Source organism: Draconibacterium orientale (assembly GCF_900111425.1).
Classification (GTDB): domain Bacteria; phylum Bacteroidota; class Bacteroidia; order Bacteroidales; family Prolixibacteraceae; genus Draconibacterium; species Draconibacterium orientale.
This window is the reverse complement of the sequence record NZ_FOHT01000006.1, coordinates 57,672-115,342: the sequence shown is the minus strand read 5'-3', so window position 1 is coordinate 115,342 and position 57,671 is coordinate 57,672. Positions and strand designations below refer to the sequence as shown.

The window sequence follows — 57,671 nt, the reverse complement described above, 5'->3', positions numbered from 1 at the left end:
GTATGTTAAGATACATTTTGAATATTCATCCTTTACAAGAACTTCCTTTTTAAAATCATTAAGTTTATAAATAAATGTTTGAATACAGTTTAATTGCCTATCTGAAAACATATCCATCCACCTTTTGTAACCCCAAAGAGGTATTTTTATATTTTGAGAATCCCCTTGTGGCATAAGTTCATCTGACCTTTCCACATTAACCTCTCTTTCTATAATTTTAGATTCATTAGGTGTTGGTTTTCTATACTCTTTCCCGTCTCTACCATCATAAATTACAGCAAGTAATTTTTGTTTAGGTAACTCTTTCTTAAATTGATTCTTTAATAACTTAGCTTCAGTGATATTTCCACAGCATGGACATTTAAGATTTGCTCTTTCCATCCAACCTGGTTCATTGGTACTTCCCGATTCTATTTCAAACTCAATTTTAGTTCCATTAATAATTGGTTTCAGAAATATTTTTTTGTTGGATTTATTACATAAATAAAATCCCCTTAACATGGGTACTTCTGCTTTACAACTTGGATTTGAGCAAACACCAATTTTACTCCAGTAATATGCTATAGGCTTGTTGCCCTTTGAATCCACAGGATATAAATTCCCAATTTCTTTTTCCGTTTCTTTCAATAATTTTTTAGCATAAAACTCCACATCAAATGCAAGTCTGTTTGGAACATTTACAGATGTCCATTGTGAATTTCCAGTAAATACTTTCCAGTCAACTGGCACCTTATTTAATTCTTCTTCACCATATTGTTTTGCAAATTCTTTTATACTGTATGTAATGGGTTTACCATATTTCTGAGGAAATTCAAGGCTCCCTTTTTGTATAATATGGGCTACCGGATTTATATCGTTCCCGTAGCTCCGGCATCCCAAACGTGCTGCTTCTAATGGAATTGCACCACCACCGGCAAAAGGGTCAAATACCTTTGGCATTTTATTTAAAAATGCTTCAATAGCTTCATTTAGTTTATTTTCTTTTGCAATTATAGCATCAGAAGAAATATGTCTATCGGGTGTACTATACAAATCCTGTTCTGCATCTTTTATTGCTTCATAATGACTGTCGAAATCAGCAATCATTCCTTTTGCCGATTTCCCGGATGCGGAGTTATGAGCCACCCAAATCAATTTTCGGGCAATGCCAATAATTCTTTCATCGTTTTTATTATCCCACTTTATGAGACTGGCAAATGATAAGTTTTCTTTTGCACTTGTTTTTTTACCAAGGTGCTCATTTTTTATAAAAGTGTCTGAAAACTTGCCAATATACATCATCAACCTGTTTCTGCCATTATCTTCCATGGGGTCAATTACAGCAGTATAGGGTATATCATCATATGGTTTGTAAGGGTCTCCAGGATTATTCGCTCTACCCAACAATAATTGAACAGCCTCTTTAAATGCCGTTGGACAATTTGGGTCCAATGGGTCCGGAACCAGGCTGGCAAAAACTACCGCACGGCAAACTGGCAAAGGTCTTCTGGCCCACCATAAATGTAAGGTGGAAATATGTCCATGTCTTATTGATTTGTCTCTAACACTTTCTGCCGATATTTCTTTTATCGGCATCGCAACTTCAATTAATTTTTTTGCTTGAGTCATTTTATTGTTGGCTGATTTGTTCAAGTTTATTTAAAAATCTTCTTGCACTTGGGGCGTTTTCGGCTGCACGAGCCAAAGAAAATTTGTCTTTTAATTTATGTGCTATCCTTCCATGTGATGATGTTCCTAATTGTTTACCAACCAAGTCAGAAGGATTTAATATTTCTTCAGGTCGTTGACCGCCACAATCAAAATTCAGTTTTTCATCAGCTAAAAACCATGCTTCCATTTCTTTTGTCATTATAATGAAAATCTGGTTATCTTTTAAATAGTGACCATTATCCCTATAGCCTGTTATTTCATTGACCACAATCATTGGACAGTCAACAGGCTTATATTTTCTGTTTCTTCTTTGCGCTTCCTTATCATCCTGGTCAACCATAATGAAAATGTATTCAACACCTTTTTTGTATAAATTTTGAATAAGAGATTTGAAATCTGTTTTTATTCTCGATTTACCACCACCATATAGTATTTCTTCTTCAGAGTATGTTATTCCGAATTGGTGTTCCAAATATTTCTTGAATCTTTCCGAATTAAGGATTGTCCTATCGGATTTACCTTCAGATATAAATCCAATTTTTACCATGGCAATCCACCACCTTTCAGCATTTTATTCATCCAGGCCTCATCTCCTCTCAATTCTTCGAAATCACCTTCCTGACATGGATACAAATTTGTTTTTCCATCTTTTTTATTTACAATAACCAATTCTTCTTCATTCAATTGAGCTACCAGCGAAACTGAATGTGTTGTTACCCAGATATGGTGCCCATATTTATTTACCATCTCTCTGAAAAACGGAACCAGCTCCTGCAAGATAGCAGGATTTAATCCGGTTTCAGGTTCCTCAATACAAATAAACTGTTGTTTATCTGCCTGGTAAAATACCGCAAGCAGCGCAATGATATTAAATGTTCCCTCAGAAATTAATCCACCTGTTATTGGCTTATCTGGAAATGCTTTTTCGAATACCTGAAGTTCTTCTTTCCCTGATAAATCTTCAGCAATTTTAATACTTTCAATCCCAGGGATTAAAACTTGCATCCATTCAATAATTTCGTCCTTCTTAGTTGTATCACCAAGGATTGTTTTAAGAATTTTATTCAGGTTTGATGCATCGAGCCAAAGTTTATTGTAAAGTTTTAATTTGTTTTCTGCCCGTTTAAAATTATCGATATAGATTCGTGAAAATGATTCCATAATCCTGGTATCCAATGTAGTAATGTCGGTAAATTCTTTTTGAATTTTCTCTGTCCCCAATTCATAATTCAAACCAAAATCGATGATTTCCTTATTTTCATTGCTTTCAAATTCAAGACCTAATTTAATTGTTAAGGTTGCTTTCTCATTTTTGAGTTTTTGTGCATTAAAGTTTACAATCTTTTCAGGCCCACCGAAAATATCAAGTGCTATTTTACCAGTAGTCATAGATGAATGCATCAGAAATTCAATTGCTTCAAAAACACTTGACTTCCCTGAAGCATTTGCCCCTGCAAAAACAAGAAGTGAGGAAGGATTCGGAAGTTCAATATCAACAAGGGATTTGTAATTATTAATTTCAAGTCGGTTAATTTTAAATCTGTAATTTGATTCTTCCAAAACACGTAGAAAGTCATCGTAACTTTCTTCATTTATTTGTCGTTGCAACTCTTTTACAGACCATTTTTTATCGACAGCATTTTTTAAGTAATACTTACGTTCATCTTCATTTAGCTTGTCTTTAATTAACTCGACATTATGACTCCAGTCCAGTTGAAAAGCTAATTCAAGACTATCTGGTGTATTTCTGTATTTGCGGTAAAATTGCTGCATTAGTCCCAGATTCGTAGTACTGAATCCTACTCCCATTGAATCTGTTTTTAATACATCAGATAAAGCAGTTTTTAATTTATCCCATGGAGCTGATTTTTTGTATTTATCAGTTTTGAGTTGGTCCTCTTTAAGTTGATATTTTCTATAAAATTCAGAAATCTCCTTTTCAATTATTTCTGACTTTTCCTTAAAAACTCCCTTGCTTTCAGCATAAAAGTTGGAAATTGTTTCACCTATTTTAAATCGAAGTTCATTGATATTCTTACGATTCCACTTTTGGGTTACATCAATGATATCTTCATATAACTTGTTAATTAATCTTTCCATTAGGAACAGTTTAAATTATATCAACATGTCTGGTATCTCCAGACGAAACAGCATTAAAAAGAGCAGTTTTCCCTGCTTTTGGAGATTAAACTGTAAATATATTAAAATCTTGTCTGGAATCTCCAGACGAAAGAACATTTGCAAAAGCAAAACAAGAATTAAAAACAATATTAGAATGCAACACATAATTACACTTATAAACTTCATGTCTGGAATCTCCAGACAAAACAGCATTAAAAGGGGCAGTTTTACCACCTTTAGCATGTTTATTTAGGGAAATACTTAAATCTTGTCTGGAATCTCCAGATAAAGAAGCAGTGCAAGCATTCAGAGGAATCATTGTTACTCTATTATTTTTGACTTCCATTCTTCCATCCGAAGGAAGTATTGAACTCCTTTCGATTTCAATTCAAACCTTAATGTTTTCGCAGGATTTTGAATACGATGTAGCACTGGTGCATGTTTGCAACTCACAACGATATACAACCAGGCAGTATCACCCAACTGGCCCAAACGATTCATTTCATTTTCACTCAGCATAACACTTCCATCGGCACCACTACGACCCTTAACTTCAATATATCGTTTTAAATCATCGGGACTAATACTTCTAATATCATATCCTTCATTATTGGCACTAACATCAGTAGGTTGCCATCCAGCTTCTGTTTCAAAATCCATGGCTGTTTTCATCGCAATAGCCTCAGCTTCATCATCCCGACTCATACCATAATGCCCCTGATATTCAACCTGAGTTAAAGGAACAACATATGCACAACCTAATACTTCAGGAGCCTTTGGACTAAGTTGTGCCATTAACTCCAGATTCTCCAAACGAAAATGCTTCTTATCTATTAGTTCGGTAATTCGTTTTTGTTTGTGCAATATTTTTTCCTGTACCCGAGCGTCACCTAACAAAACTTTGCCCTGGAGTTCCTGTATTTGTGTTTGCAAATCCATTATTACCTGCGTGAATGCTGATTCGAGATAATACTTTCTATCTGAAGAATCTTTTTGCACATGTACCTTCGTATCTTCGAATTGCTGTTGAGTAATGTTTATAAAACTCCACTGCACCACATCATCATTACTCAATACCGGTGGTGGTTCGATGGGTTTAACAAATGCTGTTGGTGGATGTAAATCGATAAATTTTGCAGGTGAAGTAAGTTGAAAGTCTTCATCCTGTTTTTTATAAACCATTACTAACCTTTCGTCAGCAACACTATCATCTTTCTTGCTTTCCCTGTTATCCACAATCTGGGACTTTACAAAAAATGCAAAATAATCCTCTTTGTCATCAGGAGAGATAAGTATCGTACCTTTGAGCATATCTTCCCTGAATTTGTTTCGAACAACTTTTACCAGACTATCGAATAAAGGATTCCCTGGATTGATATAATGTACTCTACCTAAATCACAAATATTCTGATAATCCAGAAATATATCTTTATCGAAACAAAACTGAATCTGGCGGATGGTATCAGCATAGATATTGTAATCATTTTTAAGCGTTTGAATAACTTCGTCTGGTAGCTTATCAATACGATATATTGACTTACGTAATTCGGTAAATTCACCACCCAGGTATTTGAATGCTTTCTCGAAAAACAAACGAATATAAATAGGTTGTAGCCTTTTTTCGTCTGAATTTTCTTTTAGAACTCTGGCATCTTTAAAATCAACTGTACTGTGGGCCAGTTTTTTCTTTTGTTCCTGAATTTTCTGCTTAAATTTTACTTTTAACTGTTCATCATCCTGCGCAAGAAAATCATTCAAAGCAGTTTCCTGACCGTTGAATATCGAGTTAATAATTGATTCTAAATTGACATTCTCCAGCACATCCTGAATCACATCATATACACGGTCATCACCAATTCCTTCTCGGATAATATCTAATTTAGTGAGCAATCTTTCAAGAACCTTTCCTTCTTTGGTATTATTAGCTACCATATTGAAAACCAACACATCCTGTTTTTGACCATACCTGTGGATTCGCCCCATTCGTTGTTCTAAACGGTTGGGATTCCAGGGAATATCCCAATTTATCAGCAAACGACAGAACTGTAAGTTGATTCCTTCACCGGCTGCATCTGTTCCAATCAATATTTGAGTATCAGGTTTAGCAAAATCCCATTGTGCCTGTCTGCGTTCATCAACCGTTTTCCCACCATGGATAGTTGCTACTTTATAACCACCAGATTTGGTCAATCTTTCTTCGAGGTATAATAGTGTATCTTTGTGTTCAGTAAAAATTACCAGTTTTTCACCATTATCCAGCACTCCCTCTGATTTGAGTAATGCCTGTAACTCCTGGAACTTCTTTTCTTCCTGCTGGCGATTATAAAGTGTTTGTGCCAGTTCATACAACTTCTTTACTTCGTTGGTTTCCTGTTGGATTTCCTGTAAACTCTTAGCCGTGGTGAACAAACGGAATTTACGAGGGTCGGATAGAATATTTTCCAATGCGTCTCTTTCGTCATCTTCAAGTTCTTCAAAATCTTCGATGTTTTCCACATTGAAACCATCCAGTTTATGCCTTTGGTTCCACAAATTGGGATTTTTGTTGACTTCATCGATAATGCCTTGTAGTGCTTTCCATCTTCTTTCCAACGTATTTTTAATAGCAAAAATGGAACTTACAAGCCTTCTCTGCATTACGGTTAAAGCCAGGGAAACATGAATATTCTTTGTTTCAGATGCTTCTTCTTTCTTCTTACTCAAATACCTTGTTACATCATCATATAATTCTTTTTCTTCAGGTGTAAGCTGATATGCAACAGTCCTGGTGTATCGATTTTTAAACAACGGTTGACCTTGCCAATCCGTCATGTCTTCCTTCAGCCTACGAATAAAAAATTTATTTATTCCGTTATGTTCTAACTCCTTTACTCGGGTCGATGCAATTTCATCGGTGGCAAAAATATCTTCGTCTAAAAGCTGTAATAATTTTTTAAACGTATCTATTCTTCCCCTGTGAGGCGTTGCTGTTAACAGAAGTATGTGTTCGCATTGTTGCGATAATACCTGACCAGCTTTGTAACGTTGAGACAGGTATTGTTTTTGGCCGTAGTCATATGCTGATAACTTATGGCTTTCATCAAATACAATTAAATCCCAGTGAGAATTACTTGCGACATTTAGCACATCTTCACGAGAGATAAAATCAATAGATGTCACAATTCGTTGAGCAGTATGAAAAATGTTAGGGTCTGATGAAAACAGGCTTCTGTTGACAAGAGTAAACGGGATATTAAACTTAACCCCCATTTCATCTTCCTGCCATTGCTTAGTTAATCCACCAGGTGTGACAATCAAAATCCGTTCGACCAGGCTGCGCATCAACATTTCCTTAATGAGCAAACCTGTCATAATAGTTTTACCTGCACCTGTATCATCAGCAAGCAGGAATCTGATTTTAGGTAGCGGTAGTAAAAATTTATATACTGCTTCTACTTGGTGTGGCAAGGGGTCAATAATACTACAATTTACCGCAAACAGTGGGTCGAATTGATAAGCTGAATTGATACGTTCTGCTTCAGCAAATAGTGCAAATCGTGTTGGGTCGCCTTTAAAATTGAAAGAACCTTCTTCGGTAAGAACAACTAATTGCTCAAATTCAGTAGCTGAAATTACTTTTGAATTTGATTTGTTTGTATTGACACCAGTATATTTAAGTGACACCATATTCCCCAGAAGCTGCACCTGGTTTATTGTAACAGGCTCGTTAGGAATAAGATTTTTGACTATTTGACCTGGTTCTATTGACATGAAAATCTGTTTAAAAATGTTGATTTGGGTACTCGTTTTTAATGACCTAAATCTAATAAAAAAGAATTTGACTTTAGTTGATTAAAAGATAACCTGGTGGATTTTTAGTGTGTTGGCGACATAAACAAATTGAAGTAGTTTTTATTCTGTGCTTACGGGAAGTACATAATATTTGTTCTTTTCTCCTCTTCTTGGATTATTAAAGAACACATCTCTGTGACCATTAATTTCGTGAATATTTATATCCACAGTATTATCAACATCAACACTACCACTCACATAAGCATCAACAGAATTGATAACTCTGACATTTTGATTAGTTGGGATTATACCTGCATTTTGGAATATTATCACCCAAATACCAATAGCTATAATTATAAGTATAGCTTTTAATGAAATGTTCTTTGATTTAGTTTCCATCAATATCATTTATTAAGAATTAAAATTCGAATCGGTTTGGGAATAGTGTTTTAAGTCGTTTCTCGATTTCAACAGTTAAGTCCTTATATCCTTGCTCGTTTGGGTAATACAATAATGCCCGATGATGACCTAAATCAGTTGGGACATCATCAATTGATTGAGTAATCGGAACAACTGTTTTTCCTAATGTATGTGCAATACCAACTTCATAAAAAACATTCGGGTTTTTACCTGTAAAATCAGCAACAACAACTCTTGATGTGAAAATTAATTCAAAAATATCCTGAATAAATGTTGAATTCTCCCATATATCATCTGCTTTCATACAATCTAAATTCAATTTATCACAAGCATTTTTTACTGCATCAAATGATTTTTGTTGCTTAAAAGGAAGCATCATTGTTACTAGATTGTCATTTTGCGATTTTAAAGGAACTTGAAAAACTTGTGGCGAAAAGGTTATTATTTTTTTTGGTGTGTCAGTATGAGCCGTGGAAATAAAATCAGAAACTAATGGTGTAGCAAACTTGTTTTCTATGTATGATTTTATTTCATTAAAATTTTTTTGGTCTCGTTTTAATATTTCAGTCAGAACTTCCAATATATTTCCTTCATAATCTTCGTCACCAAAACTAAGGCTTTTTAATAGTCGTGAATGTCCCTCAATAACATCATAACATCCTAAAGAATATCCCAAATCCAACCAATCTGATTTTGTGAAATGTTTTGCAATCTGATTCTTAATATCAATTAATTCTTTTTGTTGTTCTTTTTTAATCATGGTTTAAGTTTTACAGTTGCACGGGTTTAGTATTCATTATTCGTAATTATCTGTATTTGAAATATTTATTTCTATCCTTTTTAGGACATTTAAATTTTCTTCTAATGTCTGAAAGCTAATTTCACTAAATAAGGTTTCATTATCTCTCAACTCTGTTGTTGCTCTTTCAATGGTTTTTACAAACTCTGAGTGAAGAAAATTATATTCATTAATTATGTCTTCGTTTCTGAATTCTCTGTTTTCAGTTGTCTCGTTATAAATGTTTGAATAAGCAAAATCACATAGGTCATTGTATTTCTTTAATATGTTGGCATTATATTCATAAACTTGTTTGAATAATTTTATATCGTATAATTGAAACCATTCTTCAATATTTTCATTTAATAATGTCTCCACTTCACCATAATTTCTTAAAGTATAGATTACTTTTTCAATTGAAGGATTTAGTCTTAATACTAATGGAAGGATTCTATTCCATACAGCAATTGTATTCGCAATTAAACCAGGAATAGCATTCATTGTCGGGCGTCTGTTAATTTTACTAATTTCACGTTGAATAAAAAGTCGAAAATCTAATAATGTTCGTCTTTTCCAACTTCCATAAAGGTTATTATGCCTGTGAATCGTTACAACTTCGATTCTTTGCCGCCAACTTGTCTCGGTAAAATTGCTTGAACCATAATAAAGGTCATTTTCTGTCATCAACCATTTTGAGTGATTATTCCCATTCAATATTAATCCGATTCCATTTGTGATGCAAAAATTGATTATTGCTGGTTGGCTATTATTATAACCGGTCAGATTCGAAGGAATTATCATTAAAACGGGAATACCTTGTCTTACCTTGTTTTGAAGAATTCTAAAGAAGGAATAGCCAGCAGTTTTGAATGTAAAATTATACCCCCCAACAATAATGAAAGAATTTGCATTATTTAAAATGCTCAGAATTTCATTAGTAATGTCTTCACCACTATCTTTTATTCCCCATATCGAATAGCGATTATTTCCAATCATTTGTGTTTTATTCTATTTGTAGTTTTTTGAAAAATATCTTATTTCGTAATGTTGCATCGCTTAATAACTTCTTGAAACTAATTATCTCGACATACATTTTGTATCCGTTATGAAATCCGAAATATCCTTCTTGGTCAGGACTTAGAGTTAATTGATGTTTCTTAGCAAAACCGTGAATTTTGGAAGTTAGGTCACAAATTACGTATGCATAGACTGGAGTGTTGTCATTTGCTTTTATTTGTTCTAATCCTTCAGGCATTTCATATTTTCCGTCTCTTATTTTATCTAAATAGTTTCCTATTTGTAAAATAGGGTCATCTTCTTCTTTATAATTTTCTCTTTTGGGTCTTTTGAATTCAAAGATTGTTATTGGATTACTAAAATTATTATCTCCGTTTCTAAACGATTGCTTTTTGTCAAAAACGACCAAATCAGGTTCACCTAACGCATCTTTTTTTGTAGATATCTTTTTATCAGAGGCAACGTATTCTGAAAAAACCAATCTTTCATCAATTAACCATAAGTTATGCTCATGATATTCTGTGTTTTCAGAATCTCTACCCATTGGAAAAATTAAATTATGAACATCTTTCTCTAGTTCTCCTTTCCCATCATCCCTGCGTTTTAATAATTTCACAAACGCTTCTAAAACATTCTTCCGATTAAAAACATAATGGGCCAAATCACTTTTCCCAATCTCAGAAATTTTGGATATGGCTTTTGCCATATTCCCATCAATATCTTCATTGTCATCACTGAGCAATTCTTTAATCTCAGCTCTTGTTTGTAATTCCTTATTAAATTTTACTTTCTGTAATTCTACCTCAATATCCTCATCTTTTAGGTTGTACGCAATACGTGAAATTTCAAGGTCCGGTAAATAAACTTTGTGCCAAGGAGCAGAATTATTAACGTAGTTTCTGATTCTCTGGCTTTTCTTTTCTGTACGTATTTGTACATCAGTCCCAAATACTTCTTTTGTAATTAGTGCTGCATTTGTTTCAATTTCAATTTGTGAATACGGGAAGTAAATGCTACTTCCATCACGATGAAAATCAAAAGTTTCTCTTTCTGTAGATACATTTGAGTCAAGATAATCCCCTAAAACATAAGTCTTGATTATATAATTTTTTTTGCTACCATTGGATTCGTCATAAAAATCATCTTCAAATTCAGGTACATATTTATGCAAAGGTGATTCAGTTACTTCTCTATTGTGACCGGTAAGACTAATTTTACTTTTTTGACTTCCAGGAAAAAATATCTTAAATATTTTTGCAGTAAAAAGTGCTGAATGTCCATTGTTTTTTATTTCAAAGTCTTTACTGCTAAATAATTGAATCTCATTTTTCCCAGTTAAATAGTCATTCAGAATAATGTTTTGTGATGAATCTGCTTCTTTTACAATAATAGTAGGGCATTTGAAAGAATCATTTATAAAGAAAATAAGTATTCGTTCGAGGATTCTTTTTGAAATTGTTTCTATTTGTTTCTCAAATGAATGCTCTTCTTTAAGGTTTTCTAAAAATAAGCTGGAATAAGAGTCTACTGCCTTAGTATCATCAATTGTTTCATCCACAATTATTTCATACTGTTTCCCAAATCTAAATTTTCGTAATTTAAAGTTTTCATTACCATCCTTAAAGACACTTTCAACTCTTACATTGTTAAAGTATTTGACAAACATGAATCTGCCAAAACCTTTACCTCCAATGTTTTTTCTTAGCTCACTATAAAAAGTATCGAATGAGTCACGGTTTTGTTGTGTGAAGCCTAATCCGTTATCTCTAATTTCAATTGATTTTATTTCAGGAGTTGAATTATCAAATTCAAGAATCTTATCTCTTTGCAGAATAATTTCAATTTTACCGTTGTCATTTCCTTTTTCAATAATCGATTGAATCGAATTGACAATAGCTTCAATTATTGGAGTATAAACATTTGATTTACTCCTTATATTTTCAATAGTTCCTTGTATGTTAATTCTACTCATGCTTATACTTTTAAATTGTGTTTCTATTTTTCTCTGTTAGCAATGGCCGTAACTGTAAATCCATTTTTGTATTTATCATTATACATCATTGCTGAAGGTTGAAATTAAGCCTTACGCATTTGAATTTACTATAATTGGCACCCTTTTGTTGTAATAATGGTTTGTTCCAAACAATCTCTGGGATATGCAGATTCTTGCTAAGGCAATAACCCGATGGATATATTTGCCCTTAAAAACTATTATCCTGAATTTAAAAAGTTGTGTATTTAGAGATTGGTTTTTCATGTCAGGTTAATTTGGGTTGTAATTTACAAAATATTTGAACATAATATTCTCATTAAATCCAAAGTTATTACCTGATATCTACTTTCATCTTGTAACTGTTGATGTTGAATGATTAATTTTTATATTCCCTAAGCCTTCTTCTTTTCAGAAATGAAAGATAACAAGTCATTCATTTGCACCCGTTTCTGCCCCATTATCTCTACTTGCGGAATATCACCATCTTTTAACAGTTTGTATACGGACGGTCGAGATAATTGAAGAAAATCACAAGTTTGATTGACTGTAAGTAACTTGAATCTTAGGATGTCGTTATTTAGGTTTTCATCACCAGCTAATAATTTAACCAGTTGGCTGTGCAACAATACATAACCTGCAAAATCGAAAGAGTATTCTGCTTCTTCCGACATTTGTTGAATTTCAAACAATAAATTATTTTGCTTTAGTTCATCTATCATTTCATCAATCGAACTATATTTTTTATTCGAATTTCTAAATTGATAATTAAATTTTTCCCGAATACCTTTCCCTTTGAAATCATGGCGCAATAATTCCCGTAAAACAAACCGTATAAGTGAATGTTTCGATTTAAAATATCTCATTTGAATTTAAAATAATCTTCATATTTAATAAACGCATCTTGTGATATATCACCTGCAATTTTCATATAATAATGTAGCGTTTCAATTTTTCGATGCCCAGTGTACCCCATCACAATAAAAGGTGAAATCCCAGAAATTAAGCAGTTCGTAACAAAAGTAGTCCTACCAACATGACTGCTGACAAGTTTATAAAGCGGTGTTTCCACTGGAATTTTCTTGTTTAAGGTTATTCTTAAACTTGAAACTTCCTCTGTAAGTCCAGCATTTTTACACACATCCTTAATGAAGGTATTATATTGGTTCTCCCCTATCTCCTTACATTTTGCACCAATCTTGTAATCGTACTTCGTTAATATTTCTTTTGCCATTGGATGAAGCGGAATATTAACTGTTGTGGTTGTTTTAAACATCTGAAAGGAAAGCATTTGATTCTTCACAAAATACTTACTAATGCGTAAAAGGTCTGAAATCCTTACCCCTGTCATTATTTGGAAAAGAAACAAATCTTTTACTGTTTCCAAAGTTTTATCGTCAGTTGTCCAATCAATAATTTTTTGCACATGTTCTTTCAATAACACAACCTTAGATTCAGATTCTTTTTTTCGGGATATTTTTTGGTATTCCTTATATGCCAGATTCTTATTAACTTTCAATGTGTCGGTCAAATAGTCCATGAATGTATTGAGCACACTTTGATATTTTGCGATGGTGTTAATACTTAAATCCTTTTTATCGCTTAGGTATGTTGTTAACTCTTCCAAAAAATCTAATGTAATATCAGTCGTATATGTGTTTTTATGCTTTTTCTTTGGTATAAATTCCTCAAGAACAACTTTCAATGTGTTATACTTCTGAATTGTCCGAGACTCAACCTTTTTAGTCTTATACTCAATGAATTTATCAAACAATTCAAATATGTTCTTCTTCGCATCTTCGTTTATTCTTTGTGAAACGTCATAAATATCAGGTGTTATCTCACCATTATTTAATTCCAAATTTCGAAGTAACTCTTCAATTTCTAGTTTCCGTTTTTCTACGAGTAACTTTGCACTTTTTAATGAATGCCTGTGACTTTTTATGCCATTAGAATCAAAATTATTCTTATTAACATATTCGCCAGTATTGACGTACCTGCGGATTTTTTTCTTATTCTCTTTATGTATAAATACAATCTCAAGATTTACACAACCTACATCTTTTGAATTAATATTTTTCAGAACAAATCTGACGTTTGTATTATAACTCATATTTATACCAGTGTCTCATTCAGTGTCGTAATACATGTAAATGTATGTAAAGGTAAGAATTTTTAATTAAAAGAAGTCAGTGTTTACAGTATTTACAGAAGGTTCAGGAAATACCCAAACAGCCCGCCTCTCGCTACTGAAAAAAGGAGTCAGGTAATTACCCGGCTCCTTTTTCTTTTTTAATCCCAAGATTAAAATCAGGCCTGTTTTTGTAAAACAAAAGGCAAATAAATCCCGCCACTGTTTTTGCACTGTCACGTCTGTACGAAATAATTATCTTTGGGCAATTTTTGTACAGAATGATATCGATAGATAAAATAAATCTAAGTTTTGGCGGTTTCGAACTGTTTAAGGAAATCAGTTTTCTGGTTAACCCAAAAGACCGGATTGGACTAATTGGTAAAAACGGAGCCGGGAAAAGTACCCTGCTAAAAATTATTACAGGCACCGAATCACCAACGGCCGGTACAGTTGCCGTTCCGAAAGAAACAAGCGTTGGGTATTTACCTCAGCAAATGGTGGTTTCTGATACCCGCACACTTAAAAATGAAGTTACACAGGCTTTTGAGGAGCTTTTAGCTATTGAAAAGAAAATAGCAAACCTAAACCACGAAATTGCCGAAAGCGAAGATTATCATTCTGATGAGTATTTAAAGAAACTCGACCTGGTTACCGAATACAACGAGCGTTACCAACTTTTAGGCGGCGACAACTACGAAGCCGAGCTGGAACAAACGCTTTTGGGATTGGGGTTCGAAAGATCTGATTTCGACCGTATGACCTCCGAATTTAGCGGAGGCTGGCGTATGCGTGTTGAGCTGGCAAAATTGTTACTTAAAAAACCAGATGTTTTTTTACTGGATGAGCCAACTAACCACCTCGACATCGAATCGATACAGTGGTTGGAAGATTTTCTGAAAACATACAGTGGAGCTGTTATTTTGGTTTCGCACGATAAAGCCTTTCTTGATGCCGTTTGTAACCGCACAATAGAAATTTCGCTGGGAAAAATTACCGACCAAAAAATGAATTATTCCCGTTTCATGGACTGGAAAGCCGAACAACGCGAGATTAATTTGGCAGCTTATACGAACCAGCAAAAAATGATTGAAGACACCGAACGGTTTATCGAACGTTTCCGGTATAAATCATCAAAAGCCGTGCAGGTTCAATCGAGGGTAAAACAGCTTGAAAAGCTGGACCGCATTGAAATAGAAGAAGAAGACAACTCGGCATTAAAAATTAATTTTCCACCACCACCGCGCTCGGGGCGTATTGTGATTGAAGCCAAACACATTAGCAAATATTACGATTCGCTTCATGTGCTCGACGATATTGACCTTTCTATTGAGAATGGCGAAAAAATAGCGTTTGTTGGCCGTAACGGCGAAGGAAAAACTACCCTTGCCCGGATTATCATGAACGAGCTGGAACACGGTGGCACAATGAAGCTGGGCCACAATGTAAAAATTGGCTACTTTGCCCAAAATCAAGCGCAGCTGTTAAACGGAGAACTTACGGTTTTTGAAACCATTGATGAAATTGCTGTTGGCGATATCCGCACAAAAATCAGAGATATTCTTGCTGCGTTTTTATTTCGTGGCGAAGACATTGATAAAAAGGTAAAAGTATTAAGTGGTGGCGAAAAGTCGCGACTGGCAATGATTCGCCTGATGCTTGAACCGGTAAACTTTCTTATTCTGGATGAGCCAACCAACCACCTCGACATGCGTTCGAAAGAGATTTTAAAAAACGCACTGGCCAATTTCTCGGGAACCGTACTGGTGGTTTCGCACGACCGTGATTTCCTGGATGGTTTGGTGAATTGCATTTACGAATTCAGAAATAAAAAGGCCAAACAACACCTGGGCGGCATTTTCGATTTTCTGTACCGAAAGAAAATGGAATCGTTGAAAGAACTGGAAAGTAAGAAAAAGAATACAAAAGCCGCAAAAGTTGTAACTTCGGAAAAAGAAAAGGATGAGCTTTCGTTTGATGAAAAGAAAGAAATAAACCGCACCATTTCGCGAATGGAGAAAAGTGTAGCTCAAACCGAAGAGAGAATTGCGGAACTGGAGGCCAAAATCGAAGACATGGACAAACTGCTTGCTAAACCCGAGAATATTGACGACCATTCGGTTTTTGAGCAGTACGAACAATTAAAAACAGACCTGGAACAGAGTATGCTCGATTGGGAGAATGCCCACGAAGAACTTGAAAACTGGAAGGCTAAAAAAACCTGGTAATAAAAGAAAAGATGAGACAAAAAGCAATAGATAAAGAAGATTTTCTGTTTGGAACAAGAGCCATAATAGAAGCCATAAAAAAAGGTAAAACAATCGACAAAGTACTGATAAAAAAGGGCTTGCGAAATGAGCTGATTACCGAACTGCAGGAACTGATAAAAGAAAACGAAATTGGCGTTCAGTACGTTCCCATTGAAAAAATAAACCGTATTACACGAAAAAATCACCAGGGAGTACTGGCCTTTGTCTCACCCATTGAGTTTGACAATATCGAGACCGTAATTCCTGGAATTTACGAACAAGGCAAAACTCCCCTCCTGCTTGTTTTAGACCAGATAACCGACGTGCGCAACTTCGGGGCCATTGCCCGATCGGCCGAATGTGCCGGCGTACAGGCTATTATTATCCCCGAAAAAGGCATGGCACGTATTGGTGCCGATGCTGTAAAAACATCGGCAGGTGCTATTCATAACATTCCAATTTGCAAAACCAGCAACCTGTACCATACCGTCCGCTTTCTGAAAGATTCGGGTATTAAAATAATTGCTGCCACCGAAAAAGGCGACAAACTTTACTCGGATGCCGATATGAAATCGCCACTGGCCATTGTTATGGGCTCAGAAGACACGGGTGTTTCTGCTCAAATTCTGAAACTTGCCGATGAACAATTAAAAATCCCGATCTTAGGTCAGATCGAATCATTAAATGTTTCGGTATCTGCCGCTTTAATGATTTACGAGGCAGTCAGACAACGGAATTAGACATTAACAGGAATAGTACGTTTAAACGACTCTTCAAGAGAAATAAAAGTTTCGGTACTGGCAACACCACTAATTTTTTGAATTTTTCCGCTTAAGATATTTTTTAAGTGCTCGTTATCTTTTGCATAAACTTTAATAAAGATCGCGTAAGCTCCGGTGGTGTAATGACACTCAACAATCTCAGGAATTTCCTCCAAACCTTTTACCACTTCGCTGAACAAACCACCTTTTTCGAGGTAAATACCAATGTAGGTGCAGGTTTTAAAATCAACCTTTTTAGGATTGATATGATAGCCCGATCCAACAATCACTTCCAAATCAACCATTCGGTTAACTCGTTGATGCACAGCCGCACGGGAAATACCCACTTCTTTTGCTACATCTTTAAAAGGTATTCTTGCGTTTTTGGTAATTATATCCAGAATTTTCAAATCCCAGTCGTCTAAATTATTCCTCAAAGTCATCTTTAACAATTTTCTACAAAAGTATCAAAAAACTAACATTCTTTCAAAGTAAAGTGCAACTAATCACAATATAGTAACAAAATAACAACAACGAAGCACAGACTCACAAAAAACACAAAAACATTACCTCTTTGTTAATTAATTATGCTTTTCGCTTTCATTATTCTATTTTTTGCGCCTTTTTTAATTCCCTTTAATACATTTACGATAATTTTTTATCAAAACAGACAGCGGTTAAAATCTAAAACAGGTATCGACAGCTTATTTTTCAGCAATAAAAAACAACTCAACTATAACTTACAGTTATGAGCTGCATGGTGCTGTACAGACTTAAAATTAGTAACCTAAAAATTATAGACATGAGAAATTCAACAAGTTGGTGGTTTATTCTGGCCCTATTAATAATTGTTGCCGCTCTCGGTGTAATTATACCTGGCGGGGTTGCAGAAATCGACACTTCGAACCTCGACGCCGGAGATACGGCCTGGATGTTAACAGCAACAGGTTTAGTATTGTTGATGACTCCGGGCCTCGCATTCTTTTACGGAGGAATGATTCAGTCGAGAAATATTATTTCTACCATGCTGCAAAGCTACATTGCCATGGGAATTGTGAGTGTGTTGTGGGTGGTAGTTGGTTTTAGTATTGCCTTTGGCGACAGTATCGGTGGCGAAGGATACGGATTGTTTGGGAACCCATTAACATTCTTTATGTTTAAAGGAGTTAATGGAGGAACACATCCCGATTTTGCACCAACATTTCCGTTTGCTGTATTTGCCATGTTTCAACTAAAATTTGCCATAATTACGCCGGCTCTTATTACCGGATCGTTTGCCGGAAGGGTACGTTTCAGAGCCTACATGTTGTTTATGGTACTGTTTATATTATTTATTTATGCACCGCTGGCGCACTGGACCTGGCATCCGAATGGATTCCTGCGTAACTGGGGAGTACTTGACTTTGCCGGCGGAACAGTAGTACACATGTCGGCAGGTTTTGCGGCTTTGGCCGGAGCCATATTCCTCGGACGAAGGAAAGATGCAAACAAAGAAATTAAACCGGCAAACATCCCTTACATTTTACTAGGAGCCGGCATGCTTTGGTTCGGGTGGTTTGGTTTTAATGCAGGTTCTGCATTGGCAGCCGATTCTGTTGCTGCATCGGCGCTGGTAAATACCAATACAGCATCGGCAGCGGCCATGTTAACCTGGATATTTTTTGATGCCGCACAAGGTAAAAAACCGTCTGCAGTTGGCGCTGCTATCGGACTGGTTGTTGGCCTGGTTGCCATTACACCGGCCGCCGGATTTGTAAATGTTGGATCGAGTATATTTATTGGTGTAATTGCCGCTATTATTAGTAACTACGCCATTACACTCCGAACAAAATCGAAACTGGATGATACACTGGATGTATTCCCTGCTCACGGTATGGGAGGTATTACCGGAATGTTGTTCACCGCTGTTTTTGCCAACGAAGTGGGATTAATTCATGGGGAAATTACCACTTTCCTTTATCATTTACTGGCCTTGGTAATTGTTGGAATTTTTACTTTCGGCGGTTCGATGTTAATGTACAAGATTACCGATATGATTGTTCCGATACGAATTTCTCCTCATGGTGAGAAAGTTGGCCTGGACATTAGTCAACACGACGAATCGTACAATTTTGTTTACTCAGAAGATTAAGACACAATACGTTGATGCATAAAAAAGGCCGGTTAATACCAGCCTTTTTTTTATTTTATCGGAACTTGTCGTTTAAAATCCATTTCCAATGACATGAATGTTTCTGTTCGGGCAATTCCTTCAATGTCCTGTAATTGCTCATCGATCAGACGCTTTAAATGTTTGTTGGTTTTTGTTTGAATTTTTACAAAAATTGCATACGGCCCTGTGGTATAATGGCACTCAACCACTTCCGGAATATTCCGCAATGCCTCGGCAACCTGTGTGTGGTACTTTGCTTTATCAAGATAAATCCCCATATATGCACAAGTGTTGTACCCCAGTTTTTGCGGACTTACAACAAATTCGCTTCCATGTACAACGCCTATATTCAACAGGCGCTGAACACGCTGATGAATAGCGGCACCTGAAACGCCACATTCACGGGCAACTTCTAAGAAAGGAATTCGGGCATTTTTTGTAATTAGCTTTAATATCTTTTCATCCAGCTCATCAATATCAGCCGGTTTTTCTTCTAAATAATCATTCGACTTCATGTTTCAAATCTTCTGAGTTAGTTTCAAATTATAGCACAAATGTAGGCAAAATTTACAATCACTAATCTCAGATGCTTTAAAACATATTATTGCTTACAAACTGTAAGAAATTTATTTTTTTAAAGAAGTTAAAACCAGTGCATTTAACACCTGAATTACCGAAGTGCAATCTTTTCAATATCAGCACCTGAAGGCTCTTGAAACACCCTCAGCTCGAACTCGGGAATAACCGCAAAAATATGATCGAAAATATCGGCCTGAATACTTTCATATTTTGCCCATTCCTGATCGGCGCTAAACACATAAATTTCGATGGGCAAACCTTTTCCCATCGGTTGCAACTGGCGCACTAAAAATGTAAGATCCTGGTTAATTTTTGGATGCTGACGAAGATATACCTCCAGGTACTTCCTAAAAATACCAACATTGGTCTGATGCCGGCCACTTATATAATCCTCCTCGGCCAGGTTCTTCCCTTTGTTATATTCTCTTAATTCTCTTTCTTTTTCCTGAACATACCCTCGTATAAGATCGAACTTTTCGAAACGCTCCAACATGGCCGTATCGCAAAATTTAATGGTATTGGTATCGATGGCAACCGATCGTTTTATACGGCGCCCCCCCGACTCTTCCATCCCTTTCCAGTTAAAAAACGATTCGGAAACCAGCGCGTAAGTGGGAATAGTGGTTATGGTTTTATCCCAGTTCTGAACTTTTACCGTATTTAAACTGATATCGATAACCGTTCCGTCGGCATTGTGCCCTTCCATCTGAATCCAGTCGCCAATTTTAACCATATCGTTTGCCGAAAGCTGAATAGAAGCCACAAACCCCAATATCGTATCGCGAAATACCAACAATAAAACCGCTGCAATGGCTCCCAAACCAGCCAACAGAGCCGTTGGATCTTTCTCGAGCAAAATTGCAATCAACAGTATGCCGGCCATAAAAAACACAAAAATCTTTACCAGCTGCACATAACCTTTTATCGAGCGGTTATGCGAAAATTCGGTTGTATTATAAATCTGTAGGGCAGCATTTAAAGTTGAGTTGGCCACAAAAACAATAATGGCAATAAAATAAATGCGCGATATTTTCGTCAGCAAAGCACTAAGCCCCCAGTAAAAATCCTGCGACAGGGACTTGTACACCTCGGGAGCCAGCTCGCCCACTTGCTGGTGAATATCCGGGTACGAGAAATCGGCACTATAAAACAGTATAAATGCAGGAACCAAATGCGCCAGCCCTTTAAAAACCCGGTTTTCAATTAAAATATCATCCCAGTTTGTTTTGGTACGATTGGCAATACGCTGTACAATCGCCAAAAGAATCTTCCGTGTTACAAAATGTGTAAACCATGCCACAAAAACAATTAGCACAAGGCATATTAATGCAGCTAAAGGTTTGGCTAAAATTTCCATTGTCCCGATTTCACGGATACTATCAAGTAAATAGCGGTAAATAATTTTCATCGTTCTAAAGGTTATTCTTTTCGTTTATTTTTCAACTTCAAAACTCACTTCCTGCTCATTTCCACCAACAATTTATTAGCACAAAGTCGGGAATAAAAATCCTTCGTTAATTCTGAATATTTAATAAATTAAGCCACATGAAGCTTGTTAACAGAAAAGTGGTTGCAATTGTCATTCTTTGTGTTAATATGTATCTTTATTTTCAGCCAAAAATAATAAATGAGCATAAAATGAAGTTGAAGTTTTCTTTTATTCTGTTATTAATCCCCTTTTTATCGTTTGCACAGCCCAAATTCAACACTTATTTTAAAGACAAAACCTTTCGCTTCGATTTTCTGCTGGGCGGAAACAGTAAAGAGGTTGTGGTGTATCCGCAGCAAATGAAACAGGAGCCCTTTTGGGGTGGTTCGAAAACTAACCTCATCGATGTGTTTAACTACGGAAGTTACCGCTACCGTGTTTTCGATCTGAAATCGGACAGTATGATTTACAGCAAAGGTTTTAGCACGCTTTTCCAGGAATGGCAAACCACTGCCGACGCCAAAACCAGCAACAAAACATTTTACCAGGCTGCACTTTTTCCATTTCCGAAAAACGATGTGCGCCTTGAAATTGATGCCCGCCAGTGGGACGGAACGTTTAAAACAATTTACACCACTGATATCGATCCGAAAGACTATTTTATTCTAAAGGAAGATACGCCCGATTTTAAAACGAAGGATATTGTTAACAATGGCGACCCGGCAAAAAAAGTAGATATTGCCATTTTAGCCGAAGGTTATACCGTTGCCGAAATGGAAGATTTCTATGCTGATGCCGCAAAAGTTTCGGGTTATTTATTCGATGCCGAACCGTTTAAATCGGAGAAAGCCAACTTTAATGTGTATGCGGTTTTTACTCCCTCGGAAGATCCGGGAACCGATGTTCCGGGCGAACACCTTTACAAAAACACTTTTTTCAATACCAGCTATTACACTTTCGATATTCCGCGCTACCTCACAACTACCGACATGAAAACCGTTTACGATGCAGCGGCCAGCGTTCCATACGACCATATTTACGTACTGGTAAACACCGAGCGCTACGGTGGTGGCGGATTTTATAATTTTGTATCGCTTTGCACTGCCGACAACGAGCTTACGCCCCAGGTGTTTGTACACGAATTTGGCCATGGATTTGCCGGACTGGGCGACGAATATTACAACTCGGCCGTGGCTTACGAAGATTTCTACAACCTGGAAATTGAGCCTTGGGAACCCAACATTACCACCTTAGTTGATTTTGATAAGAAATGGAAAGACATGGTGGATGAAGACACACCGATTCCGACACCGCGAAAAGACAAATACCGAAATACCGTTGGTGTTTACGAAGGTGGCGGTTATATGGCCGAAGGAATTTACAGTCCGCATATCGACTGCCGCATGAATACCAACGAGGCCGAAGGTTTTTGCCCGGTGTGCCAGGAAGCTATTCGGAAAGTAATTCGATTTTATTCGGAGTAATAGTAGTAGCTCCACAGCGGTGGACACGAATAATGCGGTATGTAATTGAAATATAGAATGATATTGTTTTTCGTTAAAATATTCCTCAGTAAAGGAACTAATTACAAATGCACATTAGAAAATAATTAGGCCAAACGTTATGGCATGATCATTTTAATGTTGACGAAGCTGTTTACTTCAGATTTTATATATTTGATAAAGCTTTCTTTATGCCAAACGATAAGAACAAATCAACATGAATTAAATACCGGCATAAGTAAACAATTGATTGAGCAATTTTTAAATTATGGGTAATGCTAAAATATCTATTCGCTTTTTCGACGACCGCGAGGTTCGTGCCGTTTGGGACGAAAAAAACAGTAAATGGTGGTTTTCGGTTTTAGATATTGTGGCCGTACTTACCAACCAGGACGATTATACTAAAACCCGCAACTATTGGAAATACCTAAAAACCAAATTAAAGAAAGAAAACAGCGAAGTGGTTAGTGCCACTACCCAGTTGAAACTTCTAGCGCCAGATGACAAAAAACGATTGACAGACGTATTAGATTACCATGGGATAATTGAGTTGGGCAAACAGTTTCCGGGCAAAAAGGCAAACCGGTTTATCGAATGGTTTACTTTTAGCGATGAAAGCATTGACGGAAAAAGCAAAACAAAAGCTTATGCGCTGTTTGAAAGCTCTTTTATCAATAGCATAGAGGTTGGCACCACTAAAGGATTGCAACAAATACATGCCTGGTTATTTGGCGGGCTGTATGGTTTTGCAGGACAAATAAGGCAAAAAAACATTTCAAAAGGAGGATTTCAATTTGCGGTTTCACACTTCCTTGGTAACACGCTCAAACAAATAGAAGCAATGCCCGAAACTACGTTTGAAGAAATTGTAGAGAAATATATAGAAATGAATATTGCACATCCTTTCATGGAAGGCAACGGCAGAAGTACCCGAATATGGCTGGATTTGATACTGAAAAAACGTCTGAAAAAATGTGTTGATTGGAGCACTATAAGTAAGGCGGATTATATGAACGCAATGATACTGAGCCCAACTAAAGATATTGTACTAAAATCGCTCCTGAAAAATGCACTTACCAATAAAATAAATGACCGCGAAATGTTTATGAAAGGGATTGATTATTCTTATTATTATGAAGAAAATAACTAAACGTAATTCTATTCCGAATGAAAAAAAAGCGGATGAGCTAAATAACTCATCCGCTTTTTTATTGTATCGCCTCCACTAACTATTCCTCTTTCTTCTTCAAAAGTTTCGAAGTGATAAAGTAAGCTACAATTAAACCAACTCCTCCAAGAACCAGGATTGCGGTAAAGAAGGCTACAACTTCATCCATTACATTCGACAATGAATAGCCAACAACTACTCCCAATCCAACTGCAATTAAAAAAATTCCCCATTTTACCAGCGAAAGCTGCGAGCATTCACCTTTAAATATTCCGGCATCCATCCCTTTTTCTACCAGCGCCAGGCGCTCTTTGGTGCGTGTTGTCCAATAAACATACAAGATGGCAAAGATTGCCAGAAAAAAACCGATTGGTACGAAAATTCCTTCCATGATATTAAATTTTAATTTGTTTTTTTATTCTGTTTTCGCTCTTTTGACGCCACTTTGTTTCTGCGGTTACAACTTTTCAGATTTTTTTCTTGCTGATGAGTAATTTCTCGCAGATTGCGCGGATAAACGCAGATTGTTATACCTTATAAAGACACTGTTGAAGTCATTAGTTTATTTAAAGATTTTGATTTGCCAGTTAGCTTTACCCCTTTGGCTGTAGCCATTTCCCCTCGCAAGGGGAAATATTACAACAACTAAGTTCCCGGCATTATTGCAAAGAAACTTCATTGCTCGCTCCCTTTTGATGTAGGTTTCCGTCGGCTGACAGATGAAGGGCAAAAGAAAATAATAACTACTTCGTGTCTTGGTGGCTTAGTGCTTTTTATTTTTCTGTGTAATCAGCGCCATCTGCGAGAAATATTTTCTTCGTAACTTGTAACCAGAAAATCATTCTTACGTCAAAAGGACAGATGGAGCAGAAAGATGATATCTATTACATCGAAAAGGTAAAGGCCGGACAGACCAATTACTTTTCGTATATCGTTGAGCGATATCAGGATATTGTTTTTTCCATTGCAATGAAAGTTCTTAAAAATCGTGAAGACGCCGAAGAAATGGCACAGGAAAGTTTTATAAAAGCTTACAAGTCGTTGCACACTTTTAAAGGCACCGCAAAATTTTCAACCTGGCTGTACCGCATTACTTATAACAACTGTATTTCGGAGGTTAGGAAACGAAAAATGTATTTTGCATCAACCGACGATGTGCAGATTGCCGACGAAGCTGAAGAAATGAACCTTGATGGAATTCCGGCAGAAAACAGGGCAGAAGCCATAAAAACTGCCATGGACAAACTTCCGGAAGATGAATACACACTGATACTTTTGTATTATTTCGAGGAACAATCGATCGAAGAGATCAGCAGAGTTACAAAACTCTCGGAAAGCAATACAAAAGTGAAGCTTTTCAGGGCTCGTAAAAAGCTCTATACTATTTTAAATGAATTAATGAAGGACGAATTATACACCATATTATGAACGAGCTGGAAGACATAAAATTAAAAGCATTTCTGCAAAACCTGGAACTGGAAAAACCAGACTCCGGTTTTACGGTGCAGGTAATGAATAAGATTTTTGCCGAAGATAGTGCACTCGAACAAATTAAATCGGAAAGAATCCTTGGAAAAGGCTTCTGGATTATTTCAATACTTTTTGTGGTGTTACTGGCAGCCATTTTCGTTGTAAGCAACACCGGCATGCAGGCCGACAGCCAAATCGGGCAATTATTACCCGAAGCCGGACAAGGACTAACAGAAGGCTACGAGTCGTTCTTCAGCAAACTGGGAACTTTGCCATTAAGTATTGCCGGAATTACTATCGGCGTTTCAGTACTCATATTTATTGACAAAATTATTAGCTCGAACAGTAAGATATTTGCCTAAACTTAAACTTTTGATTTTTATTCAAAATCAGGAATACAAATCACTACCCTCTCTCCTGTCTCTCCCTTCCCGGAAGGGAAAGACGATTGACCTCCATAAGAAATAACCAATTGAAATAATTGCATCGAATTTGTTTTAAACCACCAACCGATCGTCCCTGCCTAAAGGGACAAGTAGGCTTATTTGCTTGCAGAGAAGTTTAAGAGGATGGGCACAAATACATTGTAAGAATCTCAGAAAAATGATTCATCCCGGCTGATCAGTCGGGATTTTTTTATTCGTACTGCTTTAGTAATCCCATCATTATTAAGTATTGGGCAGCAATATAGGTTATCATTATAAATAAACCTCCGTAAGGTATTGCCACCAGAAAACGATTGACCGCAATCAGCGAATCGGACAAAACAAAAAACAATGAACCGGCAAACACCAGGCTAAAACTCTGAGGGTGACCATTACCAAAGCGATTCAGTGCCATTGCCGACATAGTTAAGATGGCAACCATATACACAAAAATGGCAAAACGCAATACTAAATCCAGTTGTGGGAAAAGCACAATATAAACAATCAATCCAAACGCAAGATATGGGATAAGCCACATGGGTTTCTTTCGCAAAAACGAAGTTTTTCCCGACAGATCGATGGTTCGTAAAAACAGGAAAACATAAAATACCTGTGCCACCAAGAACGATCCAATCCCCAATACAAACCAGGTAAAATCGGCAGAAAACATCATTAGTAAGTCGCCCATCCACGAAAAGAAAAACCCGGCTCCGGCAAACTGCAATACCTTTTTATCGATATTTTTTGAATGCAAAAAGAAATAACCGGCAATCCATATCAGAAGTAAGGGTTTTGCAATATGATCGATTTGGGGATTTTGCAAATACTCGCCGATTAAATCGGCTGCCACAATTGCCACAAAAAGTAGGTGAAGAAAAATCTTTTTCATCTATCGCTGTTTGAGGTAAATTTAAAACTATTAAGGAAAATAACGAAACCTAAGCTTAAAAACAGGCTTTCGCCATGAGGTATTTGTTCACGTACTCGCTTACGCCTTCCTCTAATTCAACAAAAGGCTTTTTATAACCTGCATCGCGTAGTTTCTGCATTTCGGCTTCAGTAAAATACTGGTATCTTCCGCGCAAATCAACAGGCGTATCAATAAACGAAATTTCCGGATTCATTTTCATACTGCTAAAAACAGCTTGAGTAAGATCGAGAAACGAACGGGCTTTACCGGTGCCCACATTGTAAATGCCTGTATTATCCTGGTTCACCATAAAGTACATCATTACATCGGCAATGTCGTCCACGTAAATAAAGTCGCGGCTTTGCTCGCCATCTTTATAGGCTTTATGGTGCGAACGGAACAACTGCATGTGCCCGGTTTCTTTAATGGTTTTATAAGCATGTAACACCACCGAAGCCATTCGGCCTTTGTGATATTCATTTGGTCCGTAAACGTTAAAGAATTTCATACCTGCCCAAAACGGCGGCGTGCGAAACTGTTTTAGTGCCCACACATCAAAGTCGTGTTTCGACCAGCCATACAAATTAAGCGGTCGTAAATCCTGAATTTTTTGGTGTTCATCTGAAAAACCCTCTTCGCCATTACCATAGGTGGCAGCTGACGATGCATAAAGAAGTGGAACCTGAATTTCGGAACAAATATTCCAGAGGCGCTGCGAATAAATTAAGTTTAGCTGCTGGTAGAGCTCGGGCTCCTGCCCCACGGTATCGGTACGTGCCCCCAAATGAAAAATAAAATCCACATCGTGGGCATTTTTTATTAACCAGTTAAAAAACTCATCCCGGTCAATGTACTCGCGGTAATTTTTTTTCAGAAGATTTAAATCCTTCCAGGGGTCATCAAACTTATCAACCAATACCAGATCTTTGTATCCTGCTTTGTTGAGTTTTCCTACTAAATAACTTCCGATAAATCCGGCTGCTCCTGTTACAACTATCATCTTAAAGCGGTTTCGTGTGGTACGCAAAAACGCTGTTTTCTGAAAAATGTGGCTTTGTAATAAAAAACCAGCCACTTTGCTTTTTATTGTACGCGTGGCAAAATAAATTTAAGTTTTCGTATTTGCCAAAAAATTGCGCATAAACGCAACACTCAAAATAATACGGATTGTTTGTGCCATTACAATTAAAGCCTGTTTTTTTTTGTCAGACAGACGAGAAATGAGTGCAAGCTCCTTATTCCACAGGAGCAGGAACTTGTTTTAAAATAACCGATAATGCTTCTTTCAGGCGCTCAAGTGCCAACGGAATATTCCATTTTGCCGAGTCACGGGGTTCTACATAATTCGATATCGATCGTATTTCGTAACATTTTACCCCCATCCAGTTACACACATAAAAAACAGCGGCTCCTTCCATCGACTCTACGTGCGCTGTAAATTTTTCGCGCATTTCGGCTATACTGGTATCGCGCCCGTAACTTTTGTTGGAGGTTACTCCTTTTACCTTTTTCAGTTTTATCCAGCCATTTGAATTACTGGCCTTCAACAATCCGTTTTCAAACGGAAAATCGTTCATTCCAATGTACCCCGACTCAAAAAGCGTAAGAAATTCATGCTGTTTTTCAATACCCAGGTCGGCAAATTCTTCGCTAACTACATTCACCACCTCGCCTATTTTAAGCTCCTGCGTTAAACTTCCGGCCAAACCAATATTAATAACAGCATCGTATTTTTTTTCGCGAAGTGCGTTTGTTAAATGAAAAGTTGCAAACGAGCTTCCTATACCCGTTACCAATATATCAATATTGAAATCACCAAACCGGTAAGTTTTTACAAAATGACTTTCCTCCTCTACTTTTTCCAGCTCATCAACAATCAGTTTTATTTCCATTGTAGTGGCTGCTACAATCAAAATTTCCATAAGTTAAATTTTGTAATTTTTGCTTCCGATACACTTCGGAACAGTGTCCATCATCACACTTAATCTGTATTCCATTCTTGCTTTTAACACAAGTCATTGTCTCACTCCTCATCAAATCCATATACTCATTCATACTGTTTTTATAAAAAAAAGTTAATCTTTGTATCGATTAAAATTCTAACAACAATGTGTTCATTAAAAAATAATAACTCAAACGGATACCTGCGAACTGATTTGTACAACGAAGAAGCAACGGAACAGCTTTCAGGGCATTATAAAGAGATTTTACAAATTATTGGTGAAGATCCATCGCGCGAGGGACTTGACAAAACGCCGGAAAGAGTGGCCAAAGCCATGCAGTTTTTGTTGCAGGGTTACCAAATGGATCCGGTTGAAATTTTAACATCGGCCATGTTTAAGGAAGACTACCGCCAAATGGTAATTGTAAAAGATATTGAGATTTATTCGATGTGTGAACACCACATGCTTCCGTTTATCGGAAAAGCACACGTTGCTTACATTCCCAACGGAACAATAACAGGTTTAAGTAAAATTGCCCGCGTTGTTGATGTGTTTGCACGCCGTTTGCAGGTGCAGGAACGACTAACAACTCAGATAAAAGATTGTATTCAGGACACGCTAAAACCGCTGGGAGTAGCCGTTGTTATTGAAGCCCAACACCTGTGCATGCAAATGCGGGGCGTACAAAAACAACACTCCATTACAACTACCTCGGATTTTACGGGTGCTTTTGAAAAAGTAGCTACCCGCGAAGAATTTATCAAATTAATTAGTACCAAACTGAGCTAAAAGCTACAGAAACTCGATACAAACCGGCGCCGGCAAATTGATTTGTTTTCCGCTAAACCTGGGCATCCCGGTTTCCTCATCCAAATTAAAAACGGTGATATTATGGCTTCGTTGATTGGCAACCAACATCCAATTTCCATCGGGTGTAATTCCAAAATTCCGTGGCCAGTCACCTTCTACCGGCACAGTTCCCAAAAATGTTAATTCCTGATCGACTTTTACCTTAAAAACAGCAATGGAGTTGTGCCCCCGGTTTGAGCCATACAGATACTGCCCGTCTTTCGAAAAATGAATATCAGCGCAATAACTCTCGCCGGCAAAATCTTTTGGCAAGGTGGAGATATTTTGAAATACCGACCACTTTTCCCCCGTTTTACGAACTGTCGAAATAGTTGAGTTTAGCTCGTTTATTACATAAATTACATTTTCGGTTGGATGAAAAACAAAATGCCTGGGCCCTGAACCGGCCGGGAGTTTTACAAATTCCTGTTCATAACGCCCCAAGTTACCATCCTCGAAGTGGAAAATATTTAACTGGTCAGTTCCCAGGTCGGCACTAAAAATGCTCGGCTCGGTAGATGAAAACTTTACGGAATGAGCATGTGGCTGCGTTTGATTAGAATGCACACTACTTCCGGAGTTATACACAACTGCCAGTGCTTTCTCCAGACTGCCATCTGCATCGACCGGATAAATGGAAGTTGTTCCTCCGCCATACGTTGCAATGGCCACATATTTTCCATTAGGAGAAACATCAATGTGGCATGGCCCGCCTCCATTTGCAATTTGTTTATTCAAAAAGTGCAAACCTCCGCTCTTTTCGAGCTTGTATGCCACCACGTACCCTCCCGATGGTTCAACTTCGGGCGTGGTGCGCGAAACAGCATACAAAAATTTCTTTTCAGGCCCTAATCGCAAAAACGACGGATTATCGATTCCCTTAAAAGTGGTGAGCAACTCAATGTCTCCGGTTTTAGTATTCAAACTGCAGTAGTTTATTCCTTCCGCACCTTCAGAAGTAAAAGTCCCTACATAAAAAAGCTGTTTTTGCTGTGCAAATCCGGCAGTTACACCAAATAAAATTAGCACGCAGTTAAACAAAATAGTACGCAACATATTTGTATATTTAATGAACGTAAAACAAAAAATAAGCACAATTTGAATCGTTCGAAGTTGTTTTTCTTGGAATCAATTCAATCTTGTGCCAATGTATAACAAAAATTTTAAAAGTATGAAGAAACCTGTAATAGCTGAAAAAGCACCAAAAGCACTTACGCTTGAACCGGGCACTTACTATTGGTGTTCCTGCGGACGAAGTAAAAACCAACCCTTTTGCGACGGATCGCACCAGGGCACGGAATTTTCTCCACTACCTTTCGATATCGATGAGAAAAAGGAAGTTTGGCTTTGTCAATGCAAACATTCCAAAAACAAACCATTTTGCGATGGCACTCATCGAACCTTATAGCTATTAAAGTTTACTACACCTTCGTAAAATCGTCTTTTGAAGCGTTGCAGATCGGACATTTCCAGTCGTCGGGCAAATCTTCAAAAGGCGTTCCCGGAGGTATTCCAAGTGCTGGATCACCCTCTTCCGGATCGTATTGATAACCACAAATATTGCACGAATAGATTCCGTCGGCACTCACCGTATGCTCGTGCTTTTCCTCTTCTACCTCTTCGTACTCAACAGGTTCAGGCTCTTCTTCCAGTTTATCTTTATCAATATAAGTTGGTGCATTTTTCGGCGACCGCATTTTATATTTAGTATGATAATACGCATAGGTCAGCGGCTCTTCGTCTGATAGTTTATCACCATCAACCACTTCGGCAGTGATTAAATAATGCGAACCAACATCGGCGTAGTCAATCACTTCGCAATCAAACCAAGCCACCGACGAATCAATAACAATTGGAGCACCGGTTTTTGCCCTTATGGTTTCAATGCCCTGGAACTTGTCGATATCGGCCCCCGACATAAATCCGAACTTGCCAATCAACGAAGTATCAACCTCTTTCTTCAGCACCGAGATTGAAAACTTTTTACTATCAATAATCTTTTGGGCCGAGTAGTTATTTTTATTACAACTTATGGCAATTTTCGATGGCTCGGCAGTAATCTGAAAGGCCGTATTTGCTATATAGCCGGCTTTTTCACCGTTCAATTCGGTAGCAATTAAATACAAGCCATAACTTAGTTTATGAAAGGCGGAATAATTCATTCTAATCTATTTTTGTAATTCGTTTGTTTAAATTTAACAATACATTTTCAATTTCACCTATCAGCACCCTTTTAAATTCTAACATTTTATAAAAGCACTGTTTATCGGCAGCAAAAAAATGTATGTCGATTTTCGAAACTACAACACCAAAAGGAAGCCGGAGTTCAGAACAAGAAACACACTTGCCGGAAAATAGGAAGATAATAAGGTAACAATTTAGCATGGAAAACTTTTTTGGCACGCAAAGCAGTGAAGAAAAAAATTTACAAATCCACGCTAAACCATGGAAATTAGGCACAAATTATTTAAATTTGGGAATCTCATCTAAAAAATTTCCAATATTTGGACATTTTGTTTGATAGATTCTCACATTTAACTATTTTTAAGCACTCTAAATAATAGAAATGGCCAACCAAAAACCCAGGAACAATTACAAAGTGTACATCGTAGAAGACAATGTACTTTACGCCAGAGTGTTGAAGAAGCAACTTCTGGATGATCAACTACAGGTAAAAGTGTTTCACAACGGGACAGATTTCATTAACGCAATGAGCGAAAAGCCTGATGTGGTAACGCTTGACTACACGCTTCCCGATATGACAGGGAAAGAAGTACTCGCCAAAATTCAGGAAAAAATTCCCAATACTCACGTCATCGTAATTTCGGCACAGGACGATATTTCTACCGCCATTGAGCTGATGAAAAACGGTGCCTACGATTACATTATGAAAGCGCCCGATACCCGGGAAAAGCTGAGTAACATTATCCGGAATATTTACAGAACTGACCAACTTCAAACCGAAAACACAAATTTAAAAGAAGCGGTTGCCGAGAAATATAATTTTAAAAACCTTATAAAAGGTAACAGCCGCGAAATTGAGCACGTGTTCGAGTTAATGAACAAAGCCACACAAACCAATATTTCCGTGTCCATTTCGGGAGAAACCGGAACCGGAAAAGAGCTGGTTGCCAAAGGCATTCACTACAACTCGAAACGCAGCGCCAAACCGTTTATTGCGGTAAACGTGTCGGCCATCCCCGACGGACTGATCGAGAGCGAATTGTTCGGGCACGAAAAAGGTGCTTTTACCGGTGCTGATTTCCAAAAGATCGGAAAATTTGAGGCGGCCAACGGAGGTACACTTTTTCTTGATGAAATTGCCGACCTGAATTTAAACCTTCAGGCAAAATTATTGCGCGTTTTACAGGAACGCGAGTTGGTGCGCCTGGGCGGACACGACGTAATACCTCTTGATGTGCGCATTATTTCGGCAACACATAAAAACCTGGCCACGTTGTCGGGCGACGATCAGTTCCGGCAAGACCTTTACTATCGTTTACTGGGTTTACCCATTGAAATTCCGCCTTTACGCCAACGTGGAAACGACAAAATTTTGCTGGCTAAGTTTTTTGTTGATGAGTTTTGCCGCGACAATGAAATGGAACCCAAAACCCTTTCGTCCGAAGCCAAACAAATGTTGTCGAACTACCATTACCCCGGCAACATCAGAGAGCTAAAAGCAATTATGGAGCTAGCTTGCGTAATGTGCAGCCGCGACGTGATTAAACCGAGCCACCTGAATATGAATGTTGATGAAAGCGTACAAAATCTGTTGGCACAGGAAAAAACACTGGAAGAATACAACAACGAAATTGTAAAGTTCTTTTTGAATAAATACAACCAGAATGTACGTTTGGTAGCGTCGAAATTAGGAATCGGGAAATCCACCATTTACCGGATGCTCCAAAAACATATGGACTAGCAGCCTCCCCCAGCCCCTCCAAAGGAGGGGAGCTTTGCAAAACATTTAATGTATTTACAAAAAAATCCCGATCTGTTTATTTGATGTACAGATCGGGATTTTAATTTATCGTTAACCCCAATGTCAGTCTGAGCGAAGTCGAATACTTCTATCCTTCGTAACTGTTAACGCCAACAGTTTCCATTTTGCGATCCACCTTTTTAACCAGGCCCTGTAACACTTTACCCGGTCCAACTTCAGTAAACGAAGTAGCACCGTCGGCAATCATATTTTGTACGATCTGTGTCCATTTTACCGGAGCAGTAAGTTGAGCGATCAGGTTTTCTTTAATCAATGCAGGGTCGGAAACCGGTTTAGCATCCACATTCTGGTACACCGGACAGGTTGGCGTATTAAAAGTAGTTGCTTCAATGGCAGCAGCCAGTTCTTCGCGGGCAGGCTCCATAAACGGCGAGTGGAAAGCACCACCAACAACCAGTTTCAGAGCACGTTTTGCACCTTTTTCGGTTAACAAGGCACAGGCTTTGTCTATTCCGGCTTCTGAACCAGAAATTACCAATTGCCCCGGGCAATTGTAGTTTGCAGGAACCACCACATCGTCGATTTCGGCACAAACAGCCTCAACAACATCGTCTTCCAAACCAACAATTGCTGCCATTGTTGACGGTTCAACCTCGCATGCTTTTTGCATGGCCATTGCACGTTGAGCAACCAGTTTTAAACCGTCCTCAAAGTTCAGTGTTCCGTTGGCAACCAGTGCCGAAAACTCGCCCAATGAGTGGCCGGCAACCATATCAGGAGCAAAATCCTTCAGGGTTTTCGCCAACAATACCGAGTGTAAGAAAATGGCAGGTTGGGTTACTTTTGTTTGCTTCAGATCTTCAACTTCACCTTCAAACATAATATCGGTGATATTGAACCCCAAAATATCGTTTGCTTTTTCGAATAATGCCTTTGCTTCAGCAGAATTTTCATATAAATCCTTTCCCATTCCCGGGAACTGCGCTCCCTGACCAGGGAATACAAATGCCTTCATAATTTTTCAGTTTTAAAAATCCGGCCACAAAGTTACATTAATTTTACAAGGACAAAATCCTTCTACGCATCATTGCCAATAATTTGACAAAGTTTATGATACGAAATCGAACATCAGGTTATTCGGGTCGATAATTGGGAAAATGAGATTCTGGATGCTGGATACTAAAAATTGGATATTCGTCATTAGTCATTGGCCATCGGTTACTGGATGATTGATACTAGATCCTCGATACTAGTAGCTCGTGGCTAGCAACTCACATTACTTTTGCTCCCGACGCTACGGTCGGGATTTGGCTGCGGCCGATTTTCAATTCGCTACGCCCAACTGGATGCTTGATGCTCGATGCCACAAACTGTTAAATTGTAAAATTGTTCTAATTGTAAGATTGTAAAACCTGCAACTCGATACTTAGCTTATTACCCCTTTTGACTTTTTACTTTTGCCTTTTGCCTTGATACTGGATGCTGGATGCTGGATGCTGGATACTGGATACTCGATACTGGACTCTTGATACTAGAAGCTAGTAGCTGGCAGCTAGTAGCTCGTAACACTTTAACCTTTAAATACAAAGTAAATAACCACATATTTCAGCAAAAGCCCCAAAGTACTTACCACCAGGAATCGTCGAAAATTGTAATGCAATATTCCGGCGGCCAATGCAATTACCGGAGATGACAAGGGAAACAGGTTGAATACAAAAATAGTAAGCATTCCAAACCGTTTAATTTTTTGCTCAGCTTTTTCAATCCGCTTCCGCCCCATCACTTCAATAATTTTGTTCGGACATAACAAGCGCCCAATAAAATAATCGATACACTGCGCCGTAACCGCTGTTACCATGGCTGTGGCAATCAGATTAAATCCGGAATAATAAGGCAAATAATAAATAAACGCCAGCTCAACCGGCATGAGCAAAAAGAAAAGGTATCTGGCAAAGTGGACAAGGGCAAAGGAAAAGATACTTTCTGTTTTATCGGCATAGAGTTCGCGACCGATGGTGAACGAGAACAGGCAAATAGCAACAACCGAAGCAAACAAGATAAAATAGAACTTTTTGGGTATTGCTATTTTGCCGTTCATCTGTAAAACAGGATTATAAGTCAATAACTAATCTGATCGTAAAGTTACGCAAATGATTTGTTGCGTCTAATTTTATCGACCACCGACTTAAAAACCTCGTTAAGCGAACAGTTTTATGGGATAAGCACACTACTCCACGGTAACCGATTTGGCCAGATTACGCGGCTGATCGACATTACAACCTTTTAGCAGGGCAATGTGATAGGCCAGCAATTGCAGCGGAATTACCGCCAGCAAAGGCGCCACTGCGGGATGCGATTTTGGTATTTCGATAACATCGTTTACCATCTCTTTTAAGCCTTTGTCGCCCTCGGTTACAATGGCAATTACATTTCCTTTGCGGGCTTTTACCTCCTGGATATTGCTCACTACTTTTTCGTAATAATCATCCTGAGGCGCCACCACCACAACCGGCAAATTATTATCCACCAGCGCAATTGGCCCGTGTTTCATTTCGCCGGCGGCATAACCTTCAGCATGGATATAGGAAATTTCCTTCAGCTTTAACGCCCCTTCCAATGCTACAGGGAAGAGGTAACCACGCCCAAGGTAAAGGGCATTTACGGCTTCGTGGTATTTTTCGGCAATGGCCTTTATTTTTTCTCCGTCGTCGAGAATGGCACGTCCTTTTTCAGGAATTTCGGCCAGTTCTTTTACCAACACTTTATAGGTTTCGTTACTGATGGTTCCCTTACGTTTGGCCAGTTTCAGGGCGATCATCGTCAACACCGTTACCTGCGCGGTAAATGCTTTTGTTGAGGCCACACCAATTTCAACACCGGCATGTGTATAAACCCCGGCTTCGGTTTCGCGCGACAGGGTTGAGCCCACCACATTACAAATTCCGAGCACGGTTGCCCCTTTTGATTTGGCCAGTTCCAATGCCGCCAGCGTATCGGCCGTTTCACCACTCTGACTGATCAGAATTACTACATCGTCGGACGACAGCACAGGCTTGCGGTACCGAAACTCAGAGGCATATTCCACTTCAACCGAAACCTGTGCATATTCTTCAAACAGGTATTCAGCAATCAGCCCGGCATGCCACGATGTTCCGCAACCAATGATTACAATTCGCTTTGCCGCTTCGATTTTTGGAAAGACATTTAGCAAGCCTCCCAGCACAATCTCGGAATAATCGTTTTGCAAACGTCCGCGAAAAGTTTCTTCAATGGTTTTTGGCTGCTCGTGAATTTCCTTGAGCATAAAATAATCGTAAGCGCCTTTATCCATCGCGCCTATTTCCATATCGATATTGCTGATCTTCAACGAAACCGGGTTATTCCGAACATTACTTAGCGTAAACCCATCCTTTTGCAGAATGGCAATATCTTCGTCGTTCAGGTAAATCACCTGGTTGGTGTATTCCGCAATTGGCGAGGCATCGCTGGCAATAAAATATTCGCCGCTACCCAGGCCCACCACCAGCGGGCTGCCCTTTCGGGCCACCACAATTTTACCGGTTTCCTTTTTGCAAAGCACGGCAATTCCATAGGCACCCACCACTTTCGACAAGGCCAGTTGCACCGCCGCTTCCGATGTTATTTCATCGTCCTGTAAATAAAAATACTCAATCAGGTTAGCCAACACCTCCGTATCGGTATCGCTTTCAAACGTGTATCCGTGTGTTTCCAGATCGCGTTTCAGCTGCGCATAATTCTCGATGATACCGTTATGTACAATGGAAAAATCGCCGTTCATCGACACATGCGGATGCGCATTTTTATCGCTGGGTTCGCCATGCGTTGCCCAACGGGTATGCCCAATTCCAACGCTTCCTTCGTCTGCTCTACCTGCTATAAAGTCTTCAAGATCTGAAACCTTTCCTTTCTTTTTATAGTTTTCGAGCGAACCGTTCAGCAAGGCCACACCTGCCGAATCGTACCCACGGTATTCCAGTCGTTTCAGCCCTCCGATCAAAATCGGGAACGCTTTTTTATCTCCTATGTAACCTACAATTCCACACATAATTTTTTTCTTATAGTTATTTATAGTCCGATGGAAAATATATTTCCACTTTGCTACAATCGCCCGTTGCGCCTTTCACCCAATTATCGTTCTTATTCGTTTGCGCAGGGATTAAAGGAGAGTTCTTTAATTTTCAACGGGTTGTCTGCTTTCACGCACCTGCACCATCTGTTCAATCACCCGGCTTCCCAGACGTTCTTTTTTCTTCATGTGTTCTTTAATTTCTTTTACTGTATCATTGTTTTCAAACTCGCCGCGCACTTCGGTAAAATCAAGCTCCCGCGCCCCGTTTTGTCCGTCAACACCAAAACCGGTCATCTTACTCATCGAAAATTCTTTCCGGGCATCTTCGTATAAAAAGCGATCGATTCCCAGTACACTCTCTTTCCATTTCTTTACAATGCTTATCACATCCGACGCTTCAAACTCAGAAATACTTTTTCCATAAAAACTTTCCAGCACATCAACCGCCCATGTCCACTCGAAATTGTAATAATTCTTATGTATGGTCGCCAATGCCGAATTCACCTCCTCAAGCGACTGTACCGAGCCATTTTCTATCGCCTGAAGCAGTTGATCAAGCGCCTCAAAAGGACAGATCATTCCTGCCAGATCAACCCAATATCCTTTCCCGAATTTCATGTCTGGTTGCAACGCTTTTTGGATATCTGCTGCGATTTCATACTCATTTCCGTTCAGACGGGTAATTAACGAATTCCCCAAAAACTTCCAGATCGCCATTTCATACAACTGAATCCCCCGGTTGAGCGCATGTTTTTCGATCTTCATCCGATCGTAAGTATAAACCTCAGTGTTTTCGTCCGATGATTTTTGAAGCTCCATTAATTTCTCCCGGCCTTTAATCATTTTATCGATGGTGTACGGACTCAGCAGGTTGAAATTAATCAGATCGAGAAGATTTGAATCGGTACGCTTATCGCGCTTTGGCCATTTCTGGGTATCACGAATGGTCCCGATACTTTTCAGATTAATACCGGGCACGAGAATACTTTCGTCTTTACTTTCGATCAGGTACGAAAACGGGAAATCAGTGGTATCGCAATGTTTGTAGTGCCGGCCCATTACCAACGTAAATGCGCCAATACGCGTTGGCCACAGCATATAGGAATCGCTGGTAGTTTTGGCTCCGCGCTCCATAATTCCCTGGTGAATTGGCCCCAGTTTGTAAAGGTGGTTGCTTTGGTTCGATCCACTTCCGGCGTTCAAAAAGGAATACATGCCGGCAATCAGCAAAGTAGATTTATGGTGGGTAACGGTGTATGGCCCTGCAAATATGGAACAGGCTTCGCCGTGAAATCCCTGAAAATTGGCAAAGAACAGGGAGTTTTCGGCCGAATAATGCTTATCGAGCACACAGCCCTGGCCAATAAAACATTTTGAAACCAGCGTGGCGTCGGTGATTTTCGATCCTGAGCTAACAATAAAGTTATCCATAATTACTCCTTCGCCAATCTTTACAGGCGCTTCGTAATTGCTGTTTATACTTCCGTTGTGTAGTTTTTTTGCCCCATCGATTATCGTCGCAGGACCGGTTTTTACATTCAAAATGGTGTTACAATTCAGAATGTTTGAATCGGCTCCAATCACCCCCATTTCACTGCGAACATATTGGGTGTAATCGTCAACCATAGTTTTTAGCGAACGTACCACTTCGGGCCGGTGCCTGTACAAGGCCATCATGTAGGCAACATGCGTTGAGAGGTAATCATAAATCGGAATCTCGCGGCCTCCGCCTTCGTTAATGGCTTCAACCACCACTCCGTTACCAAACGATGTTTCGCCATCAACTGCCAGCGTGGTGATGTTATGAATTACTACATTTTCTTCAATCCTGTAGTTTGCAATGTAGCTTCTCACATTGTGAATTAGTGCATTCTTCCCTACCTCGCAGTTGTGCAGCCAGGCGTTGTATATACCTGTTTTAAAGTTAATGCCTCCAATCAGCTTTACTGATCCGGCAAAACTATTTAAGCGAACACTTCCTGAAAACTTACTGTTCTCAATGCAATCGGGAATAAAATCGTGCGAAACTTTTATTAAACTCCAGTCGGAAGACGAACATCCCTGATGAACAAGCTGCCCGATTTCCTCATCGTAGAGATTTCGGTAATTGTTGTCGGTGTTTTGTGACATTGCGGACTATTTTGAAAACCAAAGTTACTGCAAAAACATTATACCAACACACAAAACAACCTAACAACACCACAACAAAAAACGGCATAAACCTAACAAAATATATTCAAAATGCTATTCTAGTGCATTTTAAACAACATCAAAACATATCATAAAAGATCGTACAACAAATAAAATACCTAATATTACAATTGCTCAAGATAGTTTGCCAGGCGATTTTTTCCATTTATGCCCAGTTTTTTACGCAATCGTACACGTGAGATTTCCACGCTTTTGGAAGTAATATTCAGCAGCCCGGCAATTTCCTTGCTCGACAAGCCTAAACGAATGTACGAGCACAATTTTTTGTCGTTAACCGAAACCACCGGATGTCGCTTTTGCAGTCGTTCGAGAAAGCCCGGATGAATTTTATCCACCTGGTTTTCTACCATGCTCCAATCAACCGGCTGAACGGCATTGGCTTCCAACAATTCTTTTAATTGCTGAACCATCGAAACAGCTGCTTTCGGCTTAGTAGCCCCTTCCGACTGAAGCAGGTGAACCGCTTTGTTCAACAACTCATTTTTCTGCGACAGCTGCAATAAAAACGAAACCAGTTCACGGTCCTTCATCTCCAATTCGGTTTGCAATCGCTGCTTGTTTCGGCTATCGAATTCTTTTGTGCGTTCCATTTCCGAAATGTGCCCCATAGCTTGTTTCACGCGGGTAATATCCAACACCGATGCCCGGATTCCCAGGTATTTGCCATTTTTATCGTACACACCTCGCACATTCATCATAAACCACCGAAGCTGCTTGGTACGCGTAAGCACACGAAATTCGAGGGTTTGGTTAACCATTGTCTGATTTAAAGCTCCGGTTAAAAAGTTACTGTATTTCTCTTTGTCGGCATCATAAACCAGCAAGGCTGCAATTCCCGGGGAAGTAATAATCTGGTTAGCTGTATATCCGGTAAGATCGGAGCACGAAGGTGAACAATATTTTATGCTGCCATTGGGTTCGAACCACAATTCCCAGGCAAAAGCAAACTCGGCGATCAACTGGTAAAACAAACGTTTCTCCCGCTCTTGCTCTTCCTGAAACCGGGCATTCTCCAGCTCCAACTTTAGCTTCGAAAGCTCTTGCTCCAGTTCTTCTGTTCGTTTGTTTTGCTCCTGATTTTTTTCGCCGGTCATGCAATAAAAGTAAGAAAAATATCGAGTACAGTGGACTGTTACAGCCCAAAGGAATTTGTCTATTAACTAATATTCCTTTTTATCCTCCTTTTTATTCCACGCATCGAAAACCTGGCGGGCTTCATCGCGCATCATATTTTCAAATTGAATGTGGCGCCGACTCAATTCTGTCTCCAGTTCGTCGTAAATAAACTGGTCGTCGAACTGTGCGTTTGCCGCATCCTGTTTTGTTGCTCCAAAAACCACCTTATCGGGGCGCGCCCAATAAATAGCTCCCAAACACATTGGGCAAGGTTCGCACGAGGTGTAAATTGTACATCCTTCCAGTTGAAAGGTATTTAAAACTTTACACGCTTCCCGTATGGCTACAACTTCGGCATGTGCGGTAGGGTCGTTTGATGAAGTTACCTGATTATATCCTTTTGCGATTATTTTATTATCCTTTACCACAACAGCTCCAAACGGCCCGCCATGATTACCATCCATCCCTTTCCGGGCAAGCGTAATTGCTGCCTGCATGAATTTTTCCTTCTGCTCTTCCATAATTTTCCAACCTATATGACGAACTCGTAAAGTTAAAATAGTTATTGTTAAAATGAAAGCTGATGCAACTATCTCATCACTTCACTGAGGATGAATCACGTGACATCAACCAAAACAAGGCATCAATTACCATCTTGTTTTGCACATCGTTCTTAAATGTAAAAGACAGCTCCTTATTCGTTCCGCTCTCATAATCAATATCGTTGTGCCCCATATTTATATAAAGCATTTTAAAATGCCGGTTAGTCCACACTACAGGATAATATCCGTCGTGCCATATTTCATGTTTCTTCGGACCTGTTCCGAGAGGGAAACTGGACGAATCAATGGAGACAAGAATTTCAATGGCGGGATTTTCTCTGAGATCATTTTCCCAACTATACCATTCATTGGGAGCAGCAACAAAGTTGTTTGGCAGATCCCTTGTAACAGGATGAGTATTATTCTCTACATTCATAATTGCCGTGGTTGGTCGCCAGGTATTCCCCTTGTATTGTCCCGCCCCTAAAAAGATTTCATGGTACCAGTCCCAGTTTTGTGGAAACGAAGACCCATCAAGCGCAAACGCACAAAAATGAAATCCCAGCCAGGCTCCCCCATTTTCCATATAGTTTTGAAAGGCCTGCCGACCTGGTAATGAATCCGGACGTGTATCTAGAAAAACGACCACATCCACATCTGAAAGATTATCCTTATTCAACCTATTCCAGTCGTTTGTCGATTCATATTCAAAACATGAATCTTTCGCCAATTCTGCCAACCAACGGTCGGCTTCATGCACAAAACTTACGTGAGCAGCATCGTTCTTTCCGGTATAAAAAGCGACCACTCTGGATTTAACCGGAGACTGCGCTATGAGCTGAAATGTAAAACAGAAAATAAGTAGATTCAATAAAATTATTCTTGACATTTTGAATTTCATTTGAAGAAATGCGAATATTATTCCACCTGCAAGCCAGATATCAAAACCTTTCCTTTTATAGAAAACCAGCTTAAACCAACAATCCAAACTACTCCGTTTACAAGGATCAACGCTACAACAATTGCAACTGTAGAAAATGACGCATCGGTATTTGTTGACAAAAATGCCGGTAAAGTTGCAACAACAGCTGTAACAAAACCAAGCAAAACACCCGACACCAACAACAATAAATATTCGTTTCTCAGTAATTTAAAAACAGAGCTTTTTGTAAATCCAATGGCTTGCATCAAAGCAATCTCCTGCCGGCGTTCCAAAATTGTTCGGGCCAGGATAACGGCCAACCCAATGGTTCCCAGTATTAATCCCAAAGCTCCGAGCGCCAGAAATATCGATAAATAAGTGTTGGTTACTGAATAAAACTCAACCAGTCGCTTTGCTGCGCTTTCCATTTCCCAGCCATAATCGCGAAATACGGATTGTAACTCGTCGCCAATTGCCGCTTCATTTTCGGCATCGCCACCTACCAAAAATATGTTTGAGCCTGAACTGGTTGGATAGTTTTTCAGAAAATGTTTATTCGATATAATTACGTAACCTTGAAAAACAGATGGTTTGGTTCCGGCGATCAGTCTTAACTTTAATGTGTCACCCAGCTCATTCTGATACAACAACACATCGCCAACTTTCATTCCCAGCCCCCACTGGATAACCGTTTGGTCGGCAATGGCAGGAATTGTTCCGTCATCAGAATCAGTTTCCAGACTTTGCCACGGATCAGCATCCAGGCCTTTCATTTTTGCTGCAAAATCAAACCGGCCTGCCAAGTTTTCGGCATTAACACCTAAAATTGCAGGCTGTGCAATACGATTCAGGTTCAGGCAACTGGCATCGTCGCCATCTACTTTGCGAAACTGCACCACATTAAAATCTTCGTAAATGCCCTCTTCTGCCTTCTTTTCCTCGTTATTAATATCAAAAAGAACGGGCATCGTAGTTTCGGCAAAATACAAAAAGCCTCCGGTGCCACTTGTTTTTTTGTTGGCTCCGGCAATCAAATCCATTTTGTACGAGCCGGTTGATATAACAATAAAGGTTCCCAATGCAAATAGCGTAACAATGGTAACCGATCGGCTAATGTTTCGCGTAAGATTTATGGCTGCCAACTGACGAAACTGAAATTCGCGGGATTTTTTAACCTCACGTTTCATCAGCAGATTTCTGAAAAGCAACAATAATCCGAGCAGCATCAACCCGCCCGACATAAAGAACATTGAAGCATCGGCCTGCGCTGCCAGTAACTGCAGAACAAAAACCACAACCGACAAAGTCAATGCTCCCCACAAAATGCCATTCAGCAATCGTGTTTTTAAACGGCTTTCTTTTACGGTTATCTGTTTTTGCAATTCAACTGCTTTTTGTTTTTGATAGCGTCGCAACGAAATGGCAATGGCCACCAAAGAAACCACCAAACTGATGACCAACCCGATTACCAAAGTAGAAGGCAACAACCGGATTTCGAGCACATTGGTGCGAACAATATCAAACCACAAGGAATTTAAAATGCGGAAAACCAGCGTGGAATAAAAATAGGAAATCACCAGCCCAACAACACTACCAAACAGCGAAACCACAAAACCCTCTGACAGGTAGAAACTTCGAATGTGTTTTTGCTGAAAACCAAGAGCAACAAGTAATCCGATTTGTGCTGAGCGGCTTTCAAGATTTAAACGGAAAAGCAATGCCGTTAAAATGATTGAAGCGATCAGAATGAAAAAGCTCAGACCGATAAACAGTCCGCTAAAATCGGTACCGTTTTGAGCAGCGTGCACGCCCTGTTCACGAATGGGTTCAACGATCATTCCCAAATCGGCAGGAGAAATTGCTGCAGAAAATTCCACTTTATACTTATCATGATTAAATGAAGCGGCCGGATAACGCACAGCCGTATAATCACCAAATCGGTTCGACCACAACTGCAAGGCCCGCTCTGTTGAGATGAACGCCTTTGGTGTACCTTTGTAATCGTCCCAGTATTTTTCATCCTTTTCGCGAATGGCATCCAAATCAATGGGAACTCCGGCTTCCCACTCGCGGCAATGCCCTGCATCCGACAATCCCGGCAAATGCGGTACACGTGTTGGATCAGCAAGTGGCGAATCCATCGAAACAATTTCTTTTAAAACAAACTTCGCCTCTTTATTTATCAACTGGCGCAAAGGGCCAATCTCAAAATATTGCAAACGAATGATATCTCCTATCTTCGCTTTAAAATCATCGGCCGCCCAACGATTTAAAATTATCTCATTTAAAGCCAGTTTTGGGTCGTTCACCGATGACACAAATGAATAGGGAACCGAAGATTGATTATGATCGATAGCGTTTACAAAATAGGTCAGAATCATATCTGCGCCAGGCAAACTTCCCAATAGATCAGAAATTTTTGGCTCCATAAAAACCCGCTCGGTAGAAATTTCCACCTCTCGCCCATCATCCATTTTCATCAAGGTTAATCCGGCATCGGCAGGCGTTAAACAGGTATTCACAACCTCTGAAACCACTTCTGTTTCCAGCTCCGTTGAAACCAGAATCTGATTCGCCTTCCCCTCAAATTCCATTAATCGATTGAGCCGATCGATCGACATAAAAATATTATACGGCGCCGTTTGCGAATTTTTCAAGCTAAAGCGCCCCAAGTCTTCCTTGCTAACTACTTTTTTAATGGTTGCGCGCAAAGCCACACTTGTTTCTTCGGCTGAGACGAACGGAGCATTCATCGGTATCAGACTGGCCTTTTTTATACGAACCAGGATATTGTCGCCGGCTCCTTTTTGTAGGCGCTCTGCCAGATTTTCGCTTATGGCAATCTCGTTATTTTGTAGTTCGGCAAAAAACGGTGTATTTGTAATTTCCTCAAAATCATCATCAACACCAACTACCTGAACTTTATTGGCTCGTTGCTGGCCGCCATCAGCCACAGCCATTCCTTCCAATAAAAGCACTGAAGTAGCTGTCAGATCAGAATTTGCAGTTTCCATCTCCGAAGCCATTTCCTGACGAAAATAACGCTCTTTTACAGCTACTAAATGCGTTGTTTCGCCCAAACGATAAAAAGTTGCCTGGGTTAAACTGTGTCGCACGGAATCGCCTATTACCAGCGAGCCGGTTAAAACCATGGTGCTGACAGCCACACCAATTGCCACCAGTAAATTGGCTTTAAAATAATGAAGAAAAGATTTTATTATGTATTGAAATTTGGTCATAGTCACCCCTCCCGGCTTCGCCTACCCCCCTCAAAGAGAGGAGATTATTCTTTTTCCAATTGTCCGTTTTTCAGTAAGAATTTTGTGTCCATTTTACTGGCCAATTCTGCTGAGTGAGTTACAGTTACCAGCGTTACACCTTCCTCTTCGCTGAGCTGAATAAGCAGCTCGGAAAGTGCGTTGGCATTGGCCTCGTCAAGCGCTCCGGTTGGCTCATCGGCAAGAATTAATTCGGGCTTATTAATCAGCGCACGAACTACAGCAGTTCGCTGACATTCTCCTCCCGACATTTCTGATGGTTTCTGGTTACGCTGATCGGAAATACCAACCTTTTTGATCAGGTATTCTGCCCAGTCTTTTTGCTCCTTTGTTACTTTTCCTTTTGGCAAAAGCGGCAGCAACACATTCTCCCATAAGCTCAGCTGTGGCATTAAATGGTGCATTTGAAAAACAAAGCCCAGATTTTTATTCCGAAAAGCCGCCAATTGAGTTGACGTGTATCCGGTAATATTTGTTCCGTTAAATAGTACTTCACCGGAATCGGGCGTATCCAGCGCCCCCACCAGGTTCAGCAAAGTTGTTTTTCCGGAGCCGCTTGGCCCGATTATCGCCACTTTTTGTCCTTTGCCCAGCTCCAAATCCAGTTCTTTTAACACCGGACGAAAGCTGTGTGTACCGGCTTCGCCGTAACCTTTTGATATGTTTTTTAGTTGTAGTAGCATTTTTTTGTCACCCTGAGCGTAGTCGAAGGGTCGTTATTTATGATTAATATTCTTATCTCTAAAATTAGAAAAATGAGAGTCATTCTGGCAAACAGAGTACTCTTTTAATTTATTCCAGTTCCTTTCAATCAATGCTTCCTTTTTCTTTCTCGACCAACCTTTTAATTTCTTTTCCCATTGCTCCGCAATTTTAAAATCATTATAGGTTTCGTAAAAAACCAGCTCAACTGGTCTCCTTTTAAAAGTAAAGCTATTGGCAGATACTCCTTTATTATGTTCCTCTAATCTTCGTTCTATATCATTTGTAACGCCCACATAATAACTGCCGTCGCTGCACTTCAGAATATATACATAGAATGTTTTCATTTAAGTATTTCTGGTTGAATTCATCCTTCGACTCCGCTCAGGATGACAGTTCGACTTCGCTCAGGATGACAGTTCGACTCCGCTCAGGATGACGTCACACTGAGCGGAGTCGAAGGGTTTCGTACAGCTCAACAATCTCGGCTGCATGATTATGGATATTAAATTTTGTTTTTGTTCCTTCGTAACCGGTCTGGCTCAGTTTTTCTAATTTTTCAGTATCTTTCAATAGTTCAGCCCAGCTTTCACTCAATTTTTCCGGCGTATTTGGAGAATAAGTTATTCCGCCGCCGGACACATCTACAATCTCCGGAAATGCTCCCAATGCAGGCTGCACTACAGGAACTCCTGATGCCATGGCTTCCAACAAATACATACCAAATGCCTCGCCGATACGAACCGGGACCGAGATCATGGCCACTTGCTTAAAAAATTCGTGTCGGGCTGCTCCTTCAAACTCTTCCACCACTTCAAACTGGTGCAATAAACCAGCCTCTTTCAGTTTCTGTTTTTGGTCTTTAAAAAACTTTTTATCATCGCCGGTCAACCCTCCCGTGGCAATTAGTTTCACCTCCTCAAAACCGGCTTTCTTTTTCAATTCGATAAAAGCATCCACCACAATATCGAAACCATCTTTGTGGCACATTCTCGAAATATAACCCACATTTTTTGGTTTCGCTTTTACAGGAATGTAGGGATAATCCTCCACATCGACACCAAGATAAAAAGTATGCACCTTTTGCTCGTCCAGGCGCATGCGCTTTTGCATTTCACCGGCAAAATAATTGCTGACAGCCACCAGCGCATCAACATCCTTCGCCCGCTCGTGCATTAAATCCCAAATGGATTGCTGAAACTGTGGTTGCATGGCATCCACCCAAACATCCTCATCCTGCAGGGAACAGACCACCGGAACACCAACTTTTTCTTTCAGTCGTTTTGCAAGGCCAAGTAGCAAAGCATTTGAAATATGAATTACATCGGGTTTGCAATGCTCTGCAATCCAATCGGCCATTTTATCCAGCTCTTCTTTTTGCTCGCCCTGTTCGCCCAGCAACATCGAAATGGTCATGTCTTCCAGTCCTTTTGCGCGGGTTGAGCCGGCCATTGAAGCAGCCATTTTCATCATGGGCTTTGAATTCAGCAGCTTATCGAACCAAGCCGGTGCTTTCCTGAAAACGGGATAAACCTGCTTGAGATAAGTACTTATGGCACCATAAAAAATCGGGATATCGGAAATGTCGTGTTCATCGGAAAACAGCGGTAAATACATCGGGATTTTTATTACCTGGTGATCCAGTTTTCGTAAAGCATCCACATATTTACTGTCGCGCAGGCAATTTCCGCAGTAAAAGCTGCCACCTGATCCGGGTATGATTTGAATTATATTCATCTTGTTCCTTTCAACACGAAGACACTAATTCCCAAAGAGTTATAAGCACTTCTTATATTCGTCTTCAATTGATTTGCTTCTATCAACATTTATCGCTTCCAATTAAATGAACATCTACAAAATCGACACGAAAAAGTACATAATCAGAACTTTTTTGCTTTGTGTCTCCGTGTCTTTGTGTTCAGACTATTCGCCAAAACAATAAATGTTTCCATCGTAAGCTCCCACAAAAAGCTGCCCGTTGGCCACGGCTGGATTACTAATAATCTGGCTTCCTATTTCATAAGTCCAAACAGGCTTTCCATCCGAAAGGTTCACAATGGCCAGATCGCCGCGCATATTCGCCACAACTACCTTATTTTTAACAATTACCGGAGAAGCCTCCACCTGGCGCCCGGTATTGTATTCCCAAAGTTTCTCTCCTGTATTTTTATTGAAACAATACAAAAACTTGTTGTGGTTGGCCGTTAAAACCTTATCTCCAATTAAAGCCGGCGAAGCAATAAACTGCAAATTGGTTTTTTCATCTGACCACACCCAGGTAGTTTTATCATTTTTTATATCCACCTGAAAAAAACGCCCGTCGTAATCGCCCACATAAGCTTTATTGTTTTCAATGGTAACCGATCCGGCTACATAGGTAGCCACATCAATTTTTTCTACAAGTTTGCCAGTTGTTACGTCAACCACGTGAAGATAGCCATCGCAGCCACCAAATATGGCTTTCCCGTCGGCACAGGCCGCTGCTCCGTTAATGAAATTATCCGATTCGTATTTCCATTTCAGCTCACCGGTTTTGGCATCCACACAATGGAGGTAGTAATCATAACTTCCCATAAAAATATAGGTCGTTCCGACTTCGGTCCACCAGTTCGCCGATCCGATTATCTGGTTTTCACATTCGTACTTCCATAATTCTTCGCCGGTGTCCAGGTTCAAGGCAAATAAAAATCCATCCAAATTTCCTACGTAAACCGTATTATTCAGAATGAGCGCAGGTGCTTCAATTGAATTTTCAGTATTGAATTTCCACAACAATTCACCCGAAGTATCAATACAATAAACAAATCCATCGGTAGAGCCGATCACCACTTTATTGTTGGCAACTACCGGTGCCGACTTGATATTGTCGCCGGTTTCGAAAACCCATAAAAGATCCGGAGAATCTGGTAGTGTCGTCTTTGAAACACCTGTCAGATGCTGCTCACCACGAAAAATTGGCCACGAACCGGCAGGCTGAGCAACAGCTCCAAAACTCAAGACGATTAAAAAAGTTACTATCCAATACTTCATTATTTCTTTGATTTGTGAATATTGATTAACGAATTTCGTTTGCAGATTTACTACTAAAATCGTTACTCAACACTCTTCATTCTTTTTCGAACCACATAGACACATAAGGACACAATAGCGTTTTGCCTATTGCGATTTGCCAATTGCCGACTCAATCATAAATCGTTAATCGACATTCATTATTCATCATTCTTTCAACGAGATTGCTCCCGTCGGACAAGCTTCAGCGACTTTTCGTGCCGTTTCGGTCAATCCCAGTTTAAGGTCTTCGTTAAACGGAACGCCAATCTCCACATCAAAACCTCTGCCAATAAAGGTAAAGCCGAATTTCTCCTTGTATTTTCCAGTGAGGCGCACACAAATTCCGCATTTAATACATTTTTGTGGCTCATAAACCACCAGGTTGTGATTGATTTGTTTTGTAATCTTCCGGCGCTCACTGGTTTTAAAGCGTTTCTGATCCACCTGGTATTGATCGGAATATTCGCGCAGTTTACAATTATCTATAGCACGGCAATCGCAATGCAAACAACGTTTTGCTTCGGCAATGGCTTCCTCACGGGTAAAACCGGAATTTTTCCCTTGTTCAGGAATCTTCCGCTTACCTTCTACCGACTCTTTGAGGTATTCGGCAAACTCGTCGGCAACCATTTTTCCAAAACGCGAATTGAATAAGCGCGGCTCACCTTTTATCTCCTGCCCCGAGAGGAATTGCATAACTGAAAAAGCCACCTCTTTTCCCTGACCAACCGAACGTACTGCCAACCTTGATGAACGCAAAACATTTCCGATGGCAAAAACCTTTTCATCAGAAGTTTGATAAGTTGTTTTATCGGCGTCAATTCCTTTTGGATTGGCTTTCAATCCGTACTTTTCAGAATCATCAGAAACTACACCCGATGCTAAAACTACGGCCTCAAAATCCTTTTTCAACTGTTCAAACTCCGCAGCTCCAATCGACTGACCTCCGCGAAATTCAACTCCGGTTTTCAGAATCGCATCAATTTCTTTATCCAGCACATCCATCGGCAAAACTTCTTCGCTTAATTCTGTGCGAAGCAAACCTCCGGCTTTTTCGTTTTTATCAAAAAGTGTAACATCAATTCCTTTCAACTGCATGTAATACGCTGCTGCCAATCCGGCCGGACCGGCACCAACAACCGCCACTTTCTTTCCTGTTTTCTCAACTTCAGGAAGCGTTGACTCAACACCATCGTCTCCAACAATTCGTTTCAGTAAACAAATTGATATTGGCTCGTCAACTGTTTTCCGATGGCAGGCACCTTCGCAGGGAGCCGGACAAATACGCCCCAAAACTGCGGGCAAAGCAATATCTTTTTTTACCACAGCCAAGGCCTCATCGAATTTTCCGGCAGCAATTAAACGGTTCATCCGCGGAATATCCATGTGCGCCGGACATGCCACCTGGCACGGACCTTCGCAATCGCCAACATGTTCGCTTAACAGCAATTCCAGTGCAGTTTTTCGCGATTCGGCAATTTCCTGATCATCAGTAATCACCTCCATTCCTTCCACTGCTTTTACCGAACACGACGGATAAAGTCGTCCGTTTTTCTTGTCCTTCACCATACAAAGCATGCAGGAAGTAAAGTGCTCCAGCTCGTCGTGCCAACACATATTCGGAATATCAATTCCCTGTTGCTGCGCGGCTTTCATCACCGAAGTTCCTTCTTCAACTTCAATTACTTTGTTATTTATCTTTAGTTTAATCATAGTGTTAATCGCTATTTCACAAAAATGAACAAGGATGATTACTTGAGTTGCAAAAGCCATTCAAGTATTTTTCCCATCTCCGGCACACTCCCCTGATGTTTCAGCTCTCCATTGATTACAATTACGGGAATCATCATTATTCCAACCGCTGTGGCTTTTTCTTCAAATGGTCGTAAAAACTCATCCAATTCATAACTCCAGTTACTTTTATTATAGGCCGCGTATTCATTCACTTTCGCTGACACGCCACCCGTCAATAATCCGGTGAGTTGCGTCTTATCGATTTCTTTTTTTATCGATACAGCTACATCTTTTGCAGTTCCGACTTTTAAACCTTGACTTCTTGCAAAATTTCCAGCCTCTTCGCCTAAGTAATTTAAGTGCCTCACTTCCACATCAAGTCCCAATTCTTCCACTTTCTTTTCGATGAAATGTGTAAGCAATCCACATCGCGGGCACGGCGGTTCTGTTCCTATAATAAGTATCTCGTTCATTACGGCTTAACTACTTTACATCAATTGCATCAACCGGACAAGCAGCGCGGCATGCATCACATTTTATACACAATTCCGTATCGATGGTATGTTTTTCGTGCGGCGTAAACGGAATGGCATCAACCGGACATTTTTGCACACATTTGGTACAGCCGATACAATCATCGTTTACCGAATAAGTAATGAGCTCAGCACATTTTCCGGTTGGGCAGGTTCCGTTGATATGCGCTTCGTATTCATCGCGAAAATGTTTCAAAGTACTCAGCACCGGGTTTGGCGCTGTTTTTCCGAGTCCACACAAACTTCCTTTTTTAGTCCATTCCGCCAGATGCTCCAACTCTTCAATGTCGCCTTTTTTGCCTTTTCCACTAACAATGCCGTCCAGAATGTCGAGCATTCGTTTTGTTCCAACGCGACAGAAAGTACATTTGCCGCACGATTCTTCCTGTGTAAATGAAAGGAAATAGCGGGCAATATCCACCATACAATCGGTATCGTCGAGCACCACAAGGCCTCCGGATCCCATCATCGCTCCCATTTCACCCAACGATTCATAATCGATTGGCGTATTGGAATGTTCGGCCGGAATACATCCACCCGACGGGCCACCAATCTGCACCGCTTTAAACTTTCGTCCATTGGCAATTCCTCCGCCAATTTCTTCAATCACCTGTTTTATGGTAATTCCCATCGGAACTTCAATCAGTCCGCCACGAGCCACTTTACCGGCCAGGGCAAACACCTTTGTTCCGGTGCTTTTTCCGGAGCCAATTTTTGAAAATCCTTCAGCTCCCTCGCGCAGGATGAAGGAAATTTGCGCCAATGTTTCGGTGTTGTTTACCAGGGTTGGTTTTCCCCACAAACCGCTCTCAGCAGGAAATGGCGGACGCATTCTCGGGAAACCACGATTTCCTTCGATGGATGCAATAAGTGCACTTTCCTCGCCACAAACAAAAGCACCGGCGCCTTCGTAAATCTGCAGTTCGAGATCGAAACCACTGCCCAAAATATTTTCTCCCAGGTAATTTTTAGCCTTACAAATTTTAAGGGCCTCACGAATACGTTTTACCGCCAGCGGATACTCGGCACGGATATAAAAATATCCCTGATGAATGCCCACCGCATACGCCGCAATGATCATTCCTTCAATTACCCGGTACGGATACGACTCAAGTAACATCCGGTCCATAAAAGCTCCGGGATCGCCCTCATCGCCGTTACAGATAATATATTTTTCAGGATCTTCCTGTTTTTTTACCAGCTCCCATTTTAGGCCCGTTGGAAATCCGGCACCACCACGACCTCTGATTCCGCTATCTTTTACCTCGCGGATCACTTCTTCCGGGGCCATTTTATTCAGCACTTTTTTTACGGCTGAAAAACCTCCGCGGCTCAGGTATTCATTAATATCCAGCGGATTGATGATGCCACGATATTCGGTGGCGATTGGCACCTGTTTTCCTAAAAATGAAGCCACCGGTTTTTCGCGCATGCTTATTTCGTAGCGCTCAATTCCGTCCCAGTTTCGGTCGGTTTGAATTTCTTCAACTGCATGGAAAAGTTTATTTTTTAGACGGGTAAAATAGCCTGGTGCCTGGAAATGGCTTTCTACAATGTTTTTAACGTCTTCGGGTTTTACTTTAGCGTAAAGGGTCGGCTCGCCTTCGTTTGGAACCACCTCCACAAGTGGCACCTGGTGGCACATGCCCACGCAGCCCACATGTTTCAGGCTGACACGTAAACCACTATCGTTTACCACATGCTGAACCTCTTCCTGAATTTCCTTACTTCCACTGGCTACGCAACACGATCCAAGCCCAATACGAATCTCACCCTGAATTTCTGAACCATCTGCTTTTCGTGCCTTGTTTGATTTTTTTGCTCCTTTAATGCTTTCAAAATCGGCAATTACCTGACCAACCTGATCGGAAGCCACATGGCCGTAGGTAGTTTCATCGATTTGCACTACAGGCGCCAGCGTACAACAGCCCAAACAGGCCACCTGTTCCAGCGTATATTTTCCCGATTCTTCGGTTTCCTGTCCTTCTGCCAACTTTAGTTCACGGCGAAAAGCATCGTAAACCTGACCGGCACCTTTAACATGGCATGCTGTTCCTACACACACTTTTATGATGTGCTCGCCAACCGGCTGCAAACGAAACTGCGAGTAAAAACTGGCCACGCCAATAATCTCCGCCAGACTGATCTCTGATTTTTCAGCCACCAACCTCAACACTTCTTCAGGCAGATAGTTATACTCTTTCTGAATGGCCTGAAGAATAGGAATCAGGCTTTTTTTGGTTGCGCCTTTTTCCTGAATAAGCTGATCGATATATTTATTTTCTTCTGTCATTTATTCCTCCTCAAAGTCCTACTTCCCAATGCAAAACAAGTCTTTCTCTCCACGTATATAAAGCCGTCCATCGGCAAAAGCCGGCGTAGGACCGGATAGTTCGCCCAATACATTTTCGCCAACCTTTTTTAATTCTCTCGAAAATTCGTAGATGCGCATTACGCCTTCGTTATCCATAAGATACACTTTTCCATCGGCCAAAACCGGCGATGAATATACCGGCGAACCGAAATCATCTTCCCAAAGCAATTCTCCCTCTTTCAGGTCGTAGCACACAAAAACGCCATAACTGGTTGCGACAAATACCAATCCCTCGTGTGCTAAAATACTCGCTGCTTCGGGCAGGTAAAAATCATCCTCCCAAAGAATTTCCTGTGTGCGAATATCAATGGCTACCATTCGCGCATATTCGTTGGCTGCCACCACTATTCCGTCGGCATACCCAACCGATGCACCCACTTCGCCCATCATACATTCAACCGACCAAAGCTCTTCTCCAGTTCCCACATCGTATCCGGCCACAATCGGGTCGGCCGTTAACACCAACTGATACTTGCCATCCACCTCGGCCAATACCGGACTTGCCCACGATATTTTTGCATCTCGTTGTGTTTCCCAAACTGTTTCGCCTGATTTATTATCCAGCGCCATCACTTTCCCTGCGCGGTTGGTATCGTATTGAATAAAAAGTTTACCGTTTAAAGTTATCAACGACGAAGAATGTCCGTAATGATTATCCGGAACTCCCAGGTTTCTTGCCCACAAACGTTTGCCATTCATATCGAAAGCGATTACGTCTCCGGTACCAAAAATGGCAAAAACTGCGTTTCCATCAGTAGTTAAAGTTGATGCGGCAAGACCAGTATCCTCCGTTACCCGCGGTGGTGTTGCCGGCGAACCTGAAATATTATCGGCCACTCCTGTCCACATTAATTTCCCATCGTTACGGTTGTAACAATACACTTCGCGGCTGGTGTTATCGGCACCCGACACAAACAGTTTATCGCCCCAAATTACCGGCGAATTGAATCCGTGTTTTGGCACCTCAGCTTTCCAAACCACATTTGTTCCGGCAGCACCGTCCCATTCGGTTGGGATATTTTTATGCATGACCACTCCCTGCGCCAAAGGCCCGCGAAAAGAGTTATGATTTTTCTGAAGTTCGGCAAGTGTTATTCCTGATGATGCCGCTGCCGGTTTGGTTTCTACAGCCGATTTTTCGGCAACCGGCTCAGAAGACGTTTCCTCAACCTGAACTTCTGTTGAAGTTTCTTCTGTTACATTTTCGGCAGAAGCAGATTCATCGGCAGTTGCTTCTACCGAAACTTCGTTGCTTGTGGTTTGCGCCGGAGCAACATTTATTACCTCAACAGCTTCCTCGACCGGAGTTTCATTATCAGCTACCAAAGCACTTGCATCGTATGATTTTAGCTGGTTTACCGAAAGAAAGGAAGCCAGCAGCGCCAAAACCATAACCGCCGCCCCAACAATTATAATTCCCTTTTGAGCAATTATGCGACTGGCAATTTCGTTTTCCAATACTTTCTCCGGTTCTTCAATTTTGCTTTTGGCAGAGTAATAAAGCCGCAAGGCAAGTGCCAACACAATGGCGCCAAAAAGTAACATATAAGCGCCCGTTTCCACCTGCCACTGACTGTTAAAATAAGCTTTTCGGGCCAGCAAATCGAAATTGCGAATCTCCTCTTTCAGCTCTTCATTGTTGGCATCGTCTTTCAGGCGCTCAACCAAGGCCTCCAAAGCCTTACTTTCGATGGGATCGGTTTTGGTGATCTGCCAAAAATTCAATAAAAGCAGCAGCGCAACAGCCGCGCAAAAAATACCTGCAATTAAAGCAATGTTATGCGATAGTTTTAATTTATCCTGGTTGTTCATTTTATTTTTGGTTCTTCTTTTTTATGCAACGTTATTTTTCCACCGGACAATAATCCACACACCGTGCACAACTGAAACAATTCCCTTTGTGCGGCTCGTAATCCTGGCGTTTTCGGAACACCACTGTATTCAGTAAAGTCATTCCGATTACCAATCCCATAAATCCTCCGGCAATCATACTTCCAATGTAAAATTTCTCACGAATTGCGGTGGCTTCACTTACCAGCTGCTCCATCGGTTTTCCAGAGGCCAGGAAAGTCTGCACATCAATATTATCCGGATCGTTTCGCAACTCAGGGTGTGCAATCAACAATTCGGCCAGGTAAACATCCTGATTCGCTTTCGACAGGAAAGTATGCGATTTTGCGCCCACAAAAACACCCAGTGCAATCCACAACGGAATTACCAGCGCGTAGGTTATAAATCGTTTTGGCCCCAATCCTGATTTTACCACCTCTTTTTCGTTGGTTGGGAAATCAATAGCATCAAACGGGCACGAGTGTGTGCATAATTTACACTGAATACATTTTGACGGCGTGATAGTAAGGTGCCGGCTTGAGAAACGCGACATCCAGCTGAGCAGCACGCCATAAGGACACAAAAAGCGACAATAAGGACGGGCAACAAACATTCCCATTAACAGGAAAGCAATGCCCAAAACGATCATCAGGAATTTAGCATCCATACGGAAAATACCAACGAAGGGATCGTATCGACAAATGATAAAATCGGTTCCTGTGGCAGCAAAAAGCACAGCCAGCGACAGGTATAAATACGGAATTAATCCCAACGTTTTATTCAACCACTTTGGCAAACTTATCGGTTTTACCACCACCAAATCCTGAATAGCACCTAACGGACAGGCACCGGCACAGAATGTTCGCCCAAAAAAGAGCGTAACAACAAGCGGTATAATAAAAAACAGCAAGGCCGTTAATGATATGGCATAGGCCGGATCGAAAAAGGTGAGCGTAACATTTTGAATCGCCCCGATGCTGCAAATACACCCATTTCGGTAAAACCCGAAATAAACGAGCGTAAATATCGACAGCCACAAAATACCTTGTCGCGAGCGGCTTTTCAGTGCAAAATAAGTTGCTGCCGCCAAAACGAGGATCAGAATAAGCACATCGAAATATTCCATTGCCAGCGCCCGTGGCTCGGGTGTAACCGGCGATGGTTGCTCGTAACCTGTCTCAAACTCAGGCTTTGGAAACCGTTGTTTCTGGGCCGACAAGTTAAGAGACAAAAGATTGAAGGCAAAAGTGAAAAGTATAAAGGCAAAAGTGAAAAGCACAGATTTTGATTTAAATCCGAAGAATCTACTTTGCTTGTGGCTCGTAGCTTGTAACTTGTGGCTATTTTGGTTAAGTTGATTTCTCATTGTAAATATCAGGCTTCAGGATTGTTTGTAAAGTCGCCTTTTACGTTGTAAGCTTCACTGGCTTTTACCCGGCTAATGGCGTCGGACGGGCAAACCCTGGCGATGGAACATTCGTTACAATTCACGCAAATATGGTGCATAATCTGCAGGTGCATCGAACCGTTTCCGAACGAAGTACATCCTGCAACACATTTTGCACAACCTATGCACAAATCTTCATTAATATGATACTCGAAATAAGGTTCTTCGATAAACCGACGTTCGATGGCTGCTGTTGGGCACAACTGGTTTTCGGCAGCTGTACTTTGCGCGTTGGCATCGGGTTTCAGGTAGCCGCCGCACAAATCGCAGTAGCCACACAAATCAAAAGCGTGGATACATTTTACGGCAGAAGGATTCAACACACATTCCGTTGCGCATCGCCCGCACTGCGTACATTTAAACGGATCGATCTGCCACACATAATCATCGCCACTTACCTTACGAAGCGCCGAAACACTTACCGCGCCCAACGATAATAACAAGGAAGCGCGCACCCCGTTGTGGATGAATTTCCGGCGGCTTTGTGATTTGCTGTTATTTTCCATATCTCCTCTCTAATCTACATTCGTTTTTGCAGCGCTTAGCTATTTGACTATTTCAATCAGCTTTTCTAAAAGCG

48 protein-coding genes (1 of these 48 only partly in view) are annotated in these 57,671 nt (G+C 40.1%); 10 read left to right on the top strand and 38 right to left on the bottom strand.

All coding sequences use genetic code 11. The annotated features are described in order from the left end of the window. From BMW53_RS05400 to BMW53_RS05350, 11 genes are all read right to left on the bottom strand, one after another. Positions 1-1,608, bottom strand: the 5' portion of a protein-coding gene (locus BMW53_RS05400) for a DUF1156 domain-containing protein (protein ID WP_038554552.1). Its footprint begins 1,446 nt before the window's first position; 1,608 of the gene's 3,054 nt are visible here — the first part of the coding sequence; the start codon lies at positions 1,606-1,608; the stop codon falls past the left edge of the window. A 1-nt stretch (position 1,609) separates the two neighbouring features. Then, positions 1,610-2,197, bottom strand: coding sequence for a DUF4276 family protein (locus tag BMW53_RS05395; protein ID WP_038554555.1), 588 nt, complete (start codon positions 2,195-2,197; stop codon positions 1,610-1,612). Further along, positions 2,191-3,750 carry an AAA family ATPase gene (locus tag BMW53_RS05390; protein ID WP_038554558.1) on the bottom strand — a complete coding sequence of 520 codons (1,560 nt, stop codon included), beginning with the start codon at positions 3,748-3,750 and terminating at the stop codon, positions 2,191-2,193. The genes BMW53_RS05395 and BMW53_RS05390 overlap by 7 nt, the downstream gene beginning before the upstream one ends. Positions 3,751-3,835: 85 nt before the next feature. Then, a complete protein-coding gene (locus BMW53_RS05385; RefSeq protein WP_139178027.1) occupies positions 3,836-4,090 on the bottom strand; it encodes a hypothetical protein in 255 nt (84 codons plus the stop codon). Between the two features lie 2 nt (positions 4,091-4,092). After that, positions 4,093-7,521, bottom strand: coding sequence for a helicase-related protein (locus BMW53_RS05380; protein ID WP_038554564.1), 3,429 nt, complete (start codon positions 7,519-7,521; stop codon positions 4,093-4,095). A 141-nt stretch (positions 7,522-7,662) separates the two neighbouring features. Further along, complete coding sequence (locus BMW53_RS05375; protein WP_038554567.1) at positions 7,663-7,941, bottom strand: hypothetical protein; 279 nt, start codon at positions 7,939-7,941, stop codon at positions 7,663-7,665. A 19-nt stretch (positions 7,942-7,960) separates the two neighbouring features. Then, positions 7,961-8,722 (bottom strand): hypothetical protein, encoded by a 762-nt coding sequence (locus BMW53_RS05370; RefSeq protein ID WP_038554570.1) that lies wholly within the window; start codon positions 8,720-8,722, stop codon positions 7,961-7,963. A gap of 36 nt (positions 8,723-8,758) precedes the next feature. Continuing rightward, the gene (locus BMW53_RS05365) at positions 8,759-9,736 is read right to left on the bottom strand and encodes a phospholipase D-like domain-containing protein (protein WP_038554573.1); all 978 of its coding nucleotides are present in this window, start codon (positions 9,734-9,736) and stop codon (positions 8,759-8,761) included. 7 nt (positions 9,737-9,743) lie between these two features. Then, positions 9,744-11,729: an ATP-binding protein gene (locus BMW53_RS05360; protein WP_074780293.1), complete on the bottom strand. Its 1,986-nt coding sequence runs from the start codon at positions 11,727-11,729 to the stop codon at positions 9,744-9,746. Between the two features lie 413 nt (positions 11,730-12,142). Then, positions 12,143-12,613: a helix-turn-helix domain-containing protein gene (locus BMW53_RS05355; protein ID WP_038554575.1), complete on the bottom strand. Its 471-nt coding sequence runs from the start codon at positions 12,611-12,613 to the stop codon at positions 12,143-12,145. Further along, positions 12,610-13,860 carry a tyrosine-type recombinase/integrase gene (locus tag BMW53_RS05350; protein ID WP_038554579.1) on the bottom strand — a complete coding sequence of 417 codons (1,251 nt, stop codon included), beginning with the start codon at positions 13,858-13,860 and terminating at the stop codon, positions 12,610-12,612. Before BMW53_RS05350 ends, BMW53_RS05355 begins: the two co-directional genes overlap by 4 nt. Positions 13,861-14,159: 299 nt before the next feature. Between BMW53_RS05350 and BMW53_RS05345 the strand changes: the two genes are divergently transcribed. Both BMW53_RS05345 and rlmB read left to right on the top strand, forming a co-directional pair. Continuing rightward, the gene (locus BMW53_RS05345; protein ID WP_038554586.1) at positions 14,160-16,106 is read left to right on the top strand and encodes an ABC-F family ATP-binding cassette domain-containing protein; all 1,947 of its coding nucleotides are present in this window, start codon (positions 14,160-14,162) and stop codon (positions 16,104-16,106) included. Positions 16,107-16,117: 11 nt separating this feature from the next. Beyond that, a complete protein-coding gene (rlmB, locus tag BMW53_RS05340) occupies positions 16,118-16,867 on the top strand; it encodes a 23S rRNA (guanosine(2251)-2'-O)-methyltransferase RlmB (protein ID WP_038554589.1) in 750 nt (249 codons plus the stop codon). Here rlmB and BMW53_RS05335 read toward each other — a convergent pair. Then, positions 16,864-17,331: an Lrp/AsnC family transcriptional regulator gene (locus BMW53_RS05335; RefSeq protein ID WP_038554593.1), complete on the bottom strand. Its 468-nt coding sequence runs from the start codon at positions 17,329-17,331 to the stop codon at positions 16,864-16,866. The genes rlmB and BMW53_RS05335 overlap by 4 nt on opposite strands. A 359-nt stretch (positions 17,332-17,690) precedes the next feature. Here BMW53_RS05335 and BMW53_RS05330 point away from each other — a divergent pair, with 359 nt between their 5' ends. Continuing rightward, positions 17,691-19,019: an ammonium transporter gene (locus BMW53_RS05330; RefSeq protein WP_038554596.1), complete on the top strand. Its 1,329-nt coding sequence runs from the start codon at positions 17,691-17,693 to the stop codon at positions 19,017-19,019. A gap of 50 nt (positions 19,020-19,069) precedes the next feature. On the opposite strand, the gene BMW53_RS05325 is transcribed toward BMW53_RS05330, so the two are convergent. Together BMW53_RS05325 and BMW53_RS05320 are read right to left on the bottom strand one after the other, a co-directional pair. Beyond that, a complete protein-coding gene (locus tag BMW53_RS05325; RefSeq protein ID WP_081804738.1) occupies positions 19,070-19,555 on the bottom strand; it encodes an Lrp/AsnC family transcriptional regulator in 486 nt (161 codons plus the stop codon). 155 nt (positions 19,556-19,710) lie between these two features. Continuing rightward, the gene (locus tag BMW53_RS05320; protein WP_038554602.1) at positions 19,711-21,027 is read right to left on the bottom strand and encodes a mechanosensitive ion channel family protein; all 1,317 of its coding nucleotides are present in this window, start codon (positions 21,025-21,027) and stop codon (positions 19,711-19,713) included. Between the two features lie 230 nt (positions 21,028-21,257). Between BMW53_RS05320 and BMW53_RS05315 the strand changes: the two genes are divergently transcribed. After that, positions 21,258-22,532, top strand: a complete 1,275-nt coding sequence (locus BMW53_RS05315) for a M64 family metallopeptidase (protein ID WP_139178026.1) — start codon at positions 21,258-21,260, stop codon at positions 22,530-22,532. Between the two features lie 286 nt (positions 22,533-22,818). Next, the gene (fic, locus tag BMW53_RS21600; RefSeq protein ID WP_038554608.1) at positions 22,819-23,700 is read left to right on the top strand and encodes a protein adenylyltransferase Fic; all 882 of its coding nucleotides are present in this window, start codon (positions 22,819-22,821) and stop codon (positions 23,698-23,700) included. A gap of 79 nt (positions 23,701-23,779) precedes the next feature. On the opposite strand, the gene BMW53_RS05305 is transcribed toward fic, so the two are convergent. Then, positions 23,780-24,109, bottom strand: a complete 330-nt coding sequence (locus BMW53_RS05305) for a DUF6249 domain-containing protein (protein ID WP_038554612.1) — start codon at positions 24,107-24,109, stop codon at positions 23,780-23,782. A gap of 470 nt (positions 24,110-24,579) precedes the next feature. On the opposite strand from BMW53_RS05305, the gene BMW53_RS05300 reads away from it, so the two are divergent. Both BMW53_RS05300 and BMW53_RS05295 read left to right on the top strand, forming a co-directional pair. Then, the gene (locus BMW53_RS05300) at positions 24,580-25,146 is read left to right on the top strand and encodes an RNA polymerase sigma factor (RefSeq protein WP_074780291.1); all 567 of its coding nucleotides are present in this window, start codon (positions 24,580-24,582) and stop codon (positions 25,144-25,146) included. Continuing rightward, positions 25,143-25,550, top strand: a complete 408-nt coding sequence (locus BMW53_RS05295) for a hypothetical protein (RefSeq protein ID WP_038554617.1) — start codon at positions 25,143-25,145, stop codon at positions 25,548-25,550. The genes BMW53_RS05300 and BMW53_RS05295 overlap by 4 nt, the downstream gene beginning before the upstream one ends. Before the next feature lie 274 nt (positions 25,551-25,824). On the opposite strand, the gene BMW53_RS05290 is transcribed toward BMW53_RS05295, so the two are convergent. From BMW53_RS05290 to mqnB, 3 genes are all read right to left on the bottom strand, one after another. Continuing rightward, entirely contained in the window at positions 25,825-26,502 is a 678-nt protein-coding gene (locus BMW53_RS05290; protein WP_051567519.1) for a lysoplasmalogenase, read from the bottom strand. A 55-nt stretch (positions 26,503-26,557) separates the two neighbouring features. Further along, positions 26,558-27,523, bottom strand: coding sequence for an ADP-glyceromanno-heptose 6-epimerase (gene rfaD / locus BMW53_RS05285; protein WP_038563546.1), 966 nt, complete (start codon positions 27,521-27,523; stop codon positions 26,558-26,560). A 235-nt stretch (positions 27,524-27,758) separates the two neighbouring features. Then, positions 27,759-28,445, bottom strand: a complete 687-nt coding sequence (mqnB, locus tag BMW53_RS05280; RefSeq protein ID WP_051567520.1) for a futalosine hydrolase — start codon at positions 28,443-28,445, stop codon at positions 27,759-27,761. Between the two features lie 186 nt (positions 28,446-28,631). Between mqnB and folE the strand changes: the two genes are divergently transcribed. Next, positions 28,632-29,255 carry a GTP cyclohydrolase I FolE gene (gene folE / locus BMW53_RS05275; RefSeq protein ID WP_038554622.1) on the top strand — a complete coding sequence of 208 codons (624 nt, stop codon included), beginning with the start codon at positions 28,632-28,634 and terminating at the stop codon, positions 29,253-29,255. Positions 29,256-29,258: 3 nt separating this feature from the next. Here folE and BMW53_RS05270 read toward each other — a convergent pair whose 3' ends face one another. Beyond that, complete coding sequence (locus BMW53_RS05270) at positions 29,259-30,371, bottom strand: lactonase family protein (protein WP_038554627.1); 1,113 nt, start codon at positions 30,369-30,371, stop codon at positions 29,259-29,261. Between the two features lie 115 nt (positions 30,372-30,486). Between BMW53_RS05270 and BMW53_RS05265 the strand changes: the two genes are divergently transcribed. After that, positions 30,487-30,723, top strand: a complete 237-nt coding sequence (locus tag BMW53_RS05265) for a CDGSH iron-sulfur domain-containing protein (protein ID WP_038563551.1) — start codon at positions 30,487-30,489, stop codon at positions 30,721-30,723. 13 nt (positions 30,724-30,736) lie between these two features. Here BMW53_RS05265 and BMW53_RS21440 read toward each other — a convergent pair whose 3' ends face one another. Then, a complete protein-coding gene (locus BMW53_RS21440; RefSeq protein ID WP_038554632.1) occupies positions 30,737-31,477 on the bottom strand; it encodes a flavin reductase in 741 nt (246 codons plus the stop codon). A 404-nt stretch (positions 31,478-31,881) separates the two neighbouring features. Between BMW53_RS21440 and BMW53_RS05250 the strand changes: the two genes are divergently transcribed. After that, complete coding sequence (locus BMW53_RS05250; RefSeq protein ID WP_038554639.1) at positions 31,882-33,240, top strand: sigma-54-dependent transcriptional regulator; 1,359 nt, start codon at positions 31,882-31,884, stop codon at positions 33,238-33,240. 148 nt (positions 33,241-33,388) lie between these two features. On the opposite strand, the gene fabD is transcribed toward BMW53_RS05250, so the two are convergent. The 18 genes from fabD to BMW53_RS05160 all read right to left on the bottom strand — a co-directional run bounded on the left by fabD (position 33,389) and on the right by BMW53_RS05160 (position 57,597). After that, the gene (gene fabD / locus BMW53_RS05245) at positions 33,389-34,276 is read right to left on the bottom strand and encodes an ACP S-malonyltransferase (protein WP_038554642.1); all 888 of its coding nucleotides are present in this window, start codon (positions 34,274-34,276) and stop codon (positions 33,389-33,391) included. A gap of 555 nt (positions 34,277-34,831) precedes the next feature. Beyond that, positions 34,832-35,359, bottom strand: coding sequence for a DedA family protein (locus tag BMW53_RS05240; protein WP_038554647.1), 528 nt, complete (start codon positions 35,357-35,359; stop codon positions 34,832-34,834). A gap of 129 nt (positions 35,360-35,488) precedes the next feature. Next, a complete protein-coding gene (glmS, locus tag BMW53_RS05235) occupies positions 35,489-37,327 on the bottom strand; it encodes a glutamine--fructose-6-phosphate transaminase (isomerizing) (protein WP_038554652.1) in 1,839 nt (612 codons plus the stop codon). Positions 37,328-37,453: 126 nt separating this feature from the next. Further along, positions 37,454-39,481 carry a DUF4954 family protein gene (locus BMW53_RS05230; protein WP_038554656.1) on the bottom strand — a complete coding sequence of 676 codons (2,028 nt, stop codon included), beginning with the start codon at positions 39,479-39,481 and terminating at the stop codon, positions 37,454-37,456. A gap of 185 nt (positions 39,482-39,666) precedes the next feature. After that, on the bottom strand, positions 39,667-40,656 hold the full coding sequence (locus BMW53_RS05225; protein ID WP_038554660.1) for a PAS domain-containing protein: 990 nt from the start codon (positions 40,654-40,656) through the stop codon (positions 39,667-39,669). Positions 40,657-40,722: 66 nt separating this feature from the next. Next, the gene (locus tag BMW53_RS05220) at positions 40,723-41,199 is read right to left on the bottom strand and encodes a nucleoside deaminase (protein ID WP_038554665.1); all 477 of its coding nucleotides are present in this window, start codon (positions 41,197-41,199) and stop codon (positions 40,723-40,725) included. Positions 41,200-41,275: 76 nt separating this feature from the next. Next, positions 41,276-42,109, bottom strand: a complete 834-nt coding sequence (locus BMW53_RS05215; protein ID WP_139178025.1) for a ThuA domain-containing protein — start codon at positions 42,107-42,109, stop codon at positions 41,276-41,278. Between the two features lie 29 nt (positions 42,110-42,138). Continuing rightward, entirely contained in the window at positions 42,139-45,381 is a 3,243-nt protein-coding gene (locus BMW53_RS05210; RefSeq protein ID WP_038554669.1) for an ABC transporter permease, read from the bottom strand. 44 nt (positions 45,382-45,425) lie between these two features. Beyond that, positions 45,426-46,103, bottom strand: a complete 678-nt coding sequence (locus tag BMW53_RS05205; protein ID WP_038554672.1) for an ABC transporter ATP-binding protein — start codon at positions 46,101-46,103, stop codon at positions 45,426-45,428. Positions 46,104-46,136: 33 nt separating this feature from the next. Continuing rightward, a complete protein-coding gene (locus tag BMW53_RS05200) occupies positions 46,137-46,469 on the bottom strand; it encodes a GIY-YIG nuclease family protein (RefSeq protein ID WP_038554676.1) in 333 nt (110 codons plus the stop codon). A 94-nt stretch (positions 46,470-46,563) separates the two neighbouring features. After that, positions 46,564-47,859, bottom strand: coding sequence for a glycosyltransferase family 4 protein (locus BMW53_RS05195; protein ID WP_038554682.1), 1,296 nt, complete (start codon positions 47,857-47,859; stop codon positions 46,564-46,566). Positions 47,860-48,045: 186 nt separating this feature from the next. Further along, the gene (locus BMW53_RS05190; RefSeq protein WP_038554685.1) at positions 48,046-49,152 is read right to left on the bottom strand and encodes a BamB-related PQQ repeat family beta-propellar protein; all 1,107 of its coding nucleotides are present in this window, start codon (positions 49,150-49,152) and stop codon (positions 48,046-48,048) included. A 186-nt stretch (positions 49,153-49,338) separates the two neighbouring features. Beyond that, on the bottom strand, positions 49,339-50,886 hold the full coding sequence (locus tag BMW53_RS05185; RefSeq protein WP_038554690.1) for an FAD-dependent oxidoreductase: 1,548 nt from the start codon (positions 50,884-50,886) through the stop codon (positions 49,339-49,341). Between the two features lie 38 nt (positions 50,887-50,924). Beyond that, a complete protein-coding gene (locus BMW53_RS05180) occupies positions 50,925-51,380 on the bottom strand; it encodes a thioredoxin family protein (protein ID WP_038554695.1) in 456 nt (151 codons plus the stop codon). 10 nt (positions 51,381-51,390) lie between these two features. Further along, positions 51,391-53,733, bottom strand: coding sequence for an NAD(P)H-dependent oxidoreductase subunit E (locus BMW53_RS05175; protein ID WP_074780288.1), 2,343 nt, complete (start codon positions 53,731-53,733; stop codon positions 51,391-51,393). An 18-nt stretch (positions 53,734-53,751) separates the two neighbouring features. Then, positions 53,752-55,626 (bottom strand): BamB-related PQQ repeat family beta-propellar protein, encoded by a 1,875-nt coding sequence (locus BMW53_RS05170; protein WP_038554701.1) that lies wholly within the window; start codon positions 55,624-55,626, stop codon positions 53,752-53,754. A gap of 31 nt (positions 55,627-55,657) precedes the next feature. Beyond that, positions 55,658-56,863 carry a 4Fe-4S binding protein gene (locus tag BMW53_RS05165; RefSeq protein ID WP_168136378.1) on the bottom strand — a complete coding sequence of 402 codons (1,206 nt, stop codon included), beginning with the start codon at positions 56,861-56,863 and terminating at the stop codon, positions 55,658-55,660. Between the two features lie 155 nt (positions 56,864-57,018). Beyond that, a complete protein-coding gene (locus tag BMW53_RS05160; RefSeq protein ID WP_051567521.1) occupies positions 57,019-57,597 on the bottom strand; it encodes a 4Fe-4S dicluster domain-containing protein in 579 nt (192 codons plus the stop codon). Between the last annotated feature and the right edge of the window lie 74 nt (positions 57,598-57,671).

Bases quoted from the DNA above. Each gene is read 5' to 3' on its own strand.
- BMW53_RS05395 (WP_038554555.1), bottom strand. From the start codon at position 2,197: ATGGTAAAAATTGGATTTATATCTGAAGGTAAATCCGATAGGACAATC.
- BMW53_RS05390 (WP_038554558.1), bottom strand. From the start codon at position 3,750: ATGGAAAGATTAATTAACAAGTTATATGAAGATATCATTGATGTAACC.
- BMW53_RS05385 (WP_139178027.1), bottom strand. From the start codon at position 4,090: ATGATTCCTCTGAATGCTTGCACTGCTTCTTTATCTGGAGATTCCAGA.
- BMW53_RS05380 (WP_038554564.1), bottom strand. From the start codon at position 7,521: ATGTCAATAGAACCAGGTCAAATAGTCAAAAATCTTATTCCTAACGAG.
- BMW53_RS05375 (WP_038554567.1), bottom strand. From the start codon at position 7,941: ATGGAAACTAAATCAAAGAACATTTCATTAAAAGCTATACTTATAATT.
- BMW53_RS05370 (WP_038554570.1), bottom strand. From the start codon at position 8,722: ATGATTAAAAAAGAACAACAAAAAGAATTAATTGATATTAAGAATCAG.
- BMW53_RS05365 (WP_038554573.1), bottom strand. From the start codon at position 9,736: ATGATTGGAAATAATCGCTATTCGATATGGGGAATAAAAGATAGTGGT.
- BMW53_RS05360 (WP_074780293.1), bottom strand. From the start codon at position 11,729: ATGAGTAGAATTAACATACAAGGAACTATTGAAAATATAAGGAGTAAA.
- BMW53_RS05355 (WP_038554575.1), bottom strand. From the start codon at position 12,613: ATGAGATATTTTAAATCGAAACATTCACTTATACGGTTTGTTTTACGG.
- BMW53_RS05350 (WP_038554579.1), bottom strand. From the start codon at position 13,860: ATGAGTTATAATACAAACGTCAGATTTGTTCTGAAAAATATTAATTCA.
- BMW53_RS05345 (WP_038554586.1), top strand. From the start codon at position 14,160: ATGATATCGATAGATAAAATAAATCTAAGTTTTGGCGGTTTCGAACTG.
- rlmB (WP_038554589.1), top strand. From the start codon at position 16,118: ATGAGACAAAAAGCAATAGATAAAGAAGATTTTCTGTTTGGAACAAGA.
- BMW53_RS05335 (WP_038554593.1), bottom strand. From the start codon at position 17,331: ATGACTTTGAGGAATAATTTAGACGACTGGGATTTGAAAATTCTGGAT.
- BMW53_RS05330 (WP_038554596.1), top strand. From the start codon at position 17,691: ATGAGAAATTCAACAAGTTGGTGGTTTATTCTGGCCCTATTAATAATT.
- BMW53_RS05325 (WP_081804738.1), bottom strand. From the start codon at position 19,555: ATGAAGTCGAATGATTATTTAGAAGAAAAACCGGCTGATATTGATGAG.
- BMW53_RS05320 (WP_038554602.1), bottom strand. From the start codon at position 21,027: ATGAAAATTATTTACCGCTATTTACTTGATAGTATCCGTGAAATCGGG.
- BMW53_RS05315 (WP_139178026.1), top strand. From the start codon at position 21,258: ATGAAGTTGAAGTTTTCTTTTATTCTGTTATTAATCCCCTTTTTATCG.
- fic (WP_038554608.1), top strand. From the start codon at position 22,819: ATGGGTAATGCTAAAATATCTATTCGCTTTTTCGACGACCGCGAGGTT.
- BMW53_RS05305 (WP_038554612.1), bottom strand. From the start codon at position 24,109: ATGGAAGGAATTTTCGTACCAATCGGTTTTTTTCTGGCAATCTTTGCC.
- BMW53_RS05300 (WP_074780291.1), top strand. From the start codon at position 24,580: ATGGAGCAGAAAGATGATATCTATTACATCGAAAAGGTAAAGGCCGGA.
- BMW53_RS05295 (WP_038554617.1), top strand. From the start codon at position 25,143: ATGAACGAGCTGGAAGACATAAAATTAAAAGCATTTCTGCAAAACCTG.
- BMW53_RS05290 (WP_051567519.1), bottom strand. From the start codon at position 26,502: ATGAAAAAGATTTTTCTTCACCTACTTTTTGTGGCAATTGTGGCAGCC.
- rfaD (WP_038563546.1), bottom strand. From the start codon at position 27,523: ATGATAGTTGTAACAGGAGCAGCCGGATTTATCGGAAGTTATTTAGTA.
- mqnB (WP_051567520.1), bottom strand. From the start codon at position 28,445: ATGGAAATTTTGATTGTAGCAGCCACTACAATGGAAATAAAACTGATT.
- folE (WP_038554622.1), top strand. From the start codon at position 28,632: ATGTGTTCATTAAAAAATAATAACTCAAACGGATACCTGCGAACTGAT.
- BMW53_RS05270 (WP_038554627.1), bottom strand. From the start codon at position 30,371: ATGTTGCGTACTATTTTGTTTAACTGCGTGCTAATTTTATTTGGTGTA.
- BMW53_RS05265 (WP_038563551.1), top strand. From the start codon at position 30,487: ATGAAGAAACCTGTAATAGCTGAAAAAGCACCAAAAGCACTTACGCTT.
- BMW53_RS21440 (WP_038554632.1), bottom strand. From the start codon at position 31,477: ATGAATTATTCCGCCTTTCATAAACTAAGTTATGGCTTGTATTTAATT.
- BMW53_RS05250 (WP_038554639.1), top strand. From the start codon at position 31,882: ATGGCCAACCAAAAACCCAGGAACAATTACAAAGTGTACATCGTAGAA.
- fabD (WP_038554642.1), bottom strand. From the start codon at position 34,276: ATGAAGGCATTTGTATTCCCTGGTCAGGGAGCGCAGTTCCCGGGAATG.
- BMW53_RS05240 (WP_038554647.1), bottom strand. From the start codon at position 35,359: ATGAACGGCAAAATAGCAATACCCAAAAAGTTCTATTTTATCTTGTTT.
- glmS (WP_038554652.1), bottom strand. From the start codon at position 37,327: ATGTGTGGAATTGTAGGTTACATAGGAGATAAAAAAGCGTTCCCGATT.
- BMW53_RS05230 (WP_038554656.1), bottom strand. From the start codon at position 39,481: ATGTCACAAAACACCGACAACAATTACCGAAATCTCTACGATGAGGAA.
- BMW53_RS05225 (WP_038554660.1), bottom strand. From the start codon at position 40,656: ATGACCGGCGAAAAAAATCAGGAGCAAAACAAACGAACAGAAGAACTG.
- BMW53_RS05220 (WP_038554665.1), bottom strand. From the start codon at position 41,199: ATGGAAGAGCAGAAGGAAAAATTCATGCAGGCAGCAATTACGCTTGCC.
- BMW53_RS05215 (WP_139178025.1), bottom strand. From the start codon at position 42,109: ATGTCAAGAATAATTTTATTGAATCTACTTATTTTCTGTTTTACATTT.
- BMW53_RS05210 (WP_038554669.1), bottom strand. From the start codon at position 45,381: ATGACCAAATTTCAATACATAATAAAATCTTTTCTTCATTATTTTAAA.
- BMW53_RS05205 (WP_038554672.1), bottom strand. From the start codon at position 46,103: ATGCTACTACAACTAAAAAACATATCAAAAGGTTACGGCGAAGCCGGT.
- BMW53_RS05200 (WP_038554676.1), bottom strand. From the start codon at position 46,469: ATGAAAACATTCTATGTATATATTCTGAAGTGCAGCGACGGCAGTTAT.
- BMW53_RS05195 (WP_038554682.1), bottom strand. From the start codon at position 47,859: ATGAATATAATTCAAATCATACCCGGATCAGGTGGCAGCTTTTACTGC.
- BMW53_RS05190 (WP_038554685.1), bottom strand. From the start codon at position 49,152: ATGAAGTATTGGATAGTAACTTTTTTAATCGTCTTGAGTTTTGGAGCT.
- BMW53_RS05185 (WP_038554690.1), bottom strand. From the start codon at position 50,886: ATGATTAAACTAAAGATAAATAACAAAGTAATTGAAGTTGAAGAAGGA.
- BMW53_RS05180 (WP_038554695.1), bottom strand. From the start codon at position 51,380: ATGAACGAGATACTTATTATAGGAACAGAACCGCCGTGCCCGCGATGT.
- BMW53_RS05175 (WP_074780288.1), bottom strand. From the start codon at position 53,733: ATGACAGAAGAAAATAAATATATCGATCAGCTTATTCAGGAAAAAGGC.
- BMW53_RS05170 (WP_038554701.1), bottom strand. From the start codon at position 55,626: ATGAACAACCAGGATAAATTAAAACTATCGCATAACATTGCTTTAATT.
- BMW53_RS05160 (WP_051567521.1), bottom strand. From the start codon at position 57,597: ATGGAAAATAACAGCAAATCACAAAGCCGCCGGAAATTCATCCACAAC.